Below are 57112 nucleotides of genomic sequence, written 5' to 3'. Positions count from 1 at the left end.
GGTCTGCTGCTGCTGCCATTGAAAGTAACATCGTCAAAAACGCCTATGGATATAACGACGGTAGCGGTAACTGGCACGATCAGTCACGTCGCACCGGTTACGGATTAACTTTCAGCAGGAATACTTTAAAGAGCGATCCGCAGGATGGCTCTGTCATTAACGTCAGCACGGCATTCATGGATGCACAGGCAGAAACTAACTTTAGCGCAGGTATTAATGCACTCTGGCAACGTGTTGAGGTGGGGTATATTTATGCACACAATAATATTGCGGAGTTTTCCTCTTCCGGTATCAGTACTGAATGTACCGACGATTGTGCGATTTCCTCGTCCGGGAGATATGATATTCATACGCTGCATACCTCATGGCAATTGCCTGCCATTATGGATATGCCTAACTTTGCTATTTACCTCGGTGCCTATGCGTCCTGGCTTAATGCGATGAGCGAAGATGACGGTGATCATCAACCACGTTACGGAGCCCGTGTTCGCGCAAAATATATTTTTTAATGCCGTAACCTGTATGGCTGAATGATGTCGACCGCCAGGATAGCCCTGGCGGTGTTCACTCCCTGCCGTGGTTATTCCCGCCAGCCGAGGCCCGGTGCCACATGCTTGAGGATCGCTTCGATAGTATGCGCGCAGTAGTCCACACCCAACTGGTTCGGCACGGTTAACAGCAGGGTATCGGCTTCGGCGATGGCTTCATCCTGCGCCAGTTGTTTAATCAACTGGTCCGGTTCTGCGGCGTAGCTGCGGCCAAAGATGGCGCGGGTTTTCTCATCAAGATAGCCCACTTTGTCCCCTTCTTTGCCGCTGTTGCCAAAGTACGCACGGTCCATATCATTCACCAGCGCAAAGATACTGCGGCTCACCGAAACACGCGGGGTGCGCGTATGTCCGGCGGCTTTCCACGCTTCACGGTAGGCGCGGATCTGTTGCGCCTGCTGGATATGGAAAGGCTCACCGGTTTCATCATCTTTCAGCGTTGAGCTTTGCAGGTTCATCCCCAGTTTCGCCGCCCAGACGGCGGTGGCATTGGAACCGGCCCCCCACCAGATACGGTCACGCAGCCCTTCCGAGAACGGCTCCACGCGCAGCATCCCTGGCGGGTTCGGGAACATCGGCTGCGGGTTTGGTTTGGCAAAGCCTTCGCCGCGCAGCACATCCAGCAGCACTTCGGTGTGATGACGCGCCATATCCGACTCGTTTTCCCCTTCCGCAGGCTGATAGCCAAAATAGCGCCAACCGTCGATCACCTGCTCAGGGGAACCCCGGCTGATGCCCAGCTGCAAACGCCCCCCAGAGATCAGGTCTGCGGAACCGGCATCTTCCGCCATATACATCGGGTTCTCGTAACGCATATCGATCACCCCGGTACCGATCTCAATACGCCGGGTTTTCGCGCCGACGGCGGCCAGCAGCGGGAACGGTGAGCTTAACTGGCGGGCAAAGTGGTGCACGCGGAAATAAGCACCGTCTGCGCCGAGTTCTTCAGCGGCGACCGCGAGATCAATCGACTGCAACAGCGCATCGGCCGCCGAGCGGGTGCCGGACTGCGGCGAAGGGGTCCAGTGGCCGAACGACAGAAATCCAATACTTTTCATGGGTTATACCCCTAACGTGAAAATGAATAATATAAATACAGGTTTACTAATCTGGTCACATCATGGCTTTTGGTATTGTCTTGAGCCATCACCGAACACACTCAGTGCGATACATTTCGAATAATCATAACTGTAGTAGTTGGTCAGTTCTTTATTCGCCACAAAAACGGCTTCACTCACCGTCGCCCCGCTCATCCATGATTCCATGAACAACGGTAGCCATTTCATAGTCATCATCGGGTCCAGCGGCCAAGGAGAAGAGACCACCGCCGTACAGCCATTATCGATCAACTCTTTAGCGAGGCCAATGGTAGTTGCGGCTTCAGGATGGTTATCAAAACGCCCAGAGCTGCACACAAACAGAATCACGACCCCACACTGCCGCAAACGCGATGAAAAAGTACTGAAACTTACCCGGAGTGTTCCCTCATCACTGATACTCCTGAAAACATGCTCTGAATCTGTCACACCACCGTGCGCACCGATAACCACCAGTTCAGAGTTTTCAAATTCAACTGGCAGAGCACTATCACCATTATGTTTTACTTCCCATTTAGCAAAGACTCCCCCTTCCTGAGAAAATTCATCCGCCATCGCTTTTAACGTCTGCCCCTCAGATCCGGCGGTTGAAATCCAACTGACTAGTTTTCCATTGGTTTTTACCGGCGAACGGCTGGTTTGTTCCAGCCAGATCAGTGAAGGGGCGCAGGAGATCGCAGCCAGGGTTCCTGCCAGCCCGTTCTGAAGCTGTATCAGATTAGGCACAAGCGACTGGAGCATTACGTCCAGGATAAGCACACTTTTTTCGTGGAAATCAAAATCAAAACGGATAAACTCAGTGCTATCAAAAAATAGGTTAGGCGTTTTTCCTGAATCATAAAAACCATATTCATAAGGAAATTCTTTCTTCCACTTGTGAAACTTTGCGAAATCAAAATGCCATAGTGAAGGGTCTATCACAGCCCCATCACTCCCGGGTAACCAGCACAATAAAGTTCCTTTCTTGTAATCATCGAGAACCAGCATATATACCGCGATGTTATTATTTAATGCATATGCTGATGCATATTCGGCAGGTTCTTCGATACGTTGATAACGGGGATAAGGATTACTGTAAAGATACTCGCTGTGCAGTGAATATGAGCTGTCGGTTAACAGTTCGGCGGAAAAAGCTTTGTCACGTAACGACATATCAGGATTGCGGCGCAGTAATACTGCCGCATAAAGGTGTAGAGAATGGTCATCATAAGCCTTGTCCTCGGCATAACGTGTTGAGGATGACATCAAGTTATAGAGAGAAAAAAGGTTACTTATATTACTATCACGATAAAAAACAGAAAATGCATTTAATAACTTATCAGGAACATCTGCCGATTCATTAATCTTTAGCATCTGTTCAATTGCAGAGTTAAATTCTGAATCCACTTCATAGTTATTAACTTTAAAAACTTCAATTATCTGCAATGACAATGTAAGTATTGATGCAATATTATCCGGGTTAGCAATTTCTTCTAAAGCGATTGCTTTTGCAAGGCTGGAAATATAACTGGCAATTTCAGCATCAAAAACCTTTTCATTGCACAACATATGAAAATAGAGGGTCACTTCCAAAAAATCATACACCTTTTTATTTTTTCCATATAACTCTTCATTAAAACCCTTCAAAATGTGACGTGAAAAACCAACCGATTCATGTGCAAAACGAAGAAGCCTTGTATCGCGAAAAATTCTGGTAACGATATTTGAATACGTGAAGAATTCATCGATGGTCATCTCGTTGTCAGACATGGCACAGTTCAGGTAAACCATTGCTGGATGATTATTACTCTGCCGTTGATAAATCTCTGCTGCGGCCAGCCATGCATGGCGCTGACGCTGGCTGTCATCACCTGCCAGTTGTAATGCCTGCTCAGCTAAATCACGAGCGGCCTGAGCATGTCCCTGACGCGATAGCACTGCCCCAACATCCTTAATAATATCAAGATCCTTGCTACAAGGCTCAGCAAGTAAAGCAGCACTATGAGCAATTGAAATTATAGCATTGATAATATTAATATCGCGGCTACTTTCCATACTACTAGCCATTTTAATGAGTATAGTATGTAATCCATCCAGAAATGCTAATTGTTCATCACGTTGCCCTGTCAAGATCTCCGCAGGAACAAGGTGTATTCCTGCCACAGCAATGCCAATCTTTTCAAAATATTCTAGGCTCTGTTCAATTTTTGTCATCACTCTGTCAGTAGAGAGTCTTTTAAATTTATAAGGTTCTGATGACTTAAGATCCGGCATCCTGAGACAAAATTGATTGTAAGTTATCAAAATAAGCATTGAACGGCCTGTAGAGTGCGAATTTTCCCAGTTTAACGCATCAATAAATCTTTCCCGTACGTAAGGATTAACAGAACCTCTGAATATTTTCTGGAAAATGATCATCACATAACTAACTAATGTTTTCTCCAGAATATCTACTCGTTCCTTCTCTTCGTCAGTCTTTGGTTTTTTTCTGTTAAAAAACCACTCATTCAGAATTTTTTCGCCATTGCCAATAAATATGTCATCACTCAGCACTGTTTCATACAACAGTGAAACAGCAATAGCCGTCAGATAATCCTGCCGTTTTATCGCCCACTTCGACGCAATATAATTGAGGAAATAAACAGTTTCTGGATCAGAGGTTTCTTGTGTTTTAAGAAACGTTACGATATCTTCGGAACCGCTATCAACCCAGGCAATAAGTTGCAATAAAATTTTATATTTTTTCTTGCTGAGCTCATCGTCCCGCATAGAAAAGAGCCTTCCAGCTTGCTTATAGTCTTCATTGTCAAATGCAGAGGTTATTTCTCTGTAATTTAGAATAAGAGACTGAGGATAATGCATTTTCAGTTTTTCTATCAACTCACTGGATACTTCTCTGCATCCCGATTCCTCAGCCAGCTGAATGCCCTGTTCGATCTCATCTTGAGTGGAAAGCTCACCTGCTACTTTCTTCAGAATTTTACTGGCTGCAGGATAGCTTTCCGCGCCAACACAAACCTTCACCATTTTCAGACCTGACTGCACTGAGAAGTCACTTTCGAGATCAAGATCTTTCAGCATTTCATGCAAATGGAAGGAGTACATCTTATTATTCTTATCATTAAAATCATTGAAAATCTGGATGAAAACAAAGTGTGAATCTTTAATTTCTTCACAATTTTCAATTACTTTTTTTGCATCATTAATATTATTTGTTTCTAGATATTTCTTAGCTATATTAACAGTATCAAGAATGTTCTGGTGGATTTCACCACCACGATAAAATTCAAAGATAGAAAGTCGGTCAATATCATCAGCAAAGACGTTAAACGCTTCAAATCCGGCAACCGGTGAGACTCTGCAATGACATGCGACATAACTATTAGACGTCAGACCATCATCAATCATCTTAACTGCATTGAGTAAGTTGATATTATTCTGTTTCTCTTGTGAAAAAACTTCACCACTAAACATTTTTTCAAAATACGGTTCACAACCCGATAATTTTTCCGCTTCAAATATAATACTGGCGGTTTTTTCAGGATGATTGTTAATGCAATTAATAAGTTTATGACTATCAGCCACGACTTTTTCTAAAACAATAAAATCAGCAACATCCTGAATCTTCAATTTTTCATTAACAGTTTCAACGTATGGATATAAATAATCAAAGCAGTCGTCATCAACACAGTACAAAAATACTTTATTAAACAATCTATCACGACTCTCACTGAATGCTATGTAATAGAGTTTATTAAGCATAGCAATATAATAATCATGAAAATGAAAGTCATGAATAAAATGCAAATCAATGCAGCGATAACCCGGTGGGTTTTTATTAAAGTATGAATCAATACTAAAATTAAAGATTTCACTTAACTCTTTGCTTTTATCCATGACCGTATTCCTTTATAAATTTCATGATAAAAAAACATTAAAAATATTTATCATAATATCATACGTAATGTCCAAATTTCTTCATACTTAATGAACTGGCAAGGATTGTAATGAAAAATGAAATCCCGTATAAAAGAGCCCTCCGAGGGGTGTCCTGTATGGGCTGAGATGGCGTAATAAGCCGAACCCTTTGAACCTGATCTGGGTCATGCCAGCGAAGGGACGGGTTGGCAGTCACTTCTGCCCTGTTCACACCTCCGCGTGCCCGGATCTCCACTTAAATGAGGGGATTCAGTGTCTAAAACTATTCAGCCTGTTGATTTCAGCCAGGGTCTGTACGGACGTTTACGCCAGCAGGCGGGTAACGACTGGCAGGACTATGTGGCGCACCCGTTTATTCACCAACTCTCACGCGGCACGCTGCCCGAGAACGCCTTTCGTCGTTATCTGACGCAGGACTATCTTTTTCTGATTCACTTTGCCCGTGCCTGGGCGCTGCTGGTCAGCAAACTGCGCACGCTGCCCGAAATGCGTGCGGCGACGGCTTCTCTGAACGCCATCGTCGCAGAGCTGCCGCTGCACGTTGGCTACTGCGAAAGCTGGGGACTGAGCGAAGCGCAGATGATGCGCGAACCGGAAGCGGCGGAAACCATGAACTACACCCGCTATGTACTGGATATCGGTCACTCGGGTGATGCGCTGGATCTGCTGGTGGCGCTGCTGCCCTGTGTGGCGGGCTACGCCGAGATTGGCCTGCGCCTGCTGAACGCCCCGGAGACGGTTTTACAAGGCAGCCCTTATGCCTCCTGGATCCGCAACTATGGTGATGCAGACTATCTGAACGGCGTTCGTGCCGCCCTCGGGTTACTGGAAACGGTCGGTGAGCAGCGCGGGGCCGAAAGCCGCTTCGCCGCTCTGTCTGAGATTTTCACCACCGCCACGCGCCTCGAGTCGGCATTCTGGCAGATGGGACTGAATGCGGTGCACCGGACATGAACCCACCCGGCATTGAGGTGCGCGATCTGACGCTGTGCTTCGGCCCGCGTCAGATTTTCGACCGTCTCAGTTTTACCCTCCCGCCAGGGCGGTTTGTTGCCCTGCTGGGGGCCAGCGGCAGCGGCAAGACCAGCCTGCTGAAGATCATCGCCGGGCTGGCGAAGCCCACCTCCGGCACCGTGTGCGGTAGCGATGGCCTGCCGTTGTCCGGACGCATTGCTTACATGGGACAGAAAGATCTGCTCTATCCCTGGCTGTCGATCAACGACAACATCACACTGGGTGCACGTCTGCGCGGCGAAAACGTGGATGCCGCCTGGGCTGCCCATCTGCTGGAACGCGTTGGACTGCACGGGCACGGCAACGATCTTCCTGCGGCGCTTTCCGGTGGCATGCGCCAGCGGGCGGCGATTGCCCGCACGCTGTATGAAAGACGCCCCGTTGTCCTGATGGATGAGCCGTTCTCCGCGCTGGATACGCTGACGCGTGCCAAAATCCAGACGCTGGCCGCTGAACTGCTGGCCGACCACACCGTATTGCTGATTACCCATGACCCGATGGAAGCCTGCCGTCTGAGTCACCACCTGCTGGTGTTGTCCGGATATCCTGCCGGGATCGACGACACTCACACCATTGGTGGCCAGCCGCCCCGTGCGCCGGATGACGCTGACGTGCTGAAAAGCCAGGCCGAACTGTTACAGCAGTTGCTGAGGGCCGCAGAATGAGCGGAAAAATGGCCGCCAGCGCACGTGGCATAATGATTTTTACCGGGCTGCTGCTGCTGTGGTGGCTGGCCACGCTGAGCGATATTCCCGCCTTTTTACTGCCGTCGCCCGCCGCTGTTGCCCGCGCGCTGTGGGATGGCCGCGCTTTCCTCACGTATCACAGCCTGATAACGGCCTCAGAAGTCCTGATTGGGCTGGTGCTGGGCGTACTGCTGGGGTCACTGCTGGCGATCGGCATGATCTTCTCTCCTCGCCTGCAACGCTGGCTGATGCCCGTGGTGCTGACCAGCCAGGCCATTCCGGTGTTTGCGCTCGCGCCACTGCTGGTGCTGTGGTTTGGCTTTGGCATCAGCGCCAAAGTGGCGATGGCGGTGCTGGTGATCTTCTTCCCGGTGACCTCTGCTTTCTTTGACGGGCTGAGGCGGGTTAATAAGGACTATCTGGACCTTGCCCGCACCCTGGGTGCCTCACGCTGGGCGCAGCTGCGCCATGTCCGGCTGATGGCGGCGCTGCCTGCTTTTGGCTCCGGCCTGCGCATGGCGGCTGCCGTGGCACCGATTGGCGCAATTATCGGCGAATGGGTGGGTTCGGCCGAAGGGCTGGGTTACGTAATGCTGAATGCCAATGCGCGCATGCAAACCGATCAGTGCTTTGCCGCGTTGTTTATCCTGGTGCTGATGACCGTCTTACTCTGGATGGCGGTCGATGCCCTGCTCCATCGCCTGATCAACTGGGCACCCGAATAATGTTGATTCCCCTTAAATCTGAAAGGAACACAGAATGATGATGAAAACCTGCGCTGCCCTGCTGTTAAGCGGTGCCTGCTCCACAGGCGTCATGGCCAACGAGAAACTGACGCTGGTGCTCGACTGGTATATCAACCCGGACCATGCACCGATTATGGTTGCCGATCAGATCGGGGCCTTTAAGGCAGAAGGGCTGGACGTGAAGATTGTGCCCCCGTCCGATCCCTCCCTGCCGCCGCGCCTGGTCGCAGCGAAACAGGCGGATCTCGCCATTACTTATCAGCCACAGCTGCACTTTTTCGCCGATGAAGGCCTGCCGCTGGTGCGCGTGGGCACGCTGATCAATACCCCGCTGAACACGGTGATGACGCTCGATAAAAGCATCACCTCACCGGCAAAATTGAAAGGGAAAACGGTGGGTTATTCCGTGAGCGGTATTGAACAGGCAACGCTGACCACCATGCTGAAGCAGGAGCGCGCCAGCCTGAAGGAGATTAAGCTGGTCAACGTTAACTTCCAGCTGACCAGCGCCCTGCTGGCCGGGCAGGTGGATGCGGTGATTGGGGGTTACCGCAATATTGAAGCGCAGGAGCTGAAGCTACAGGGCAAAGATCCGGTGGTATTTAACGTTGAGGATTACGGCGTTCCGGCCTATGACGAGCTGGTGATTGTGGCGAATCGCGATAGCGTCAATGAACCGAAGGTGAAGAAATTCCTCGCGGCGCTGAAGAAAGGCAACGACTATTTACAGGCCCACCCGGAAGAGAGCTGGCAGGTGTTAGCCAAAGCGCACCCGGAGCTGAATACCGAGCTGAACCATGTGGCATGGCAGAAAACCCTGCCGCTGTTTGCCAAAGACCCGGCAGCACTCGACGTGAAGCGTTATGACGCCTATGAGCAGTTTTTGTTGAAGAATAAGCTGATTAAGAAGATCACGCCCGTTGCGCAGTATGCGGTTGAATTGCGCTAATCGACTAAAACCCCTGACGCACACCCTCAGCAGGGTTCGACCGGTAAAAGGTCGAACCCTTCGCAGGCATTAATCTGTCATGATGGACCTTCAGTTCCGGGTCGCCAGTTCCAGCCAGTCTGCGCAAATCACCGCTCGCCAAAGATAATGATAACCATTACCATAAACCAGCGATTACCTACCCGGAGCCAACATGAACGCAACGTCCCCTGAACGCATCACCACTGACTGCTGTATCGTAGGCGGCGGCCCGGCCGGACTGATGCTGGGTTATCTGCTGGCGCGCGCAGGCGTGCAGGTGACCGTGATCGAAAAACACGGCGATTTTTTGCGCGACTTCCGGGGTGACACGATTCATCCCTCCACGCTGCAAATCATGCATCACCTGGGCCTGCTGGAGGAGTTACTCAGCCTGCCTCATCAGCGTGCCCCGCGTTTACAGGCAGAAGTAGGGGGTGAAGAGGTCACGCTGGCCGATTTTTCCCGCCTGCCGGTAAAATGCCGCTTTATTGCGTTTATGCCACAGTGGGACTTCCTCAATTTTCTGGCGGCGAAAGCGTCTGCCCTGCCCGCGTTTACCCTGCGCCAGTCCACCGCATTCAGCGAATTACTGTATGACAATGGCAGCGTATGCGGCGTGCGCGCCAGCAACAGCAGCGGCACCTGCGACATCCACGCACAGCTGGTGATCGGCTGTGACGGACGGCATTCGCAGGTCCGGCAGCAGGCCGGGCTGACCGGGCGCTCGTTTGGATCGCCGCGCGATGTGCTGTGGTTCCCGCTGGATAAACGCGATGAGGACCCGGAATGGAATATGGGCCACAAGGGACCCAAACAAAACTTTATCATGCTCGATCGCGGCAGTTTCTGGCAGTGCGGCTACTCCATTACCAAAGGTGAGTTCGGGCCAATGAAGGCCGCAGGAATCGAGGCGTTTAAACAGCTGGTTGCCGCCGTGGCGCCCTTTCCGGCCGCCAGGCTGGCAGAGATGACCGACTGGCAGCAGGTCAGGCTACTCGATATCCGCATCGACAGGCTGGATGCGTGGATGAAGCCCGGCGTACTGTGCATCGGGGATGCCGCCCATGCGATGTCGCCTATCGGCGGCGTTGGCGTCAACCTCGCGATCCAGGATGCGGTTGCCTGCGCCAACATTTTGACGCCCGCGTTACGCCAGGGGAAAGTCAGCCTGCGCCTGCTGCAAAAAGTGCAAAAACGCCGCCATTTCCCGACCTGCGCCACGCAATTTATCCAGATCAAAATGAGCGGAAAAAAACGCAAAGAGGGCGAATCCAGCCCGCTGCCGCGTATCATAAAGCGCTTTCCTTTTCTGCCTTACGTCTTCGGCTGGATCATCGGGCTGGGTTTTCGTCGTGAGAAGCCGCGCCGCTTTAAAACCCCATCCTGACAAATCCCGTCACGATTTTCGGGTGCGCCGTTTACATTCTGTTTAACTTATGTTTACTCTCCGGCCAATAATAATGATAACAATTATCGTTTATTAACTGGCCGGGAAATTTGTACCATGACAACGCTGAAAACTTTACCCGCTCTGCTGTTGGCGACGCTGCCTTCACTGGCATTCGCCACCACTTACCCGCTGACCGTCACCGATATGGACGGGCAAAAAGTGGTCATCAACCATGAACCGCAGCGGGTGATCCTCCAGGACGGACGTGAAATCCTCAGCCTCGCCTTACTTGACCGTGACAACCCTTTCCAGCGTGTCGTCTCCTGGAACAACCTGATGAAAAAGCAGGATACCGGTAGCTGGAACCTGCTAAAAAAACGCTGGCCGGACGCGGAAAAAATCCTCGATATGGGCTTTTCTGACCAGGGTGAGGTCAACCTTGAAACGGTGATCGCCAAAAAACCAGACCTGATGATTGCCCAGCTGCGCGCCAAACCGGCGCTCAAGCAGACCGGGGTACTGACTCAACTGAGTGCGCTGAATATCCCGGTACTGTTTGTTGATGATGAGCTGCATCCGGTACAGAATACCGCGGCCAGCATTACCCTGCTGGGCAAGGTATTGAATAAGGAAGACAATGCCCGCGCCTATACCGATTTTTATACCCAGAAACTCAACGCCATTCAGGCCGCAGTCAAAAACGTATCACCTAAACCGAGCGTATTTGTTGAGCCGATTGCCGGGATAGGCGGCGGCGGTGAATGCTGCTTCACCCACGGCCATAACGGCTGGGGCGCGCTGATAGAAGCTACCGGTGCGAAAAATATCGGTTCCGATCTGCTGCCCGGCACCAGCGGCACCATCGCGGTGGAAAAGGTCATCAACCTGAACCCGGATTACTACGTGATGAGTGGCTCGAAGCGCGGGGGTAAATCCAGCCCGGTGATCCCACTGGGCTACAACACCGAGGTCAGCGAGATTAAAGCCAGCTTCGACCATCTGCGTGAGCGCACCGGGGTGAAGGATATTCCGGCGGTGAAAGCAGGCAAAGTGGCGGCGGTGTATCACCACTTCTATAACCATCCTTACAACATTATCGGCATTGAGATGCTGGCGAAGGACTTCTACCCGCAGCAGTTCAGCCATGTTGATCCGACCGCGGACTATCACCATATTATCCGCACCTTTACTAAACTCCCGGATGAGCCGATCAATATCGAATATCACCCGCAGTAAACGGCCTGCTTATGACACGCCCCGCGCAGCAGACGTCCGTCTGTTTACCAAAGCGGCGGGGCAAGCAGGCTAGCCGGAGCCAGGGCGGCAGATCCCGCCGCCCGTTATCCGATGTCGCTGGCCTGCTGGATCAGCCAGTTTTGCAGGTTCACGCCTTCCAGTGACAGCTCACTGTTCTGGCGAATGCACAGGTAGTAGTCGCGGCCATCATCAATGCTGTGGTCGAACAGTTTGAGCAGTTCCCCCCTTTCCAGATAAGGCGCGATAATCGGTTCACGCATCAGCGCACAGCCTAATCCCACCTGCACCGCCGCCAGCGTCAGCAAACCGTCTTCAAATAGCGGCCCGCTACTACGTTCCGGGCGTTTCACTCCCTGCGACTGGAACCACTGCATCCAGGTGCTGCGCTCCTCATCATGCAGCAACGGCATTCTTGCCAGCTGCTCCGGGGTATCGATATATCCGTGGATCTTCACAAATCCCTGGCTGCACACCGGGATCATCCTTCCTGACATCAGCTTGTGGCTCTGATAACCCGGCCAGTGCCCCACGCCAAAACGGATGGAAATATCGGCCGCATCACTGGGGTAATTACGATGATTGGCATACAGCACATTAATATCCACGCCGTGATTTGCCGTGAGATAACTGCGCAGACGCGGGATAAACCAGCTCATGCCAAACAGCGGGATCAGGCTGATGGTCACCTGGCGGTTAGAGGTCTGCTCGCGCACCTGGCTGGTGGCTGCGCGCAGGACGGAAAACGCGGAACGGATAGCGCGGTAATACTCGCGGCCCTCGGCACGCAGCACCAGATTGCGCCCCTGACGTTCGGTCAGCGGCATCTGTAAGAAGGTTTCCAGCACTTTCAGCTGGTGACTAATGGCCGATGGTGAGATAGCCAGTTCCGTGGCGGCTGCCGTCACGCTGCCCAGCCGGGCGATAGCCTCAAAAGCACGCACCGCACGCAGAGGCGGATCCTGTTCCAGACCGGTAAATCGCTCTTCCGCAAACTCTGATTGTTCTGTTTTATTCATATGTTCGATAATTTCATATTTATTTTTCTCAGGGTAAATTTAAAACCCTTTTAATACAACAAATTATAAACACACACTTTTGTTATAAGTAATCAAAATCAAATATTTTACTCTTTTTCTCAATCGTTTACTTTGAATGTCCTGATTCAACGCCCGGCCGGAGTTCATCCCCGATGGATACCTTTATTCAGCAATCCCTCAACGGTTTGCTGCTTGGCAGCATTTATGCCCTGATCGCGCTCGGCTACACCATGGTGTACGGCATTTTGCGCATCATTAACTTTTCCCACGGCGATGTGCTGATGGTGGGTGCGCTCAGTTCCCTGACGGCACTGAATGTGCTGCAACAGACATATCCTGGTCTGCCGGGCTGGCTGGCTCTGCTGCTGGCTCTGTTGTTTGCCATGCTGGTGTGCAGCCTGCTGTCGATGGCGATTGAGCGTTTTGCCTATCGCCGCCTGCGCCACGCCCCGCGTCTGGCACCGCTGATCAGTGGCATTGGCGTCTCCGTGCTGTTACAGACTCTGGCGATGGTGCTGTGGTCACGTAATCCGCTGATGTTCCCGCAATTGTTGCCCATGACGCCCATCGCCATCACCACGGGCGACGCAGATCATGCCCCGGCGGTGATCACCGGAACCGCCATCGCCACGCTGCTGATTGCCATGCTGGTGATGGCGGGCCTGCTGCTGCTGGTTGAGCACTCACGCTTTGGACGGGCGATGCGTGCCACCGCAGAAGATGTGCAGGTTGCCAGCCTGATGGGCATCAACCCCAACCGCATTATTGTACTGACCTTCGCCATTGGCGGGGCACTGGCCGCCCTCGCCGGAGTGATGATGGCAAGCAACTACGGTAACGCCAGTTTCTCCATGGGCTTTTTGCCGGGCATTAAAGCCTTCACGGCGGCGGTGCTCGGCGGCATCGGCAACCTGCGCGGCGCCATGCTCGGCGGGCTGCTACTCGGACTGATTGAAGCGCTGGGCGGCGGCTATCTCGGCCAGCTGACCGGCGGAAACTTCGGCAGTAATTATCAGGATGTCTTCGCCTTTATCGTACTGATTGCGGTACTGGTGTTCCGTCCTTCCGGCCTGCTGGGCGAACGTGTGGCGCATCGCGCTTAGGAATACTGATGACCATGACAACAACGCTTATCGCCCCTTCCGCCCGTCGCGCACGCTTTGGTGTGCTGCTGTTTGTGCTTGGCCTGCTGCTTGCCCCGTGGCTGATCGGTGCCGCTGGCGGCAACTACTGGGTGCGGGTGGTGGATTTTGCCCTGCTGTATATCATGCTGGCGCTGGGGCTGAACATTGTGGTTGGCTTTACCGGCCTGCTGGATATGGGCTTTATCGCCTTTTATGCAGTGGGCGCGTATCTTGCCGCCCTGCTCTCTTCCCCTCATCTGACCCAACAGTTTCCTTTGCTGTTGCAGTGGTTCCCTGACGGGCTTCATCTTTCGGTGCTGATCATTATCCCGCTGGCCGCCCTGCTGGCGGCGGGTTGCGGCATTCTGCTGGGTGCGCCGACCCTGCGACTGCGCGGCGATTACCTGGCGATTGTCACGCTCGGCTTTGGGGAGATTATCCGCATCCTGATGCGCAATCTGGATCGCCCGGTCAATATCACCAACGGTGCCAAAGGCATTTCCGGCATCGATCCGGTCAGCCTGTTTGGGGTGAAGTTCTCCGGCATGCAGCATCTGTTCGGGCTGCGTTTCTCTTCGCTGTACCTCTATTACTACCTGTTTGCCGCGCTGATCCTGCTGATTCTGCTGATCTGCCTGCGCCTGCAACACTCACGCGTGGGCCGTGCCTGGACCGCGATCCGTGAAGATGAAGATGCCGCGCGGGCAATGGGCATCAATCTGCGCAATTACAAGCTGCTGGCCTTTGCCCTCGGAGCCGCCTTTGGCGGTATTGCCGGAGCGATGTTTGCCGCTTTCCAGGGCTTTGTCTCACCGGAATCGTTTTCGTTGCAGGAGTCGATTGCGGTACTGGCGATGGTGGTGCTCGGCGGCATGGGGCATATCCCTGGCGTGATCCTCGGTGCGCTGCTGCTCTCTGCCCTGCCGGAAGTGCTGCGCAGCAGCGTTGGCCCGCTCCAGCAAACGCTGTTCGGTCAGGTGTGGATTGACCCGGAAGTGATCCGCCAGCTGTTCTTCGGCCTGGCGCTGATTCTGGTGATGCTGTATCGCCCGGCCGGACTGTGGACCGCCCGCCGCCAGTCAGGAGAGAAAGCATGAAACCGTTACTGACGCTGAACAACATCAGTAAACGTTTTGGCGGGCTGACAGCAGTGAGCGACGTGTCGCTGACGGTCAACGAAGGTGAGATTTACGGGCTGATTGGCCCAAACGGCGCCGGTAAAACCACCTGTTTTAATCTCATCACCGGCCTGTATCGCGCCGACAGCGGGGAGTTTCTGCTGGGCGCTACCCAGTATCAGCCGCACGCCATCGAACAGGTCACGCGTGCGGGCATTGCGCGCACCTTTCAGAACCTGCGGCTGTTCGGGGCGATGAGCGTGCTGGAAAACGTGATGGTGGGCCGCCACGTTCGTACCCGCAACGGTATCTGGGCCGCCATCAGCGGTCACCGGCGCGGGCGTGCAGAAGAAGCGGCAACGCGCCAGCGGGCGCAGGAACTGCTGGAGTATGTAGGCATTGAACGCTTTGCCGGTTATCAGGCGAGTGAACTCTCGTATGGCCACCAGCGACGGCTGGAAATTGCCCGTGCGCTGGCAACTGAACCGCGCCTGCTGGCGCTGGACGAACCTGCCGCCGGAATGAATGCCGCTGAGAAAGTCGCCCTGCAACACCTGTTGCAACGCATTCGTGCCGACGGCGTCAGCCTGCTGCTGATTGAGCATGATGTAAGGCTGCTGATGGGATTGTGTGACCGCCTGACCGTGCTGGATTACGGCCGTGTGATCGCCTGCGGCACCCCGGATGAGGTCCGCCAGCACCCTGACGTTATCCGCGCTTACCTCGGAGGAGAAATTCATGTCTGAACCACTGCTCAGTGTAAAAGGGCTGACCGTCTCCTACGGCGGTGTCCAGGCCGTGAAAGGCATCGATTTCCACCTGAACGAAGGTGAACAGGTGACGCTGATCGGTGCCAATGGTGCAGGGAAAACCTCCACCCTGCGGGCCATTACCGGCTTACAGCCCTGGCAGGGTGAGATCCGCTTTGCCGGGCAGTCGATTGCCGCCATCCCGCCGTGGCAACTGATGAAACAGGGGCTGGTGATGGTGCCGGAAGGCCGGGGCGTGTTCAAACGTCTGACGGTGCTGGAAAACCTGCAAAGCGGGGCGTATCTGCGCCGTGACCGCGCACAGCTGGCAACGGATATGGAGGAGATCTTTAGCATTTTTCCCCGGCTGGCCGAACGCCGCCGCCAGATCGCGGGCCTGCTGTCCGGCGGTGAGCAACAGATGCTGGCAATGGGCCGTGCCCTGCTGAGCAAACCCCGGCTGCTGATCCTCGACGAGCCTTCTATGGGGCTGGCTCCGATTATGGTCGAGACCATTTTTAACACCATCGCCAGGTTAAGCCGTGACGGCATGACCCTGCTGCTGGTGGAGCAGAATGCCCGTCTGGCATTGCAGGTTACCCAGCGTGCCTGCGTGCTGGAAAGCGGAATCCTGTCATTGCAGGGCCCCTCCGCCTCACTGCTGGATGACGATGCACTGCGCAAAGCTTATCTGGGTGAATAACCGTTCATCCGTTTTTGTTAACCCCAACATCAGGGAACTTATTATGAAAAAAATTACTCAGGGCCTGCTTCTGGCCTCCGCTATCGCCGCCAGCTTCTCTGCGCAGGCCGCCGAGCCGGAAACCGTGTTGATCGGCCTGGCAGGTCCACTGACCGGACCATCAGCGCGTATCGGTAAAGATCTGGAGAATGGCGCACAGCTGGCGATCAACGATGCTAACCAGCAGCATCCGAAAATTGGCGGCAAAGCCGTGCAGTTCAAACTGGTGTCGGAAGACGATCAGTCCGATCCGCGCACCGCCGTGGCCGTGGCACAGCGCCTGGTGGATGCCGGGGTAGCTGGCGTGGTGGGCCACTGGAATACCGGCACCAGCATCCCCGCCGCCCGTATTTATCACGATGCCGGTATTGCGCAGGTGGCCCCGGTTGCCACCGGACATGCCTATACTCAGCAGGGTTTTGACACCAGCTTCCGCGTCATGGGCCACGACGATGACGGCGGCCGTGATGCCGGGGAATACGCCCTTAAGGTGCTGAAAGCCAAACGCATCGCGGTACTGGATGACCGTACCGCCTTCGGCCAGGGGCTGGCAGACGAGTTTGTAAAATCGCTGAAGGCGCAGGGCGTGGAGATTGTCGACCGTGAATACGTCGATGAGAAAACCGTCGATTTCAGTGCGGTACTGACCAGTATCCGCAGTAAAAATGCCGATCTGATCTTCTTCGGCGGCGTGGATTCTCAGGCGGCCCCGCTGGCACGCCGGATCAAACAGCTGGGGCTGAACGCCACGCTGATGGGCGCGGGCGGATTTGTCAGCCAGACCTTCCTCAAACTGGCGCAGAAAGAAGGTGAAGGCGTCGTGGCGCTGGAACCCGGCCTGCCGCTGGAAAAAATGCCGGGCGGCAAAGCCTTCGATCAGGCCTACCGCGACCGCTATCACGCCCCGATTGAGCTGCATGCGCCGTTTGCCTATGACGCCACCCGCGTACTGATCGCCGCTATCGAACAGGCTGACTCTACCGATGCAGCGGATTACCTGCCGAAACTGCGCGCCATCAGCTATCAGGGCGTGACCGGCACCCTGGCTTTTGATGCGCAGGGGAACCTGAAAAATCCGTCGTTCACCGTTTATAAAGTGACTGACGGCAAATGGGTGCCGCAGGATGTGCTGGGCGGTGCCGCGCAGTAATTTTTGTCACTGAAGAGGAGCGATGTCGATGTCCTGCGATAACACTAATCAGCTCGGGATTCTGGCACGTCGCCGGATAGAAGCTGAAATGATCAAGCCGATTTATGAAATCCTGGTGCGCGAGATCGGTAAAGCCCGCGCCCAGGCGGTGATTGGTGAAGCGGTGGAGAACGCCGCGATCAAAGCCGGTCAGGAGTTTGCCCGCCAGGAACCTGACGGTGCGGATATTCAGAGTTTTATCGCGCTGCAACATCTGTGGGAAAAAGATGATGCCCTGAAGGTGAAAGTGATCACCGCCAGTGACCAACGCTACGACTATGATGTTCAGCGCTGCCGCTACGCCGAGATGTACCATGAAATGGGGCTGGGAGAGATTGGTCACCTGCTCTCCTGTGCACGCGACAGCCAGTTTATTGTCGGCTATGCGCCGGACGTGGAACTGACGCGTACTGAAACCATTATGTCCGGTGCGCCGCGCTGCGATTTTCGCTATGCCCGCCGTACCCATGATGAGGAGTCGTGATGCAACAGATTAACGCATCGCGCCTGTGGGACAGCCTGAACCAGATGGCCACCCTGGGGGCAATCCCCGGTAACGGCGTCTGTCGTCTGGCGCTGAGTGAAGAAGATCGTCAGGCCCGCGACCTGCTGCAACGCTGGGCGACTGATGCAGGCTGTACCGTGCGCGTTGATGAAATGGGCAATATGTTTCTGCGCCGGGAAGGACGCCAGCCGCAACTCGCCCCGGTACTGACGGGTTCGCACGTCGATTCCCAGCCCAACGGCGGCCGCTATGACGGCATTTACGGCGTGCTGGCCGGGCTGGAAGTGCTGCGCTCACTCAATGACGCACAGGTAGAAACCGAGCGCGCCATTGAGGTAGTGAACTGGACCAACGAGGAAGGTGCCCGCTTTGCCCCCGCAATGCTGGCATCCGGGGTGTTCAGCGGTGTGTTTACCCGCGACGAGGCCTGGCAGCGCGAGGATGCCCGGGGCATCAGCGTTAAGCAGGCGCTGCGCGACATCGGCTATCTGGGCAACCACCCTGCCCGCGCCTTTCCGATCCACGCGGCTTACGAACTGCATATCGAACAGGGTCCGATCCTCGAAGCCGAAGGGAAAACCATTGGCGTGGTGCGCGGTGCACAAGGGCAGCGCTGGTATCAGGCCGAAGTGGTCGGTTTCAGCGCCCATGCGGGAACCACGCCGCTGCCGTTACGGCGCGATGCGTTGCTGGGCTTTGCCAGCCTGGTGCAAACGGTGAATCAGATTGGCCTGCACTTTGCGCCGGATGCACGCGCCACCGTGGGCCGCGCCGACATCGAACCCAATTCCCCCAACGTGGTGCCGGGGCGCGTACGATTCAGCATTGAGTTTCGTCACCCGGACGAGCAGGTGCTGGCAGAGATGGAAGCGGCGTTACTGCTGGCATTCGCGCAGAGCAACGACGGGCCGTTAACCGCCAGCGTAGAACGGATCTTTGATTACGCCCCGGTTGAATTTGATGCCCACTGCGTGGCAACGGTGCGCCAGGCGGCAACGACGCTGGGTTATGCGCAGCGCGAGATGATTTCCGGCGCGGGCCACGATGCCTGTTACCTTAGCCGCGTGGCACCTACCGCAATGATCTTTATCCCCTGCGTCGACGGCATCAGCCATAACCCGGCAGAAAATATCAGCGAAACCTGGGCCAGCGCCGGAGCCAATGTGTTGCTGAATGCAGTGATGAGCAGTGCGATGGAGGGATGATAGACGTGTGCTGTGGGGTTAATGAGGTCACGTTGATGCCCACAACAATCGGTTTCTTTTCAAATTTTTTTTGTGTTAAGACAGTCAGGTCACTCATTTTTTCTTACACTCATGTATTCAAAATTTAATCCGCAGATCACTGAGAAGATAAGGAAAAAGAATGCCAATGATATTCGGTGAGTTATCGGGTGCGCCATCATGGGTGCCTGCTGTATTACTCGTCACGCTCTCATTTGCAGTGGGTTTCCTGGCTCGATTTATACTTTTAAGATTCATCCGATACTGGCAGAGTCGTGACAGAAAGCTCTTCAAATAACTGGAAAAGCACCTTCGTGGATCACTGTTTCTTTTCATCCCCCTACTGTTAATCAATGTAGGGATTAATTATATTAATATTAATCCGAACTCACTCTCTTTTATCAGCACAATGATTAATATATTTATCATATTATCATTTTGCTCAATTCTAATTCGCTTGACGAATGTTGCGCAGGACATGCTGTTTATACGCTACGACATTAATCTTTCGAATAATCTTCGCGCCCGTAAAATTCGCACGCAGATAATGTATGTGAAAAAGGTGGCTATCGTATTACTGGTGCTGTTCTGTCTTTCTCTGGTGTTACTGAGTATCCCGGGCGTACGAAAATTCGGCACCACAATCCTTGCCGGTGCGGGCGTGGCGGGGATCATCATTGGTTTTGCCCTGCAAAAGTCGCTTGTTAACCTGTTTGCCGGTATTCAAATCGCCTTTACGCAACCGATAAAAATAGATGATGCCGTGGTGGTGGAAAATGAATGGGGCTGGATTGAGGAGATCAACCTGACCTATGTTGTTGTGCGTATCTGGGACCTGCGCCGACTGGTTCTGCCGATTACCTACTTTACAGAAAACGCCTTCCAGAACTGGACGCGTAATAACGCACAGATATTAGGTTCTGTTTTTCTTTATCTTGATTATTCCATGCCATTAGATCCTCTGCGCAAATATTTTGAAAAAGTCCTCAGTGAAACCAAACTCTGGGATCAACAGACTCAAGTGCTTCAGGTCACCGATACCACGGACAAAACCATGACGATCAGATTATTGATGACGGCACAGAATTCTCCCACTGCCTTTGATTTACGCTGTCACGTGCGGGAAAAGATGATTGAGTTTATTCAGCAAAATTATCCGCAAAGCCTTCCTCACGTGAGGGCAACATTGACCGATTCTGGTGTGCGATCTTCCGGCATTGCGTCTTAAATCGACGCTTCTAAAAAGGCAATAAATGCCCTCACCTTTGCCTTCAGCGCCGAGCGTTCATTCACGCAGGCATGGGTTTGTGGTCATGCTCGTGGCACTGTTCAGTCATGTCACCCTGCACAATCCGCATCGCCGGCAACGTGGCTAACGTTCCGGCGAGTACAGCTACGGTCTTTTCACTCAACGCACACCGTATGCCTGGATTATTCCACTTCCAGCCTGAAGCGACCGGTAATGGCGGTCAGTCGCTGAACCTGCTCTTCCAGCACGTTCGCAGCAGCAGCGGAGGCCTGCACCAGTGTGGCGTTCTGCTGGGTGACGCTGTCCATTTCCGTTACCGCGGTGCCAATCTGGCTGATCCCTTTACTTTGCTCCGAAGAAGCGGAGGCAATCTCACTCATCAGCGTGGTCACCCCCGTCACGTCCTGGATGATTTTTGAGGTGGTCATTGAGACCTCGGTGACCTTCTGTTCTCCCTGCTGCACGTTGAGATTAGATTCCGCAATCAGTTTCTCGATTTCTCGTGCGGAATGTGTGCTGCGCTGCGCCAGCGTTCTCACCTCATTGGCAACCACGGCAAAACCCCGCCCCTGCTCACCTGCACGCGCGGCTTCAACGGCCGCATTGAGCGCCAGGATATTGGTCTGGAAAGCAATGCTATTGATAACGGATGTGATTTCACTGATGGCCGACGCGCTTGATTTGATATCGCCCATGGTGCGGACGACATCCTCCATCGCGGCGCCACACTCGGCTGCCGTGCCGGATGCAGCCCGGGCGGCCTCGCTGGCAACGGAGGCATTGCTGGCATTCAGCATCACCGTGGAAGAGAGTTCCTCCATACTGGCGGCGGTTTCTTCCAGCGCCGCCGCCTGCTGCTCTGTGCGGCTCGACAGACTGTGGTTACCGTCGCTGATCTGCGTTGTGACGCGCGCCACTTCCTCCACGCCATCCACGATTTCACTGACCATCGTCTTCAAACCGAGCTGCATTTTATCCAGCCCTTGCAGCAGCCTGCCCATCTCGTCATTGCGGGCATGATGAAATTCAGAGGTCAGATCCCCGGCGCCGATGGCCGCCGTCACTTCACTGGCGCGTTTCAGCGGTCGTATCAACACGCTTCTCAAGACCTGGGCCACCACAGCCGAAGAGAGAATGAACAGCATCACTGAGACGCCAGCGGCAACATAAGCAATGTACGTATCGGCATCGGCCTGTGCGGTGATATCTAAAGAAGACTGCTTATGGATGGCGATCACTTTGTCCAACGGAACACGGTAGGCCTCATCAAGGGTGACGACCTGCGTTCCGGCAAGCGTCAGGAAAGCGGGTACATCCCCCTTATTCAGCGCGGTGAAAAGGGCATTCACACCACGTTCGGTATAGTCGGTATAGCGGGCAGCCAGTTCCTGCGCCAGCGTCGCTTCTCCGGGCATTTTTGGTGCGGCCTGATAGGCCTGCATAAACCGCAGCCCACCATCGTAATAGAATCGTGCCTGCTTAAGCGCCGCGTCGAGCGCCTGTTTATCGCCATTGTTGACGTGCGGCACGGCGGCAAGGAGCGTCGTCCGTGCCGCACGCATCCAGTTCGTGGTGTCCGCCACACCGAGGGTAGCCGATACTTCCGTGTTAAGGTTTTTCAGTGACTCTGCGCTGCGGCTCAGATAGACCACGCTCAGAAGTGACGACGCCAGAAAGACAAGGAACAGGAACAGTCCGGACAGGCTCAGTACAGTGGTAAGACGCGTGTTTTTTAGCATAATTGTCGTGCTCGTTAGGGAGGTTTCTCATTTATCGACGCGCCCCTCACAGGCATTAATGAACCTGCATCACTTTTTACAACATAGCAACAGCCAATCAACATAAACATTAAAAATAATAAACAAATATAATCAGGAAAAATAAACAAGCCACTGATTAAATTAAATAAAAACAAATTAAAATACTCAACTCAGCACCCTGCCTGCGAAAAAACATCAATATTTCACCACTATAAATGATGGAAAACCATCAAAACAGAGCGATGATTTTCGTGACGAACCCGTTCATTTTTACGCCGATCTGGCTCTGGTGCAGGATGAACGGATTGACACTGGCAGGTATCGGAGGAATGAAATCCTTACCGCAGCTGAGCCTGCAAACAGCGGGTGCACAGCAGCCACATCGTGTTACATCGCCGCTTCTAAAAAGGCAATAAAGGCCCTTACCCTGGAATTCAACGCCGAACGTTCGTTGACGCAGGCATAAATGTTCATCGGTGAAGATGCCACATCGCTTGCGTCACGGTGGTCTGAGCTGAACAACGCCGTGAGTCGACCGCTGTCTATCAACGGCTGGGCAATAAAGCTTGCCAGACGGGCAATTCCTCCGCCGCTTTCTGCTATTTTTGCAATGATATCAATATCATCGCTGACAAATTCGGGATTAAGTTTCGCGTTAACAGGTTGCCCATCGACGATAAATTGCCAGGGGAGAAAACGTCCATCGGTGGGATAACGAAAAACCAGGCAGGCGTGCTGGCTAAGCTCTTCGGGAGTCCGGGGAGTGCCCGCACGCGCCAGATAAGCGGGGGCGGCGCAGAATATAAAGGGTAATGAGGCGATTTTTCTGGCAATCAGCTGATCGTTGAGCTGCGCCTCAATACGAATACTGACGTCGACGCCTTCCAGACGATGATCGACGTTACGATCGGTACTGATCAGTTCGATATCAATATCAGGGTAAGACGCTTTGAACGCAGGCATCAGTGGAGCGATGACGTACCGACCAAATGCAGCCGTCGTCGCGATACAAAGTGGGCCCTGAGGTTTGGTTTCAATGGCCGCAGCCTGCGAGGCGAGGTCAATATCATGAGGAATGTGACGTACTTTCTCGAAATAACGTTGACCACTTTCGGTTAAGGTCATGCTGCGGGTGGTGCGTGATAGCAGACGCACGCCCAGATGAGCCTCAAGCCGGGAAAGGCTCTGGCTCACCGCCGCCGGGCTCATTCCTTTGGCACGCGCCGCCGCGGCGATACTGCCGTTCTCCACCACGCGGATAAAATTACTCATCAGCCCCAACAGATCCATAGTGTTCCCAATGCCTCATTCGTCACTTTTACTTAATAATGATTAAAGCATAACGGCTCTACCGCCGTCCTGGTTAGCTTGTTAGGTTAGTGGCCGTTTCACCCCCCTTGATAAAACAGGATAACGTAATGACGAATGCTGTCGCCAGGAATACCCCACGCGTGCGCCTTCCAAAGCACACTTCACCCTACATCTTTGCGCTTTATATGGCGACCATCATGGCATTTATGATGAGCCTGGTCATCACGCTCGCGGAATTTGGCATGGGGCCACATTACATGGAAAGTGTGATGAATGCGTACAAGGTTGCCATGCCTGCGGCCTTTGTCTGCATACTCGTTGTGCGTCCGATTGTTATCCGGCTGGTCGGATTAACGGTTCACAGTCACTGAGCCCTTCCCTATGCCCATCTCCTCCTGCCAGATTAAGGCCCGGACACGAAGCATCTCCGGGTGACTCAGCGCCACCGTCCTCATACAGGGGACGGGTTAGCGACACATCAGATTTTCAATGTATCAATGACCACTCTCAGCGCAGGTGAGACATTGCGATGAGGATAATAAAGGAATGAACCTTCCATACGCTGGCTGTAAGGCCGTAAGGTTCTGATAAGCGTCCCTTCCTCCAAATCCTCAGCCACCAGCTCCTCAGGGACATACGCCAGTCCCAGCCCCAGCCTGGCAGCCTTTGCTTCCATATAGCTGTCAGAAAAGGCCCATTGTCCCTGTGGCCGGTGCGTGATCTTTTTATCGTCCTGATTAAGCTCCCACTGGTACAGGCTGCCGTCGGCAAACTGGTAGGCAATGCAGGGATGCATCACTAAATCAGCCGGGGTTTGTGGAAAACCATAGCGACGAAAATGCTCGGGCGTGCCCACCACAACCATCTCCATATTCGGGGTAATGCGTACCGCCACCATGCCACTGCCCACCTCCGGCCCGAGACGGACACCGGCATCGAATCTCTCAGCAATAATATCGACAAACCGGCTTTCACTGATCAGCTCAAGTTCGATATCCGGATAACGTTGACTAAATACCGCCAGTTTGGGTAGAAGAACCTTATCAATGGCATGCTGGCTGGCATTGATGCGTACGGTACCCGAGGGGGTATTCCGGTAATATGCCAGTGTTGCAAGGCCCGTATCTAAAGCATCAAACCCGGATTCTACGGTCTGATAGAGCCGTTCCCCTGCCTGCGTCAATGATAATTTGCGCGTGGTTCGAACCAGAAGCTGTATCCCTAACCGCTCTTCAAGTTCGCGCACAGCGCGGCTGATCCCTGATTGTGCCAGCCCAAGCCGACGCGCTGCGGCGGTAAAACTCCCCTCTCGCACGACCAGCATAAACAAGTAGAGATCATTATAGTTTTCCCGTTTCGCCATCAGTGTGTCCTCAGCGTATCTGGCCAAAGGTGCCGCCACAATCGCCTCTGAATTCATAACAAAATGATATTAATCTTAGCACTTTCGCCCGGCTAATCAGCACTATTTATGCCCATTATAATCAGCACATTGATACCACACACCGCAGCGTTGTCCGTATGAAACCTGTATCTGTCTCATGTTTTCAGGGGAGTTTTTAATGCGCGTTTTCACCCGTAAACTGACCGCCGCCATGCCAGCCCTACTGCTATGCGCATCAATATCAGGAACAACAACGATGAGTTATGCAGACACAGCCCACCCGAATGCCCCCGTTTCAATGGAAGAAAAATGGGATAAAACTTTCGCTCTCAGCAGTGAAGTTGATCATCGCAAAGTGTCATTCCAGAACCGGTATGGGCTGACGTTAGTCGCGGATCTTTACCTGCCCAAAAATCGAGGGGAACGCAAACTGGCTGCGATTGCCGTGAGTGGTCCCTTTGGCGCGGTGAAGGAACAATCCAGCGGACTGTATGCACAAACACTGGCTGAACAGGGATTTGTGACACTGGCATTCGACCCCTCGTACACCGGCGAAAGCGGTGGCTATCCGCGCAATGTCGCTTCTCCGGATATCAACACCGAGGACTTTAGTGCCGCGGTTGATTTCCTTGGATTACAGAAAGAGGTGGATCGCAACCGCATCGGTTTACTCGGCATCTGTGGCTGGGGGGGAATGGCGTTGAACGCGGCAGCCATGGATACACGCGTTAAAGCGGTTGCCACCAGCGTGATGTACGATATGAGCCGGGCGATGGGACATGGCGTTGGCGATGGCAAAGACCGTTATTCAACTGCCGATCGCCGTGCCGTTTTGCAGTATCTGAATGAGCAGCGCTGGAAGGATGCGGAAAACGGCACTGTCGCACACGCCGGTCATGATATTTATGTGGATAAGAACGGTAGCGTAAGTACTTCAGCGCGTATTCTGCCGGAAGCGTTACCCGCAAATCCAAACCCGATACTCAAAGAATTTTTCGATTATTACCGGATGCCGCGCGGTTTCCATGAGCGTTCCGTTAACTCCACTGGCGCATGGACGGCCACAACGCCCTTATCCTTTATGAATATGCCGCTGCTGAGCTATGCAAAGGAAATCACGATCCCAACGTTGATCGTGACGGGTGAAAATGCACACTCGCGCTATTTTGCAGAGGATGCCTATAAAGCAGTTGGCAGTAACAAGAAAGAACTGGTGATTGTCCCCGGGGCCAACCATGTGGATTTATACGACAATGTCGCCGGTAAGATACCGTTTGTCCGTTTTGAACAGTTCTTCAAAACCAGTTTGAAATAAAAACCCTCCTCCGCACCCCGTCAAAGGCCACCCGCATCGGGAGGGTGGCCTTGATGGTTGATCGTTATTCTGTGAATAGCGTCCGTCCCGGTTTGCCTTAACAGAGCCGGGGCGATCTTTAGAGATGCTGATAATGTCCACACTGAGCCTTAAAACACCACAACATGAAGAACCTGCACACTGGAACGGCGTTTTTGCCATGACCTTGTGCGTATTTGTACTGATTGCATCAGAATTTATGCCGGTCAGTTTACTGACGCCTTTAGCCACAGACCTGGGCGTAACGGAGGGGCTGGCGGGGCTGGGAATTGCTATTTCCGGTGCGTTCGCGGTCCTGACCAGCCTGACACTGTCTGGCCTTGCCGGAAACGCTAATCGTAAGCATCTGATGCTGGGGATGACGGTTCTGATGGCAATATCGGGAGCCATTATCGGCCTGGCCTCCAGCTACCTGGTTTATATGGCAGGACGAGCCCTGATTGGTATCGCGATTGGTGGGTTCTGGTCAATGTCTGCGGCAACGGCTATTCGCCTTGTGCCACAGCATCAGGTCGCCCGTGCGCTGGCCATTTTTAATGGTGGTAACGCGCTGGCGACTGTCGTGGCGGCGCCGCTTGGCAGCTATCTTGGCGCAAGTATTGGGTGGCGCGGCGCTTTCCTGTGCCTGGTCCCAATCGCGATTGTGACCTTCGTCTGGCAGTGGTTTAGCCTGCCCAACATGGACAACAACAAAAGTGACGCATCGCGCGGTTCGGTGTTTCGTCTTTTCAGGCACCCTATCGTGACAACGGGCTTACTGGCCTGCGGATTATTCTTTATGGGGCAGTTTGCGTTATTTACCTATGTGCGCCCCTTTCTGGAAACAGTAACCCGGGTCAATACGTCTAGTTTGTCACTGATTCTGCTCGCCACCGGTTTCATGGGGGTGGTTGGCACGTTGGTCATCACCCCATTCCTGAACAAGCGGTTTTATCCGACGTTGATTACCATCCCTTGCCTTATGGCTTCCATTGCCGTGGGATTAATACTGACCGGGCACAGCATCTGGGCCGCTACGCTGCTGTTAGGCTGCTGGGGAATGCTTGCCACTGCAGCACCAACGGGGTGGTGGATATGGATTGCACGGACGCTGCCAGGGAATGAAGAGGCGGGAGGCGGGCTCATGGTTGCCGTCGTTCAGTTCTCTATAGCCCTGGGTTCAATGACTGGGGGGATGGTGTTTGACCACCTCGGCTGGCAGAGCGCTTTTGCACTGAGTGGCCTGTTACTGATTAGCGCAGCCGGGCTGACATTGCTGACTTCACGTCAAAAACTCAACGCACTTTAGATCGTCCAGCGTCTTAAATCGCCTCATCTAAAAACGCAATAAATGCTCTTACCTTTGAATTCAGCGCCGATTGCCAGGGGAGAAAACGTCCATCGGTGGGATAACGAAAAACCAGGCAATACAACCGAATTTTTCATGGGTGGGTAGAAAAACTTGGTCTCGAAGATGCGCTTTACAGCACACATTCCATGAGAAGAACAAAACCTTACCTGATCTACAAGAAAACCAAGAATCTCCGGGTGATTCAACTTCTGTTGGGCCATAAGAAACTGGAAAGCACAGTCCGTTATCTGGGCATTAAAGTCGATGATACGCTAGAGATCTCTGAATCGATTGAAGTCTAAGGTTGTCAGGGCTGCAACAACAGCCCTGTGCCAGAAGCGGACGTTGCTAATCCCCTGACACACGCTTAAACAATTTGCAGTGCAGCTTATTTCTGTTCCTCATGCAAAAAGAGCATTAACTGAAAGATGTCACTTAACTCTCTCATGTATATCTACATCCACACATAGTCATCAGGAAAAGGATGAATGAAGATGCTGAGAGGTAAAAGAGCTGTTATTACCGGTGGAGGCGGGGGATTTGGCCAGGCGCTGTGCGTGTGGCTGGCACGAGAGGGCGTCGAGGTGGATTTTTGCGCACGGCGGGCTGAAGATATTCAAAAAACCTGCAGCATCATCGCTGCTGAAAGCGGCATTGCAAAAGGGTATATCTGTGATTTAACCCGGCCTGAATCCCTTTCTCAGTTTTCTTCACAGTTGTTAACTTCAGACAAGCCTGTAGACATTTTAATCCTGAATGCTGCTCAGTGGTTGTCAGGGAGATTGGACGATCAGCCTGACACAGAAATTATCAATACCGTCAGTTCAGGCCTGACAGGTTCGATTCTACTGACTCAGGCTCTGCTGCCTGGGTTAAGACGTTCAGAAAATGCTGATATTGTCTCAATTATATCTTCATGTGGGATCCCGAATTTTACGGATTCTATTGCCCACCCAGCCTTTTTCGCCAGTAAACACGGGCTTAGCGGGTTTACAACTAAACTGGCACAGCAGTTATCTGAAGAAAATATCCGTGTTACCGGGTTGTACCCTCCGGATTTCGAATTGACAGGGTTAGATACGTCTGTCGATAGTCAACCCAGAATGGGAGAACGTTTAATGAATGGACGATCGATCTGGGAAACGATTCGTTTTGTGCTGACACAACCGCGTAGTTGCCATATAAGTAGCATCTACTTTCAAGGTCCAACTCGCGAAGATCTTAACGCCAGGAGCTGAACTGGGTGACGTTGAGCAGAATACTCAACGTCGCTCCTCGCTCACAGCGGACCACTCGCACCATCATGTCTACATCGTGCCAGGAGAGGATATTGATTAATCCCTGAGCCAGGGCTACTCAGTCCGGTAAGCAACCCTTTAGGGCTGAGTAGCCCTGGCGATCGGTGTGGGGCAGAATCTGCGTTCAACAGAAGTGACAGGAATGTCTAAACGAGAACGGGTTCATGTCTCTGGAGGATGCACGGTGCAAAATCGGGGCCTGGCGCATACACTATAACCAGAGTCGTCCTCATTCTGCACCGGGCTGGATGACGCCCTGTGAATTTGCCGAAAAATATGCCGGTTGCCAGAATATGCAGCCAGAATGAAGTGATCTGTTCCCTTTGTTCAGTGCTGGCTTTCGCAGTTCAGGCCCTGCAGCACGGTGTCTCAGCATTGCCTTACTGTCTGCTCAGTCTGTATGCATGAGGTCGCCGGGGTAATTAACCTCCGGCAGACCACGTTAACGGCAGACGGATAACTATTTAGCGCCACTAATCCCGGGAGAACCATCATGTCCTCCCTCATTCCCGCCACTGCCACCCTGACCGCCGACGCCGCCAGGACCCGCATCGCCTCCGTTTCCTCCATTACCTGATCCGTCACCATTACCGCCGTTCCCTCCGTTTCCTCCGTTCTCACCTCCATTACCGCCATCGCCGCCATCTCCGTTGCTGCCAGAGCCAGCATTCCCTCCGTCTCCGCCGTTTCCTTCACCGCCACCGTCACCACCGTCGCCACCATCACCGTCTGCCCATGCCGCCGTGCTGAATATTCCGGCCGCCAGAGAGGACGTTACAGTGAATACGGCAATGAAAGGTCTCAGTAATGCTGAGGTCAGAATAATGAGGTAAACAACTTTCATGAGAAGGTTTTTCATATCATCCTCTGCGTTATAAATTATATGCCGCCACCATCACCACCATCACCACCATCACCACCGGATGAATTATTCCCGCTTCCTCCGTTGCCACCATCCCCTCCATCGGCTCCGTTTGTGCCTCCATTTCCACCATTTCCGCCATTTGAGTTGGAGCCTGTCCCAGCATTGCCGCCGTTACCGCCATCCCCTCCGTTTTCACCCGGACCACCGTCCCCGCCGTTTCCACCATCAGAAATCAGTGATAAGGAATCAGGAAAAGGGGTCGGGTATGCCGGAGAGGCATAACCGTAGTGAGTTAAAACCGCCAGTATCAGCGTGGAGCACCTTAGTACGGTACGGCATCGTTTACAGATGTTCTGACTGGTCATTGTTACCTCCATCACCGCCAGCACCTCCGGGCGCATTGTCTGTTGACCCACCATCACCACCGTTTCCACCATTAGCGCTACCGTGTGTATTTTTATGATGTTTGTGGTGTTTGTGATGGGTTTCATTCGCGGCGCCTGCGCCATTTCCCCCATTTCCGCCGTTACCACCTGAAGCAGAGCCGTTACCGCCGTTACCTCCGTTCAGACAGCCTGTACCAGGCACGCCGTCTTTACCATTTTCTCCGTCAGGCGAAGTGCCGTTCCCATCCTGTCCGTTCTGGCTCTCACAGGCAGACAGCTGGATAGTGTCCTGCGGGAGTGTCTGACTGAATACCGGCAGGGAAAGGAGCAGCCCTGCAGACAGCGGAAGAAAAATCAGAGTGTTGTGTAGCTTTGACATAAAAGTTTCATCCTTTAATTAATGGCCGCCTTCATTAGGCGACCATTTTTAGTTAGATTCTGCAGCCTGATTACGCTCCGCCGCCGTCACCACCATCGCCACCGCCGTCGCCACCATCACCGCCGCCGTCACCGTCTCCGTCTCCGGAACCATTGCCGTTAGCTGAGCCATTGCCAGTACCGTTATCATTACCACTGCCGTTCCCGTTACCGCTGGCGCTGTTATTTCCTCCGTCTCCTCCAGGACCACCAGGAGAATTGGCACCAGAACCCCCGTTCCCGCCGTCACCGCCATTAGCATCGCCGACAAGCAAGAAGGTATGTGGGGAGTGATCCGTAAACGGTTCGTTATGTAAGGGTGCGGCGACAGAAAGTCGCGTCGCAGAGAGGACAAAAACACCTAAAGCAAGAATTAATTTTTTATGTCTCATAATCCATCCTTAAAGGTAATAAATACATGAGATAATCGTTGGCCCACCCCGTAGCTAATGAGCTACTTCATTAAAGTTAAATTAACTGGAAAATAAAAACCATGGAGTGTAATGAAACGTTTTTCGTTGTTTTAGAATGTTTTTTTAATTTAAAAAGAAAGTTTATAAGCTTTCAATGCCAGGCTAAATTATTGATATTAAACGACATTTAATGCTAATGATTACTCTGTTAACAATTTACTCTTTTCATGAAATGATACATATTACATTTTTATTAAGCGCTATTCTTAACAGCAGTAGTAAGTGATAACCCTAAATTCAAAAAAAGCAGAAGCAAATATCATTATTATATAACCAGTCTGAATCTGAGGTATTAGGCGACAATTAATTTGGCCTGTTTGTAATCTTAGCGTCATGTTTCTTCTTCCCATGGAGAGGTTGTGACGCTCAACATCAGACAGGTCGATTTTTCCATAACTCAACGAAATAAATGTCTTACTCAGGAAGTGTCGGCGGCAACTACCGGTATCTGTGTCCGTTCCGGACGCCGAATCGAAAAAGGCCTGTGGCGACAGGCCGGGGGCAGGTCAGACGGCTATCTGTACTTTATTGTGAACCAGCCGTATCGCCAGCCGGCGTTTCATATGAATAAAGATATGCACCAGAAACCCTATGCACTTATGCGTGTAAAAATAGATGAAAAGCCGTTCAGTACCAGATAAAATTTTGCTGACATATTCAGCAAACCAGCAACCCCCATTGCTTTAGCCTGCGTCTGGCGTTTCAAATTAAACGTGAGTTCATCATATTAATGGAGTATTTATGAAAAAACTGATTCTTGCTTCGCTGCTTCTCTGGCCTGTATCTCAGGTCTCGGCAGCAGACTGTGACAATGCAGAAACCCAGCTTGAAATGAACCAGTGCGCGAATGCAGATTACAAGAAAGCTGACAAGGAATTGAATTCTACCTATCAGCAGGTTCTGAAATCCACCTCTGGAGAACAAACAGCACTTTTTCGGAAGGCCCAGAAAAAATGGATCGAATATCGTGATGCTGACTGTCAGTTTCAGACTTTTGCATCGCGTGAAGGTTCCGTTAATTCAATGAATATCGGGCTCTGCCTCAAGGCAAAAACTGAACAACGTACCAAAGAACTGAAAGACATGCTTAGCTGCCCTGAAGGTGATGTGAGCTGTCCATTATGAAGAATTCGCATTGATCCTTTAAATGATATTCGAAATCGACCCGGGCAGAGTTAGTGCGATTATTATTTTTCTGTATTGCAAATTATGTCCGCTCTTCGCTCTGGCGGACATATTAACCCTTAGAGGGCCTGCTTCGTGCCAGATGCAAACATTGGAATATTGTATAACAAGAAAACCGCGCGCGAGCCACAGATGCTTTCGGTTCTGGAGTTATAAAAATTTAACACATTATGGTATTTAAGGCGATTATTATGTCTCTGTTAACCACGCTTGTATGACGAACGCGACTCAGAAACACTGCAAGGAAGGAACAATTACCTCTTTGAAAATATCGCTTTGATTATTAAATTGCATGTATTAATAACTAACAGATTTATGGATAATTATGACCAACTCATTATTTAACAGACCCGGTGTTATTGCACTTATGCACTTTGATGATGGCAGAACTATCGAGTTCAGCATGGGTGTTGAAGATATGCTGACCGGTGTACCAATCAATAAAAATAGCATATTCGATCTTGCTTCAGTATCAAAGCAGTTTACAGCATTCAGTATTCTTCTCCTGGAAAAAAATGGATTACTGAATTTAAATAACAACCTCTTCGACTTTATTCCAGAAGTTAAAGCCCTTCCAGATAATATAACACTTGAAAACTTAATCTATCACACCTCTGGACTCCCGTGTCTTTTTGATATTGCTGAAGATAAAGGTGTTGACTATTACTCACCATTTAAAACCAAAGATATAATCAAAGGAATTAGCGAAAGGAAATATTTAAAATTTACTCCCGGAACCAGGTACGAGTACAGTAATACTGGATATATTTTACTTGCTCAAGTGGTTGAAAAAGTCTCAGGGCTAAGCTACCCGGACTTTGTTAAAAAGGAAATATTTTCACCTCTGGATATGAATGATTCCTTTGTTTCCGATGGGGTTTCTATGGAGAAGGAATCTGTCAGCGGATATCAAGAAAAAGATAACAATATATTTTTCCCTGTTCACAGCCCATGGGGCGTTACCGGAGCAGGCCTTGTACACTCATCTGCTAATGATTTAATGAAATGGGGACTGAATTTTTCTTCGGGTTTGGTCGGAGGAAAGGAGTTGATAAGAAAAATGCTTATCCCTCTTCCCCTGACTACTGACACCAACATTATGATTGAAGACCATAATTCATACTGCTTTGGCATTGAACTCGATGAGGATAAATCAGGGAAAATTTATTGTCACCAGGGTTCTACGTTTGGAAGAGAAACATATTTTTTGCGCTCACAGGAAGCAGCCTATACCCTGGCAGTATTATCAAACATCGAAGATTATGATGTCTGTTCAATAGCTGTAAGATTGTTTAATAACATGACTTCAATAACTGCATGAAAAATATTTTTTCTTATCTGGCTCAATGATAAGGGCATAAGTTGCACATCCGCTCCTCGCTGTGAGTTCAACCGATGGATGCAACACACTGATTGAACCGCTCTGCGTGCCATGAGCAGACGTTAAATGTTAGTTGGCGGATCGTACTCCCACTGTGATTCGTTACTGTAAATCGTACCATCATCATCCATTACTTGGGCATTGAGATGCTTCGCAATCCCCAACATCTTTCTGTACAGGTATGTGTCTGGCCATTTGGTATAAATATTACCTGCACTCCAGTCAAGCCATGGCTCTTCGTACAATGAGGGACCTGACCACAAGGCGTGATAATCACCATTAATAATATATCTGCTTAATTCGTTATCGCTATTAATGTAGTTAAGCCATTCATCAGCAGTTATCTGCGCATCATCATTATCTGCCCAAAATTCAGCTCTCGTTATGTGAAATTCAACCCCCATAGCATCTCCTAAACGCTGAAATAGTCCTCACAAATTAGCATAGTGCCCTATTAAAAACGAGGTTAGTAACACTACAGTACCTATAGACTTGAAAGATATTACGTCATCTCCTCGATCATAGCTGCATGTCAGATGCTTCGCATTCTGCAGATGAGAGCACAGTCTCTCAGAGATACGCCGATTCATCAGTCGGCCCAAGTGACGCGGAGAATTACAGGAATGGTTCGATCCAGGCAAAATGTTGGGCCGATTGGTTACGATATGGCTGTCTCTAATTCGATATTTCTGTAAACTGGCCAATGGGCGGAAAAAAATAGCCTGTTCTGTCCTGCTCCCCAGTGCGCTTAACAATATCGGCTATCTGCTGACGATTAAGTACGGGAACTGGCATTTAGACTGGGGAGTAGAGACTGATATCATAGATCCTGTCGCAAGGACTGGGATCTCTATCAATATTATTTGTTACTGATGTATAGTGCATTACATTCGGGTGGAACTTCATTACCCCATCCCATTGCATCTAAAATAATCTTTGCCAATTCCCTCATTTGATTCCATTCATCACTATAACAAAGAGCATGATCATTCCAATGCTGAATATTTTCTGACCCACTAATTGATAACAAGTAATCATCCAATTCCTTTATAGATGATTTCTGCTTATCACTTAACATATCGCTATTAGTCTCTTCGAGAGCAATCTCCCATTCCACTGCAAGCTCATCAGCCACATTTACAAAATCAGGAAATAAGCTTTTCTGAACAATGCTAGATTGTGCAAAAGCTCGTGTTATCCATTCAATTCTTTCCATATACCTACTCGCCAGGTTTGTTAATGATAGTAGCCTTCCCCATTGAGTAGGCTTTGCCCTGCTCCCGATTAATTATCATACGCCAATTTTAGCCCAAGATTACGGCAGTTATGACAAACTTCTGCTCCTCGCTCACAGCTGACCTTCCTCTACTTGCGTCAGCTCGCTCAGTGCCAGGAGCAGACCTTAGCGCGTGGAATAAGTATGGATATTATACAAAATCCGGGTAACCGACAGGTTGCCCGGGAAAAGAAGCTAAAGCGGCACAATGTTTTCCACGACATGCTGGAAAACGTAGGGATCGGAAAGTAGTTCAAATTCTTCGTCATCTGGGTAAGTCACCGCGACGTGATAACTTTCTCCGGCAAATGCCTTAACCGATTGCAGATCTTGCCAGTAAGTAGCCAGAAAAAAATGCTCCCAGCCACCCTGGGTCTCTCGACGCACACAAGCGCCTCTGTTCCCAGATATGCTTTTTGAATGCTCTACACCTGTTTTCTCAAGGTGTTTCGCAAAAGCTTCAGCATGTTTTAGTGGAACACAACCGTGCCAGGTCCTTACAATCATTAGTGTTTCCCCTTTTAGTGGTAAGAATGTAACCATACCATCGGAAGTCACTTTATGGCGTATTTTCCAAATAACATCTCTTGTAACTCAAACACTAATTATCAGGATCAGCCAGCTTCCCTTTACTCCTCCGCCCTCACCTCCTGAATTTTCCCCCTGGCCCTTCCGCCCCATGATAAGGTTGAAATCACGCAAACTGTCACAGGATAAACAGGCAAAAAATGGGCGAAAACGCGATACATGAGTGGCACAGCAACGCTTACCTGATCAGCACCGACAGCGAAAAGTTAGACGCGGTGGCAATACACCAGTATCTGACCCGATCAACATGGGCTGCCGGAATCGATAAAGATACCGTGGCGAACGCGATCCGTCACAGCCTTAACTTTGGCCTTTATCATCATGGGGTGCAGGTGGGGTTTGCCCGCCTTATTACGGATTACGCCACCTTTGCCTACCTGTGCGACGTCTACGTGCTGGAAGAACATCAGGGCCAGGGGCTGGCAAAATGGCTGATGCAATCCATCCACAGTCACCCGGTTTTTGTCCGGCTCCGCAGGATCACGCTATTCACCACCACCGCGCCCTGGCTGTATGAAAAGTTCGGTTATGAGCCTGTCAATAAACCGAATTATGCATGGGCGATAACCCGGCCTGATATCTATCGTGTCAAAGCGCAGTAACCACTCGTCCACAGAAAAATGAACGGGTATCAAAAGCGCGGCTTCTGATCGAGAGAGAAATGCTGCCCGTGAAAAAACTGGCCGCAGAATGCGGCTTTTCCGGGCCGGACGTGATGCGGCGTGTTTTCAGCCGGCTGACTGGCGTCACGCCTGCGGTTTACCGGAAAATAATAAGACGGGAATAACAGACGTTGCGCACGCGACGGGCACAACAACCGTCTGCTACAGGACCTCAACCCGCTCGAATTCTTCTGCAACCAGTTCCATATCCTCCTGATAGGTTCCTTCTCTTGAGAAAAACGCTTTATGCCCCTCTCTCCAGTATTTCAGGCTGAGATCCCCCTCGCCCTCCTTCCTTGCAAGATCGTCAGCGACATCGCAGAAGCGAACGATACGCAGCGAAATAGTCCTGATGACGCATACCGGTTCGTCTCTGCCGTTAAGGATGATGCTGTAACCGCCAATGGTGGGTGATCCCTCCTCGTTTTTAAACGACGAAAGCGATCCACACGATGCCGTTTTTTTCCCTTTAATTACCAGTTCAGCCAGTTCATCTGCCATTTCTGGCGAGTCCCCAAATGCCCATGCGATCGCGCCCGGGTACTTAACGGTTAATTGTTCAATCATGCTCATCACTCATTCCTTTTAAAACAAGTAAATAATATTGGTGATCCACAGTCATTAGCGCTATTAATATCGCTCTGTTTATTAAGGACATCAAGCACTAAGGAGCCGGAGATGATCACGTTTCGATCAATGTCTGAAGATGAGTATCTGGCTTATCTTGACTATTTTATTCCTGATTATGCCGCAGAGATTGGCTCGAACTACGGATTAACTCAACAAGATGCTCTGGCAAGAGCGAAGCAGGAAATCTCTGAGTCGCTTCCTGACGGCGTGAACACGCAGGGGCAAGCGTTACTGTGCCTGATGGTGCAATCAGGTAAGAGTAACAAACATGTCGGCTATCTCTGGTACAAGCCAGATACGATGATGCGCACCGTTTTCATCTACGATTTTCATATCTTTAACACCTGCCAGGGGCAGGGTCTGGGCAAAGAGGCTCTTCGCGCGTTTGAACACTATGTGCATGAGAAGGGTTGTGAACAGATTAGACTGCGCGTTGCAGGGGATAATGCCCGCGCACGGCATCTCTACGAGAGCAGCGGTTTTGGCGTGACGGGAGTCAATATGAGCAAGACGATCAAGCGTTGCTCGTAGCGACCCGACCGCCCATCAGCACGGTTCGACCGGAAAAAATGGTCGAACCCTACGTGATTTATGCCGGCATTAACCTCACAGCGTCACTCTCCTCCCCAAAACGAATGCGCCGATGGCTGATATGGTCAATCAGCGCTTCATCGTGGCTGACCACCAGCAGCGCACAGTTCTGCTCTGCGGCGACCTCGACTAACAGCTCAATGGTCTGTTGCTGGGTCAGCAGATCCAGCCGCGAGGTGGGTTCATCGGCAAACAGAAACACCGGGTCCAGCAACAGCACGCGCAGCAGGGCAAAACGCTGCAGCTCACCGCCGGAAATCTCACCGGGATAACGGTCCAGCAGCAGCGGGCGCAGCTTCAGTCGTTCCATCAATGGCGCAATGCGTGCGCCGTCCAGGCGATGACGTTTCACCACATCACTTAATGCCTGACGCAGCGTGACACGCGGGGCAAAGGCCGACGGCGGGTCCTGGAAAATCTTCTGGTATTTCACCGCGGCTAACTGGCGGTCGCGCACCACATCCCCGCTGTCAGCGGCAAGCAGCCCGAGCAGGATATCGCCGAAGCTGCTCTTGCCACAGCCGCTGGGGCCGGTAATGCCAATCACCTCCCCGGCATGGACGCGCAGCGACTGGTCGCTGAACAACTGACGGCCTCCGCGCGTGATACTCAGGTTATGGGCTTCCAGCACCACGTCACGCGCGTGTGCAGCAGGTAAACGTGCGGCCCAGCGAGCCGGATCGGCAGCCAGCAACGCCTGGGTATAAGGATGCTGCGGCTGCGTCAGTACCTGCTCTGCACTGCCGCGCTCGATGATTTCACCGCGCAGCATCACCGCCACTTCACCGCCGATCTGGCGGGCCAGTTCGATATCATGGGTGATGGTCAGCAACCCACCGCCTGCGCGCACTTCCTGCAACAGCAGGGCGATCACTTCATCACGCCGCGCCACATCCAGTCCTTTGGTCGGTTCATCGGCGACAATAATGTTCGCCCCACCGGCCCGCGCCGCGGCAAAGGCCACGCGCTGGGCCATCCCGCCGGACAGTGCCTGCGGCAGGCGGTCAGCTGCGGCGGCCACGCCCAGCGCATCCAGATCGCGCAGGGCGGCCTCGCGGGCCGGTTGCGCTTTCATGCCACGCAGAAAGCGGTAGCTCTCGGCCACCTGCTCGCCTGCACGCATGGTCGGGTCCAGCGCCAGCCACGGCTCCTGCGGCAGAATGCCCAGCCGATGCCCCCAGAAGGCACGCGCAGGACGAGAAGCCAGCGGCAGCGCCTGACCATCAACGTGCAGCGTGCCGCTGGCCTTCAGTCCGGCGGGCAGCGTGCCGATCACCGCCTGCGCCAGCAGGCTTTTACCCGATCCGGTTTCCCCTAACAGCGTAAACGGCTGCCCGGCACGCAGCGTAAACGACAGCGGCTGCACCAGTAAATCGCCGCCGCTAACGGCCGCCTGTTCAATATCCATCAGGATCATGCTTTCTCCCTGCCTGCCAGCAACAGCAGGCTTAACACCAGTAAAAACACCACCACCACGGGCTGCAACAGCGCATACGGCGCTTCTTCATAATAGGGCAGCAGCTCGGTCATCATCAGCCCCAGCTCCGGGGTCGGTGGACGAACGCCAACGCTCACAAAACCTAATGCAGCAATCGCCATAATCGCGCTGGCCGCCCCAAAGGCCGCTACGGTCAGCACCACGGGTGCCATCTCCGGCCACAAATGACGGCGGAAAATCAGCCACGGACTCAGGCCCAGCAGACGCGATGCCTGCACGGCGGGTGAGCTCAGCAGCGGGCGTGCAATGGAGCGACTGATGCGGAAGTACTCCACCCACAGCAGCAGAGAAATCCCGACATACAGCATCACGGCCGAGTCAGGCACCAACGCGGTGAGCAGCAGCACCAGCAGCAGGCCGGGCAGCGCCAGAAACGCATCGGCCAGCAGTGAGACGCCACGATCCACCACACCCCCACGCCAGGCTGCCAGCACGCCCAGCAGAATGCCGGGGATCATCGCACTCAGCACGCTGACAAAGGCCAGCCCCAGCGACAGGCGGATCGCCGCCGTCAGACGGGCAAACAGGGAACGCCCCAGATGGTCATAACCGAAGGGGGCACTGAGGTCAGGCCATTGCAGTGCCAGCATCAGCTTCTGCCGCACCGGGTCCTGCGGCCACAGCAGCGGCAGCACAAAAGCAAACACCACCAGCAACAGTAACAGTGCTGCCCCGGTCCGTTGCGCCAGCGAACTGCGGCGCACTATCATCATCATCATGCATTTTTCCTTCGCGGATCGAGCCAGTAACACAGCCCGTCACTGAGTGCGTTGAGCAGCACAAACATCAGCCCCATAACCAGAGCCGTGCCCTGAATCATCGGGACATCGCGGGCAAAAATCGCATGCACCAGTGCATGACCAATCCCCGGCCAGGCGAACAGCGTCTCCACCACGATCACGCCTTCAATCAGGTAGATAAACTGAACGCTGAGGTACGTCACCAGCGGCACGCTGACGTTGCGCAGACCGTGCCGCCAGAACAGCGTGCCCTCTTTCAGCCCTTTGGTGCGGCCAAATTGATACCAGGCCGAGTCAGTCACCTGACGCATGGCGTTGCGCGCCACCCGGCTGGACACCGCTGCCAGCCCGAGGGCCAGCGTCAGGGCGGGCAGCAGCACATGCTGCACATCGCCATAGCCGGCTGCAGGTAGCAGCCCCAGGTTGAGCGCAAAGATCACCACCAGAATCAGCCCCAGCACAAAGTGCGGCAGCGCACGCAGCGTGGTGGAGATTGCCAGCAGCACCCGATCCAGCTTCCCACCGGGGGACAGCCCGGCCAGAATGCCCAGCGGCGGGCCGAGCAGCAGTGACAGTAGCAGCGCCACGGCCGCCAGCAGCAGGGTCTGCCCCAGCTGATGACCTATTTCTTCCATCACCGGCGCACCGGACACCAGCGAGTTGCCGGGATTGAAGTGCAGCAGTTGCACAAACCAGTCAGCCAGCGCCTGCCAGGCCGGGCGATCCAGCCCCAGTTCTTGCTGAACCGCGCTGGCCGCCGCCGCATCAACGCGGTCATAACCGTAACGCCCCGCCGCAATACGGTAGGCAATATCCCCCGGCAACGAGCGCATCAGCACAAAGGTCAGGCCGCCGACCAGCAGCGCCACCAGTCCGGCCTGCAACAAGCGGTAGCCCAGCATGCGTATCATTCAGCCCACCTCATTTTTTCCAGTCCGAAGGTGCGCTCAAACGGGTCCAGCGTGGCACCACTCAAACGTTTAGACACGGCCGCGGTCTGCTGATACCAGGCCACCGGAATGGTGGGCAGATCGGTTTGCAGAATGCGCGTTAACTGCTGACGTTCTGCCTGGCTTTTCGTCGCGTCGCGGCCCTGCACCAGGTCGGCCAGGGTCTGATTGAACGTGGCGTTGCTCCAGTTCATTGCGCCCCACTCTCCGCCCTGTGGTGGATAATCCTGCAACAGCGTACCCAGTGGATCTGGCGTCAGCGCAAAGTTACGTGCCACCAGCGCCAGCGCCAGCGTGCCGTCATGATGCTTCGCGGCAATTTCCCCGGAGTTGGTCGAGTTGATCGCCACCTGCACGCCCACTTCACGCAGCTGTTGCTGGATGGCCGCCGCAATCAGTGGCAGCTCCGGGCGGTCAGGATAGGTGGTCAGCGTCAGGGAGAACGGCTTGCCGTCACGTTGCAGCACGCCGTCTGCTCCCGGTTTCCAGCCAAGCTCCGCCAGCAGCGCCTGGGCCTGCTGCGGCTGATTCGCCAGAGGCGTCAGGCTGGCGTTATGCCACTGCGCCACGGAAGGGGGAAACAGCTGATCGGCTGCCGCCGGATAACGCAGGATGGCACGTGCAATGCCCTGACGATCGAGCGCCATGCTCAGTGCCTGACGCACACGCACATCATTCAGCAGCGGATGCCCGGCATTCACCTTCAGCAGTACGCTGCGTGGGATCGAGACTGACAGCAACTGCACGTTGCGGTTGTTTTTCAGACGGCTGCGGCTGGCAGGATCGAGATTCAGCACCATATCGGCATTGCCACTTTCAGCCAGCAGGGCACGGGTTTCCGCGCGACCCACGGCCATGTAGCTGGCCTGCTCAATGGCAGGGGCTTTGCCCCAGTAGTCGTGGAAACGGGTCACGGTCAGCTTCTGCGGTGCCTGCAAGGAGGTCATCCGGTACGGGCCGCTACCGATAATCTGCACCACTTTGTGCGCGGCATCATAGGACGCAGGTGCAAGGATCTGAGCACGGTTTTCCGCCAGCATACTGAGCAACGGCGTAAACGGCTGGCTGAGCGCAATCACTACCTGCCCGGCTTCGGCACGGATGGCGGTAACCGGGGCTTTATCCAGCAGGCCGGGTTTACTGCGTGAGACTTCCAGCGCATTCACCACACTCTCAGCGGTCAGCGCACTGCCATCATGGAATTTCACGCCAGGGCGCAGGGTAAAGCGCCACTGCAGACCATCGTCGGACACCGTCCAGCTGGTCGCCAGGCCAGGCAGCGGCTGCCCGGCGCTATCCGCGTTGACGAGGGTTTCGACAATCGACATTTTCAGGAAAATATCGCCAGACAGCGTCGGGTCAGTGCCTTTGATTTCGAAGGGGGCGACCAGGGCGGCGACCCGCTCAGGGGCAGCGCTGGCCGGGGCGGCAACGGCCGCCAGCATCAGGGCCAGCAGCGGCGAGCGTAAAAATTTGTGCATCCGTTATCAATCCTTTATCCAGAGAAAGGGAACAACGCAGGCTGACGCCCGCGCTGCGGATGATAACTGTTACTTTATAACATTACAATTGGCAATCTGTAGTTACAATTCCCCGTATTTAACGGGGGATTCTGTGTACCTGGAGATAACGCCTGCCACGGGACGACCGAAAAAAGGTCATCCACTGAGGGATCCCCAGCCATTTTTGTCGCTGGCAGTCTGGCTTCAGGGCTGAGGCCCGTTTGAGCACGCCGGAACGGCAACGGCCGCATCCCTGCGGGCCTCGGCACGCGACGTCCTGTCGCGTGACGTCCGGCTTACCTCAAACGGGCCCCATCCCCGCAAGATAGCGCTCGCTGTAAATTTTAAAACCCCGACTGCATGGCGATCTTTCGTAGGGGGCGATCATCTTTTCCGATCGCCCCGTAACTCCGGATTGGCGTCCTGCTCAACATTACGGGCAAGACGGTATCTACGCGCCCTGAGTTGTTTTCGGGTTGGGTGTTGACCTGGGTTTTGACGTTCAGGCGGCATTCAGCAGCGCTGAGGAAGCACCGTGAACCAGGACGAACCGCCAGGACGGCGGTGAGAGGGAGAGCCGGCACAGGGATGTGCCGTCACGACCGGTGCGTCGGTGAACGACGCTTGCGAAGGCATCCACGCAGTGGACTCAGCGCCAGCCGCAAGCCCGGGTCCCCAGGGTGGGGACGACTGCCCACCCTGGGTCGCTCAGCCCACGCAGCGGGAAAGCGAAACGCCCTTGACGTTGACATTGACCTGGACCTTGACCTGCACCATCGGCAGGCCATTACCACGGGGCGACCGGAGAAAAGGGTACCCCCTACGGTTTGAGGTGACCCGGATTCAACGTCTCAGAGGCATATCTTCCCTCAGCATCACTCTCCAGCGGCCTGACCTGCGCCGTCATCACCCCCTGCCCTTCGCCATATTTATGCTGTAAGGCCCGCTGCATTTCATGCAGGATTTCGCCATCCAGCTTGTAGTGACGCAGGTAGATCCACAGCGTGAGAACAAAGAACACCAGCGGCAGACCAATCATAATCCCCTGCATCCCCATGATGGTGCTGGCTGACTGCTGCGCGCCTGGCACATACCCCACCACACCCAGCATCACACCAATCAGCAGCCCGGCAAACGCGGCACCGGCTTTCACCACCATGGTCTGCACCGAGAAAGCGATACTTTCAATGCGAACGCCCAGCGCGTAGTCGCCGTAGTCCACGGTATCCGCGACCATAATCACCAGCATCACCCAGAAGAACGCCCCGCCAATGTTGACCAGAATCCCGGACAGTGAAATCAGCGTGGCGCTCTGTGGCGCATACATACCCACCACCAGCAGCAGCAGACAGCTCATCACCGGCAGCACCGAGGCGCTAATCCAGATCGCCCGCCGTGAGAAGCGCGCCACCAGTTTCGGGAAGCAGAGGATGGCGATCAGGTTGGCGATCCCGGCATACATCATGTACCACGGGAACAGCTCTGCCCGGCCCACCACATAGGTAAAGTAGTAGATGGCAAACGCGGTGATCACGTTATGTGCCAGATTCCAGGCCAGCGCCATCAGCAGCAGCGCAAACAAGGGGCGGTTGCGGAAAATCATGCTGAGTACGGCTTTAATGGTGGTCTGCTCCGGTGCATTCGGCACGGCAGAGGAAGAGTATTTCTCTTCGATATTACGCAGCGTGATGATCGCCGAGAGGATAAAGAACACCACCAGGATCAGCGAGAACAGCATAAACCCCTGTCCTTTGTTGCCGTCACCCAGGTAATTCACCAGCGGCAGACCGATCACCCCGGTGGTGTAACCCGCCAGACTGGCGAAGAAACGCGGCCACGGGATCAGCGCTTCACGTTCCCGTTTGTCGAGGGTAATGCAGGGCACCAGCGACCAGAACGGCACGTCCATCAGGGTATAGGTAAAACCCCACAGCAGATAGGTCGCCCAGATCCACGCAATCAGCGCACCGCCCTCGAAGTTATGCGCACAGAAAACGGAGACCAGCACCACCGAATTGCTCAGCGTACCAATCAATATCCAGGGTTTAAACTTGCCCCAGCGGGTGCGGGTGCGCTCAACAATCCAGCCCATCACCGGGTCAAAGAAGGCATCGAGAATGCGCGCCACCAGGAACAGTGAGGCCACCATGCTGACCGACACCCCTACCACATCGGTGTAGTAGTACATCAGATACATATAGATAATGCCGATGGCAAAATCCTTACCGAATGCCCCCAGCCCGTAGCTGATTTTTGTTTTTACCGAAACTGTCATCGTGATTAATCCCTGCCAGTGTCATCGTAAATGGCGACCGTAAACGGCCGCCACGAGCCAAAGCGCTGTACCCGTTTCAGGGATTAACGGTAAGTGGGTAACCAGTCACCGTGGGCGGCGATCAGTTCGTCGCACAGTTTCACCGTGTCATCAATCGACAGTTCAGCAGAGGTGTGCGGGTCAAGCAGCGCAGCATGGTAGATATGCTCTTTTTTATGGCTGATGGCAGCCTCAATGGTCAGCAGCTGGGTATTAATATTGGTGCGGTTAAGCGCCGCCAGCTGTGGCGGCAGGTCGCCCACATAGCATGGCGTCACACCCTGACCATCCACCAGACACGGCACCTCTACGCAGGCCTGGGACGGCAGGTTGGTGATCAGCCCATGATTCAGAACGTTGCCGCCAATCTTATACGGCACATCGGTTTCCATCGCTTCAATCATCCACGACGCGTACTCGTGGCTGCGCGTATGGCTGAGGTTCTCGTTTTGCGTCAGCTTATCGCGCTGCTGATGCCAGCGGTCGATCTGCTCAATACAGCGACGCGGATATTCATCCAGCGGAATATTAAAACGCTCAATCAGCTCTGGATAGTGGCGCTTGATCCAGTACGGCATATATTCCGCATTGTGCTCGGAGGACTCAGTGACATAGTAGCCAAAGACGCGCATGATTTCGTGACGCACCATATCGTCATGCTTATCCGTCAGGGCCAGCGCACGGCGTTTGATCTCCGGGTAAATGTCTTCGCCATCACGGGTAATATTCAGTAGCCACGCCATGTGGTTGATACCGGCAATCTGCCATTTCACCCCGTCCATCGACATATCAACGGACTTCAGCAGCGTCTCAGCGCAAACCTGCACGCTGTGGCACAGACCAACGGTTTTAATCCCCGTGTGTTGCAGCATGGCACCGGTCAGCGACGCCATCGGGTTGGTGTAGTTCAGCAGCCAGGCATCCGGGCACACCGCCTCCATATCACGGGCGAAATCCAGCATCACCGGAATGGTGCGCAACGCACGGAAGATGCCGCCAATACCGAGAGTATCGGCAATGGTCTGGCGCAGGCCGTACTTTTTCGCGATCTCAAAATCAGTGATGGTGCAGGGATCGTAGCCGCCCACCTGGATGGCGTTAATCACATAGCTGGCCCCCTGCAACGCAGGGCGGCGCTGCTCCACGCCGGCGTATTTCTCAATGCGAGCTTTGCCCTGGCACAGATTGGCATTGAGATTATTCAGCATCAGCCAGGAGTCATTAAGACGTTCAGCGTCAATGTCATACAGGGCGATATCCACCTGCTGCAACGCGGGCGTTGCCAGAATATCCCCCAGTACATTCTTCGCAAATACCGTACTGCCTGCTCCGAGAAACGTAATTTTCATTGTTGTGCCCTTTTGAATCCATGAGGTGAAGTTGCACTCACTTTAGGCAGCAGGCGCACAGCTGCCTATGTCATTTTTTGACATTTATATGGTTAAAAACGACCGCCAAATCGAACTGTGATCTGGCTCGCTAATTACCGCTCCCGGCAGGAAAAATAACGGTGCAATGTCACAATCCGGGGTTGCCTCACACCGTCTCCTGACGATTTACTGCTGTAATAAACTGAAAAAGAACAGGAAAATGCCATGCAGAAAGATATTCACCCCGATGATATTGCCCAGTTTGGTCTGAACATTTATCAGTACGGGCATGAAGTCTGCGCCAGCCAGCACAGCTATGGCCCGGCGGTACGCCAGCACTATCTTTTACATTATGTGATACGCGGCGGCGGGACGCTGTTTAGCGGCGATCGGCGCTGGCCCGTGCGTCAGGGGGAGGCATTCCTTATCCATCCGCATGAGATCACCACCTACACCGCCGATAAACAGCAGCCGTGGGAATATATGTGGGTGGAACTGGATGGGTTGATTGCGTTAAGAAGCCTGGAAAAATGCGGGTTACGCCGCGACATGCCAGTGTACCGGCCAAAAGAAGCGCTTTCTCCCTGCCCGGCCTACCCGTTTTTGCAACAACTGGTGGCGCAGGACCCGGTACATTCGCTGCGTATCGCCGGGTTAACCTGCCTGTTTCTTGATGCGTTAATCGCCAACGTGCACCACGAAAGTGGTGACGAACCCCGTTGCGGAAATAAACACCTGGACAGTGCCATTCAGTTTATTGAACGCCACTATCACCGTAACCTCGCGATTGGCGAGGTGGCAGACTACTGCAATATTGACCGCAGCTATCTCAGCCGCCTGTTTCAACAGCAGTTTGGCTATGGTCCGAAACAGTATTTGTTGTTGCTGCGGATGGAGGTGGCGACTTCGCTGCTCTCTGACCCTGGCCTGCCAATAAAAGTAATAGCTTATTCATTGGGTTACACCAGTCAGATGCAGTTTGCTAAGGTATTTCAGCAACACTTTCACTGCTCCCCTACGCAGTGGCGGCGCGAGAAAGCACGCCCGGCCTGATGGCTGGCTGAGATTCTGCCATACTCTGTGGCACTGCCCGGCTACGGGCCGGATTCTCATCACCGTGAGGCGCACGATGAATACTGAACTCAGCCCATCCCCTGCCTACGGCCAACTGCACAGCGCCCTGCTGGAACAACGTTCCCGGGTGCAGTCAGCAGAGGTAATTCATACCATTAATCGCGCGTTACTGGCCGGAGAACGTGTCAGCGCAGCGTTTTACGACCTCAGCCAGCTTAAGCTCTTGCAACAACGAAAAATTCTGCCGCTGATCACCCCGGAAACAGAGGATGAAGTGGCCGCTTTTATTGCTGCACTTAACCCGGTGGTGCCCACGACGCTGGTGAATGAAGCCCAGTTTTGTGAGCTGCAGCAGCGTGTCAGCCATCTGAGTGAACACTTTCGCTGGCAACATGCCAGCCTGCTGCTGGTGCAGAATGCGCTGTTTGTCCGCACCTGGCACCACTGGCAGCAAACGCTGGAGACGCTGTTCAGCGCGGGCGATAATGCCGCGGTGTTTACCCGGCTTGAGCAGGTATTGAAGGATTCCAGCGGTAAGATCCCGGTGCTGGGCGAAGCGCGTGAACTTTATCGGGCGCTGGAGGGATTGCTGGTGAGTTGCCGTCAGAAGGCGGAAGAAAGCAGTGGCGAGCAGGATGCGCTGGCCGGGTATATTGCCGCCGCCGACATCGCCACCCGGGGGATTATCACCTTCGGCGCCACCGCTGAAGCGGTATTACGCGGCCGCCCGCTTCCCACGGAGGCACAGCTGAAAACCCGCATTAAAGAGCATCACACCAGCGTCACCGAGCGCATGCATCCGTGGTTTTCAACAGTGTAGTCAGCCCGCTATTATTCGATAAAAGTGGCAAGCGGAATGCTGAACCGTTTCGCCAGCGCTCTCATATGTTCCAGCGTTAAGGCCCGCTGGCCACTCATGATCATACTCACCAGCGAGCGGCTGCCAATCTCCTGTTGGAAGCTGCTCTGGTTCAGGCCATGCTGATCCATTAAAACCCGCAGTACTGCCAGCTCGCGCGGTGTTGCATCAATACGCGCATTAAAATCCGCGAATGCCGGTGCAACATTTTCCCAGGCGGAAATTTTCTTCGCCAGAATATCGATCAGTGGATTTTCATCATCGTGATCGATCAGGTACTCCACCAGCACCAGTGCATCTTCATAGTCATGCGTGGTTGCTTGACGGCCAAGGAAAGGAATCGCATGAATCAGTGCAGCACTGGCACTGAGTGCGGTATGAAATTTTTTTTCTGCAACCCTCATTCCGGGTGCCTCCGATAGTAGTCCGTTAACCTGTCGTATTCATCGTGCGTAACAATATGCTTAATAAATACATTTTGTGTCTCAAACTTGATGTAGGTAATGATGCGCAGGTGGTTCCCTGCGGCATTGATGACCCACCATTTACGCCGATACTTGAATCTGTCCAGTGAGGCAAACTGGGCTTTCAACTGCTCAGGTGTAATGTAATCCCTTGAGTTCAGCACCTTCCAGATATCATCAAGCGAGAGTGCTGCGTTCGGATAGCAGCGGGCAGCCTCGATAAACGGTCGTTTTGAGATAACACGCATAGATCCCTCTTCGTTATCATGGTTGCAAAGTATACCAACATCCCTTTATGGTCACAATATGTGAACAAGTATTTTATCGCAGACCGGTTTATATGGCTATTTGCTGACGGCAATTTTGCGAGGCACTATTTGTAAATCAGCGCCTCAGGCGCTACTCTGGCGCCGGTTTCCACTGAAAATGATGGATATAGATTCACTATGCCAGCCCCCGCCAAACGTAAAAACGATCCGGAAGGGTTAAAGAAACGCATCCTTGCCAGCGCCCTCACCACCTTTGCTGAATTCGGCTTGCAGGGTGCACGTATGGAGCAGATTGCCGAGGATGCACAGACCACCAAGCGAATGGTGGTGTATCACTTCACTAATAAAGAGCAGCTGTATATCGAGGTTCTGCACCTGGTGTATCGCGAGATCCGCCAGCATGAGACCGGCCTGAATCTGGCCGAGATGTCTCCAGCCATGGCCATTGCCCGCCTGGCGGAAGCCAGCTTCGATTATCACATTTCGCATCCCGATTTTATGCGGCTGATCTGCAGTGAGAACCTGATGCGTGGCCGCTATATTCGCCAGTCAGAGACGATCAAAACGCTGAACCAAAGCGCGCTGGATGTACTGGATGCGGTACTGATACGCGGAAAACAGAGCGGAGAGTTTGATCCGCATGTCACCACCGTGGACGTTCACCGCCTGATCAGCAGCATCAGCTTCCACAACGTCGGCAACCATTACACCTTCCATACGTTGTTTGGCGGCAATGAAACCGAACAGCAGAGCCTGGCGCGTAACCGTCGGCTCGTGGTCGATGCCACCCTGCGCTATCTGCGCCCTGAGCGCTAACTGATACAACCGATTTAAATCGGTTCGACTCAATTCTTCCGCTATGTCGTCATAGCGGTTTTTTTTCGTCTACGCTTAGTGCCTGGCTGAACTGCCTGCCCTCGCCCTCCATTCACCCGTTATTGTCCTGAACAGGAGCTGTCAATGACACGCGAAACGATCGGCTATCCCCGCCGTCAGCCACATCTTTCCCCCCACGAACCTCTGGTGTGGAACTGGGCACAAAATGCCACGCTGGCGAACACCACCCAGCAGGCGCAGCCCGCCAGTGAAGGCGAACTGCAAACCCTGCTGCGCCATCATCGTGGCCGTGTGCGCGTGATGGGCAGCCGCATGTCTCCCGGCCGGATGCTGGCACTCCATCAGCACGACGATGTGTTGATTGATACCTCAGCGCTGCGCGGTTTTATCGACAGTGATGAGCACAGCGCCACGTTTGCCGGGGGCACGCCGCTGCATGAGGTGTATGAACATCTGAAAGCAATGGGACGTATTCTTCCCGCCTCTCCGGGCGTCATTGATGCTCAGACCCTGGCCGGGGCACTGGCAACCAGCACGCATGGCCAGGGGTTGCAGCAAAGTAGCATCGGCGACGAAGCGCTGAGCATTCGTATGGTGCTGGCCGATGGCCACATTGAAACCTTTGACCGTCAGCATCCCTGGTTTGCGGCGGTGCAAACGGGTCTGGGATGTCTGGGTGTGGTCACCGCCGTGACACTGCGCACACAGCCTGCGAAGGTGTATACCTGCTTTAAGAATGCCGTCAGCGCCGATACGCTGGAAAGCGATCTGCTGACGTGGAACCGCGACTATGCACTGAGTAAGGCCTGGTGGTTCCCCAATGAAAACCAGGTGCATGTTTGGGCGGCGCGTGAAGCCAGTGAGGAGGAACAGGCGCTGTATCAGGCCAATCATGGCGATATGGTGAAACAAGAGCAGACCAGCGATGCCATGAATCAGACCATCGATCAGACGCTGGAACACATGCGCAGTGATACCCAACTCACTGATGAAAATGGTAAACCTTTTCGTACCGTCACGCGCTTTAAAGACTTCTCCGACGTTACCGGTGATATCTATCAGGTGTTCTGTCGGGGGATTGCCACCCCACAGATTAATGTCGAAATTGCTATCCCGCTGGCACGTGCCGGCGCGGTGATTGCCCGCATTAAACGCTGGCATGCCGAGGTGCAGCCGCATATGCATTATCCGGTCATCCTGCGCTGTACCGGGGCATCGGAGAGCTGGCTCAGCCCGTCTTATCAGCAGGAGAGCTGCTTCTTTGGCTTTGTCATCTATTACGCTGAAGATGGCTCACTCTCCCCGGAAGGGATGGAATTTTTGCAGGCGGTAGAAAAGCTGCTGGCCGAAGAAGGCGGCCGCCCGCACTGGGGGAAATACTTTGATGCGTCACTGTATGACTGGGCAAAAATCTACCCGCAGTGGCAGGCCTTTACGCAGGTGCGTGAAGCACTCGATCCCCGGAACAGCTTCAGCAATACGTTCAGCCAGCGACTCTTCGATCAAGGAGCAAAAGCATGAAGGCATGGGTGACACTACTGACACAACCCGAATATCTGATCGGCGTGCGTGCTTTGCAGACATCCCTTCAGGCCACTGACACTCAGTACCCGCTGGTGGTGATGGTGACCGGGAATATTGATGCCGGGGCACGGCAACAGCTCGAACAGGCCGGCTGCCTGCTACGTGACGTGGCACCGCTGCGCCCCAACCCGCAGTTGAAGGAGAGCTACGCCAATGCGCGTTTTTCGGAAGTGTGGACCAAGCTGGCCGCATGGACACTGACGGAGTTCGAACAGGTCGCTTTTCTTGATGCCGATATGCTGGTTATCCAGAATATGGATGAGCTGTTTCACCTGCCGCTGGCAGCAGGGTCGCTCGCCGCCTGCCATGCCTGTCGTTGCAATCCCAACAAGATAGCCAGTTATCCGGCTGACTGGGTGCCGGAGAACTGTTTCTATAGCTGGTGTGATGGGGTTGATCACGTAGAGCAACCGGACAAGGTGGATAATTACCTGAACGGGGGTTTTCTGCTGCTGACGCCCGACCGTGGGGTGTTTGATGCCATGCTGGCACAGTTGGCCGCACTGGATGATCTGTCGACGTATCTGTTTGCCGAGCAGGACTTCCTGAATCAGTTCTGGCGCGACCACTGGCAGCCATTGCCGTATATCTATAATGCGCTGAAAACCCTGCCCCACCAGCACCCGCGGATCTGGGCGATGCCACGGGTGAAAAACATCCATTACATCATTGATAAGCCCTGGGAGAAGCAGCCCGATCCTGATGACCGCTATTACACGCTGAATAAGCTGTGGTGGAACGCTGTATCGTCGGGTTGAGACATGTTGAACCGGGCGGGGGCTGGCCCCCCCCCACCGCATAATCACACGACGTACCGCCCCGTGCCCAGATTAGTTGTATCGTAGGGGTCAGACATGTCTGACCCGGGCGCGGCATGCCCCGCCCCTGCAAAATCAGGCGCCCCTGCTGCTATTTTTCTGGCGCAAACAGCGGCACGGGTTGCCCGCTGATATAGCGTTTGCGTAGTTTCGCCGAGAGGTGGTCCATGATCATTACGATCACGACCATGATCAGAGTAATAAACATCACCACGTCCCAGTTCCACAGGCGCATATTTTCGGCGTACACCAGGCCGATACCGCCAGCGCCGACAAAGCCCAGCACGGCCGCCGAACGGGTATTCGACTCAATCTGATACAAGCTCAGCGCCAGAAACGCAGGGAATGACTGGGTGAAAATGCCGTAACGGTGTTTTTGCAGGCTGTTGGCCCCCACCGCATTTAACCCGCGTCCTGGTGAACGTTCCACGGCTTCATGCCCTTCGGCATAGAGTTTCCCCAGCAGCCCGACGTCCTGCATGATAATCGCCAGCACCCCGGCCAGCGGCCCCATGCCGACAGCACGCACGAAAATCAGCCCCCAGATTGCCATATCAATTCCGCGCAGGATATCCAACAGGCGACGAACCACCAGCGCCACCGGACGCAGCACAGGCGTGGCCATCACGTTGCGTGCCGCAAGGAATGACAGCGGTAAGGCCAGCAGTGTGGCGGTGATCGTACCGGCGAAGACAATCGCCAGCGTGATAAAGATCTGGCTGAAATAGTAGGCAAACGGCCAGTTCGCCACGTCATGCCAGACAAACATGCGCATAAAATAGTGCGCCAACTGGCCTAAGCCAATAGTGAGCTGCTGCCAGCTGATGCCAAACTGGGTGAAGAAAAACACGTAGTAAAGCAGGATGGCTGCCGCAATCAGCCCGATGCGCCTCAGGTAGCTGCGCTGAATGGCAAACAGCGCCTGATGCTGCTGCTTCATGCCTTCCAGCTTGTCACTGCCGATCAATCCCATCATGAGCGGTTTCCTTCCACAACGCGCTGACGCACCCGCCCGGAGACCATGTCCAGCAGCGAGACCACCACAATAATCAGAATCAGCGTCATACTGACCTGGTCATAACGGTCCAGTTTGATGTTAGTCATCAGCTCCTGGCCGATGCCCCCCGCCCCCACCAGTCCGAGGATCGTGGACTGACGGAAATTCACCTCAAAACGCATAAAACCATATGAGAGAAACACCGGTTTGACCTGCGGCCAGAGCGCGAAACGCATACGCTGCAACGACGATGCCCCGCAGGACGCCAGGCCACGCACTGGTTTATCTGACGCACTTTCAATCGCTTCATAGAACAGTTTGGTCAGGCTGCCAATGGTGTGCAGCGCCAGCGCCAGAAACCCCGGGATCACGCCAATACCAAACGCCATGACAAACATCACTGCCCACGCCAGTTCCGGCATGGTACGCAGGAAAGCCACACAGGTACGAATGGCGAAACTCACGCTGCGCGGTGTCTGGGTGTTGCTGGCAGCGAAAAAGGCCAGCACGCCCGCCACCATCACCGATGCCAGGGTCGCGGCCAGCGCCAGTTGCAGTGTTTCCCAAATCAGCGGCAGTTGAATGTGCAGACGATAGCCCCAGTAAGCCAGTGAGCCTTCCGTATGACTGTCGGCAAACAAGCGTGAAGCACTCAGCGTGGGCACGGTTTCTGCGAGGTAATCGAAAAAGTGCGGCAGCGACACCCAGATGGTGTGCAGATTAAATTCCGCCATCTGGCCGGAGGCGAGGTACAGCACCAGCAGCGTCAGGGACCACAGCAGCGTGTCGCGCTTCTGCTTACCGCGGATCTGCTGGTAATAGCGTTCAAAATCGGGATGTGTCATGCGGATACCTGAGTGAAGGGCCGACGGCAGCCGACCCTTATCAGCGGAGAAGAAAACGGGTGATTAACGGGCTTTGGTCAGCGCACGTTTCATATCGATGATCGCCTGATAATCAGCCACGGTAGCCGGGCCGATATGCTGGGCGCCACCCACAGCTTTGACGAAGCAGCTGTGATGTTCGGTATCCAGCTTTTTGATAGCCGTGACCAGCTTCGCTTTGAAATCAGCAGGCAGCTTGTTGCTCACCAGCACCGGACCGTTCGGGATCAGCGGTGACTGCCAGATAATACGAATTTTCTTCATCAGGTCCGGGTTACCGGCACGGATCATTCGGGTGAAAGCACCGCTGGTGTAACCGGTGTTGTAATCGCCGATCATCGAGGCCCAGGTCACTGCGCCTTCGAACTGACCGTTCAGCACGCCCAGTACATCCTGCTCGTGGCCGCCGGAGAAGGTCACGCTGGAGAAGTGGCCTTTGTATTTGTCATCCACCGAACCGCCAAACTCTTTCTTGAAGCTTTCGTTCGGGATCAGGAAGCCGGACGTGGAATCCGGGTCGGCCATACCAAATGATTTGCCTTTCAGGTCGGCCAGTGTTTTGTACGGACTGTCCGCTTTCACCACGACAACAGAGTGATAGCCGCGTGATTTATCGGCGTCATCCACCACAATGCCAACCACATCGACAGCTTTCGGGTCATTGATGTAGACCGAGGCATACGATGACGGTGACATGCTCAGCACCATATCCACTTTGCCACCGATCAGGCCCTGGATCACACCAGAATAGTCAGACGAATTACGCAGTTTGGTATCAACGTTCAGCTCTTTATCGAAGAAATCTTTCACGCACTGGTTATCACCAATCTGCTGCGTGGCATTCTGGCCGCCGAGGATACCTAAATTCAGTTCTTTCGGTGCGTCAGCGGCAGAGACGTTAGCTGCCATCACACTTCCGATTACTGCTGCGAGAATCATTTTTTTCATTGCTGAGTTCCGTGTCCCATAAAAGTGTTATTACCCGTCATGCCTGCGTGTGAACGTCAGGCGTGGTGGGCATCGTTAAGTTCAGAGTTTTCGTCGCCATACAACACATGCAAAAGATCATCGGTCAGTTCTGACGGATGGCCGTCAAACACAATGCGGCCCTTAGCAACGCCAATGGCACGCGTACAATATTCTTTCACCAGCTCCACCGAGTGCAGGTTCACCATCACGCTGATGCCGTTTTCACTCACCTGACGCAGCACATCCATAATGCGCCGGGTATTTTTTGGGTCGAGCGAGGCAACCGGCTCATCGGCCAGCAAAATCTTCGGGTTCTGCATCAGCGCACGGCAGATCGCCACACGCTGCATCTGTCCACCGGAGAGATTTTCTGCCCGCTGCAAGGCCTGAGGCAGCATGTTCAGCCACTCCAGCAGGCCGATAGCGCGGGCACGATCGGCATCGGGGAAGATTTTAAAGAAGGATTTCAGCGTCGAGGTCTGGCTCAGACGGCCCAGCAGGACATTGGTCAGCACATCCAGCCGCGGTACCAGGCAGAAATCCTGGAAGATCATGCCGCATTCGCTGCGCCACTGGCGCATCTGCCGGGTATTCAGCTCAACAATGTTCTGTTGTTTGCCATGATCATTGAAGTGAAGGATGGCGCCTTCGCTGGCCGGGAGGGTGCCATTCAGCACATGCAGCAGCGTTGATTTTCCTGCGCCGCTGCGGCCAATGACCGCCACCAGTTCACCAGCGTGCAGGTCAAAGTTAATGTCCTGCAAGACACGCGTCTGTGTGCCGTATGATTTTCCGAGTCCATTCACTGACAGCACTTTTGCACGATGCTCCGCGTGGGGGATCGCCTGCTGCTGGGGGGCAATTTTTAACAATGCCTGTGCCATGTGTTGTCCATTATCAGGTTGCGCGTTATCCGCTGTGCGCCCTATTAACCACCTGTGCGATGAACGTTTAATGACAGAGGGGTGATGGAAGCATGACAGACCGAAAAGGGCACTGAGCAAATTAACAAAGATTGAATGTTTATCCCCTCCCGCCGATAACCCTGTGGACAGCTAACTCTAATAATATCGTGACCAGCATTCGTCGTATTGCCGATCAGACCAACCTGCTGGCCCTCAATGCGGCGGTGGAAGCCGCCCGCGCAGGCACACAGGTCCGCAGCTTCGCGGTGGTCGCCAACGAAGTGCGCACGCTGGCGCAAAACATCAACCGCGCCACCACCGAAATCGAGCAGATGGTGCAGCAAAATCACCAGCTGGCGAGCAAAGCGCAGAAAGGCATTACCTCAAACCTGCAACGTGCCGACCGTGGCGTTGAACTGGCGCAGGAAGCCGGCGGCGTTATCGCCGATATCCGCGACAGCTCAGATAATGTGTTACGCGCCATCGGCCACGTCACCGCCACGTTAAAGAGCGATTAGGCGTCGCCCCATCGACCTGCACAACGGCATTATCACTCCGGCAAAAAGGCCGACCCCAAAAGGTCGGCCACTGCGAATAATCAGATCTGTTTATTGATAAGCCGCATCAAAAAATGCCTTTTCCAGCGTCACGGCGCGCAGGAAGAAATCCTCACACTGCGCCTGCTGTGCCGGGCCAACACGGTCGAGCTCCTGACGTAAAAAGGCGACAAATTCGCGGAAGTCGGGGTTATCGTGCAATGTAATCCACTCGGCGTGAACAAAACTGGCTGGCAATGGCACCGGGGCCTGTGACGCCCAGTCGAGATACAGCCACTCGGCGACGTTCAGTACGGTGAGGATGACCGCATAGGAGCGCGTCGCGGCAGCCTCCAGCATGATCGCCTTAAATCCCGCGGTAGGAGAAGTGTCCGGTTCGGCGTCGCGCTGCGCGGCGCTAACGTCCAGTGCCTCAAATGCGCGCAGAAAATAGGTGTTCTCTTCACCGGAGACAACCCCGGCGCAGCGACCAAAGCGCAAACGGGCTGCCGGGGTGTCGGCACTGGCAATGGCCGATCCGACTAAGGTGAGGAAGCTGTCGAGAAAACGGTGATCCTGGGTGAGGTAAGTGCTCATCACCTGGCGATCCACGCTGCCATCATAGAGTTCACGAACAAAGCGATGCGTGACGGCCTGTGTCCAGATGGGCTGGCTCAGGGTACGGAGTGTGTCAGTAAAACGAGTGGTCATCAGGTAGTCCTTATAAGCAGACTACCGGCAAAAGAGAGGTAAGAGGCCCCATCCCTTCGCCGGCATTATCCGGATCAGGTGTTAAGGGTCATCGCGCTGAATCTTTTACGATTTCTCAGCCAGTTGCCTGGCTCCCCCTGGAGTAGTAATTAAGTCAGTAATTTTCCGGAACGTCAATGTTGCTGACGCGGGACATTGGGCGAGGCATGCCTCGCCCCTACAGAATGCGCAGGTCAGTGGGTGTTGCATTACGGGCCGCGGGCGAGGCATGCCTCGCCCCTGGAGAATGCGCAGGTCAGTGGGTGTTGCATTACGGGACGCGGGCGAGGCATGCCTCGCCCCTGGAGAATGCGCAGGTCAGTGGGTGTTGCATTACGG

At 53.6% G+C, this 57112-nt stretch carries 54 protein-coding genes, 6 pseudogenes and 2 riboswitches (1 of these 62 cut by a window edge); of the genes and pseudogenes, 33 read left to right on the top strand and 27 right to left on the bottom strand.

The window, feature by feature from the left end; translation table 11 throughout:
- Nucleotides 1-509: pseudogene (locus WH279_RS13345) on the top strand (carbohydrate porin) (it extends 847 nt beyond the left edge of the window).
- Nucleotides 510-580: 71 nt separating this feature from the next.
- Here WH279_RS13345 and WH279_RS13340 read toward each other — a convergent pair.
- Together WH279_RS13340 and WH279_RS13335 are read right to left on the bottom strand one after the other, a co-directional pair.
- Nucleotides 581-1606 carry an LLM class flavin-dependent oxidoreductase gene (locus tag WH279_RS13340; RefSeq protein WP_133843036.1) on the bottom strand — a complete coding sequence of 342 codons (1026 nt, stop codon included), beginning with the start codon at nt 1604-1606 and terminating at the stop codon, nt 581-583.
- 60 nt (nt 1607-1666) lie between these two features.
- Complete coding sequence (locus WH279_RS13335; protein ID WP_339457167.1) at nt 1667-5521, bottom strand: CHAT domain-containing protein; 3855 nt, start codon at nt 5519-5521, stop codon at nt 1667-1669.
- Nucleotides 5522-5656: 135 nt separating this feature from the next.
- Nucleotides 5657-5761, top strand: a riboswitch (TPP riboswitch).
- Nucleotides 5762-5827: 66 nt separating this feature from the next.
- Here WH279_RS13335 and WH279_RS13330 point away from each other — a divergent pair.
- The 6 genes from WH279_RS13330 to WH279_RS13305 all read left to right on the top strand — a co-directional run bounded on the left by WH279_RS13330 (nt 5828) and on the right by WH279_RS13305 (nt 11605).
- A complete protein-coding gene (locus WH279_RS13330) occupies nt 5828-6517 on the top strand; it encodes a TenA family protein (protein WP_339458685.1) in 690 nt (229 codons plus the stop codon).
- Nucleotides 6514-7242 (top strand): ABC transporter ATP-binding protein, encoded by a 729-nt coding sequence (locus WH279_RS13325; protein ID WP_339457165.1) that lies wholly within the window; start codon nt 6514-6516, stop codon nt 7240-7242. The genes WH279_RS13330 and WH279_RS13325 overlap by 4 nt, the downstream gene beginning before the upstream one ends.
- Nucleotides 7239-7988, top strand: a complete 750-nt coding sequence (locus WH279_RS13320) for an ABC transporter permease (protein ID WP_339457163.1) — start codon at nt 7239-7241, stop codon at nt 7986-7988. Before WH279_RS13325 ends, WH279_RS13320 begins: the two co-directional genes overlap by 4 nt.
- 34 nt (nt 7989-8022) lie before the next feature.
- Nucleotides 8023-8958 (top strand): ABC transporter substrate-binding protein, encoded by a 936-nt coding sequence (locus WH279_RS13315; protein WP_339457161.1) that lies wholly within the window; start codon nt 8023-8025, stop codon nt 8956-8958.
- Nucleotides 8959-9151: 193 nt separating this feature from the next.
- A complete protein-coding gene (locus WH279_RS13310) occupies nt 9152-10366 on the top strand; it encodes an FAD-dependent oxidoreductase (RefSeq protein WP_339457159.1) in 1215 nt (404 codons plus the stop codon).
- A 117-nt stretch (nt 10367-10483) separates the two neighbouring features.
- Nucleotides 10484-11605 carry an ABC transporter substrate-binding protein gene (locus tag WH279_RS13305; protein ID WP_445235219.1) on the top strand — a complete coding sequence of 374 codons (1122 nt, stop codon included), beginning with the start codon at nt 10484-10486 and terminating at the stop codon, nt 11603-11605.
- A gap of 104 nt (nt 11606-11709) precedes the next feature.
- On the opposite strand, the gene WH279_RS13300 is transcribed toward WH279_RS13305, so the two are convergent.
- Nucleotides 11710-12642, bottom strand: a complete 933-nt coding sequence (locus WH279_RS13300; RefSeq protein WP_339457157.1) for a LysR substrate-binding domain-containing protein — start codon at nt 12640-12642, stop codon at nt 11710-11712.
- 173 nt (nt 12643-12815) lie between these two features.
- Between WH279_RS13300 and WH279_RS13295 the strand changes: the two genes are divergently transcribed.
- The 8 genes and pseudogenes from WH279_RS13295 to WH279_RS13260 all read left to right on the top strand — a co-directional run bounded on the left by WH279_RS13295 (nt 12816) and on the right by WH279_RS13260 (nt 20541).
- Nucleotides 12816-13766 carry a branched-chain amino acid ABC transporter permease gene (locus WH279_RS13295; RefSeq protein ID WP_339457155.1) on the top strand — a complete coding sequence of 317 codons (951 nt, stop codon included), beginning with the start codon at nt 12816-12818 and terminating at the stop codon, nt 13764-13766.
- A gap of 14 nt (nt 13767-13780) precedes the next feature.
- Complete coding sequence (locus tag WH279_RS13290) at nt 13781-14884, top strand: branched-chain amino acid ABC transporter permease (RefSeq protein WP_339458680.1); 1104 nt, start codon at nt 13781-13783, stop codon at nt 14882-14884.
- Entirely contained in the window at nt 14881-15651 is a 771-nt protein-coding gene (locus WH279_RS13285) for an ABC transporter ATP-binding protein (RefSeq protein ID WP_339457153.1), read from the top strand. The genes WH279_RS13290 and WH279_RS13285 overlap by 4 nt, the downstream gene beginning before the upstream one ends.
- Nucleotides 15644-16357 carry an ABC transporter ATP-binding protein gene (locus WH279_RS13280; RefSeq protein WP_339457151.1) on the top strand — a complete coding sequence of 238 codons (714 nt, stop codon included), beginning with the start codon at nt 15644-15646 and terminating at the stop codon, nt 16355-16357. Before WH279_RS13285 ends, WH279_RS13280 begins: the two co-directional genes overlap by 8 nt.
- A gap of 43 nt (nt 16358-16400) precedes the next feature.
- The gene (locus tag WH279_RS13275; protein WP_339457149.1) at nt 16401-17546 is read left to right on the top strand and encodes a branched-chain amino acid ABC transporter substrate-binding protein; all 1146 of its coding nucleotides are present in this window, start codon (nt 16401-16403) and stop codon (nt 17544-17546) included.
- A gap of 28 nt (nt 17547-17574) precedes the next feature.
- Nucleotides 17575-18069 (top strand): L-2-amino-thiazoline-4-carboxylic acid hydrolase, encoded by a 495-nt coding sequence (locus WH279_RS13270; RefSeq protein ID WP_339457147.1) that lies wholly within the window; start codon nt 17575-17577, stop codon nt 18067-18069.
- A complete protein-coding gene (locus WH279_RS13265) occupies nt 18069-19295 on the top strand; it encodes a Zn-dependent hydrolase (protein WP_421507692.1) in 1227 nt (408 codons plus the stop codon). Before WH279_RS13270 ends, WH279_RS13265 begins: the two co-directional genes overlap by 1 nt.
- A 160-nt stretch (nt 19296-19455) precedes the next feature.
- Nucleotides 19456-20541: pseudogene (locus WH279_RS13260) on the top strand (mechanosensitive ion channel family protein).
- A gap of 203 nt (nt 20542-20744) precedes the next feature.
- Here WH279_RS13260 and WH279_RS13255 read toward each other — a convergent pair.
- A complete protein-coding gene (locus WH279_RS13255) occupies nt 20745-22301 on the bottom strand; it encodes a methyl-accepting chemotaxis protein (RefSeq protein ID WP_200640298.1) in 1557 nt (518 codons plus the stop codon).
- 408 nt (nt 22302-22709) lie between these two features.
- Nucleotides 22710-23612, bottom strand: coding sequence for a LysR family transcriptional regulator (locus WH279_RS13250; RefSeq protein ID WP_339457142.1), 903 nt, complete (start codon nt 23610-23612; stop codon nt 22710-22712).
- A 128-nt stretch (nt 23613-23740) separates the two neighbouring features.
- On the opposite strand from WH279_RS13250, the gene WH279_RS13245 reads away from it, so the two are divergent.
- Nucleotides 23741-24004 (top strand): DUF2798 domain-containing protein, encoded by a 264-nt coding sequence (locus WH279_RS13245; protein ID WP_339457140.1) that lies wholly within the window; start codon nt 23741-23743, stop codon nt 24002-24004.
- A 107-nt stretch (nt 24005-24111) separates the two neighbouring features.
- On the opposite strand, the gene WH279_RS13240 is transcribed toward WH279_RS13245, so the two are convergent.
- The gene (locus WH279_RS13240) at nt 24112-24996 is read right to left on the bottom strand and encodes a LysR family transcriptional regulator (protein ID WP_339457138.1); all 885 of its coding nucleotides are present in this window, start codon (nt 24994-24996) and stop codon (nt 24112-24114) included.
- A gap of 199 nt (nt 24997-25195) precedes the next feature.
- On the opposite strand from WH279_RS13240, the gene WH279_RS13235 reads away from it, so the two are divergent.
- The 5 genes and pseudogenes from WH279_RS13235 to WH279_RS13215 all read left to right on the top strand — a co-directional run.
- Nucleotides 25196-26332: an alpha/beta hydrolase gene (locus WH279_RS13235; protein ID WP_339457136.1), complete on the top strand. Its 1137-nt coding sequence runs from the start codon at nt 25196-25198 to the stop codon at nt 26330-26332.
- Nucleotides 26333-26465: 133 nt separating this feature from the next.
- On the top strand, nt 26466-27659 hold the full coding sequence (locus WH279_RS13230) for an MFS transporter (protein ID WP_339457134.1): 1194 nt from the start codon (nt 26466-26468) through the stop codon (nt 27657-27659).
- A 110-nt stretch (nt 27660-27769) separates the two neighbouring features.
- A pseudogene (locus tag WH279_RS13225) lies at nt 27770-28003 on the top strand (tyrosine-type recombinase/integrase); the annotation flags it as partial.
- A 192-nt stretch (nt 28004-28195) separates the two neighbouring features.
- Nucleotides 28196-28939, top strand: coding sequence for an SDR family oxidoreductase (locus WH279_RS13220; protein WP_339458678.1), 744 nt, complete (start codon nt 28196-28198; stop codon nt 28937-28939).
- Between the two features lie 200 nt (nt 28940-29139).
- Nucleotides 29140-29307: pseudogene (locus WH279_RS13215) on the top strand (integrase core domain-containing protein); the annotation flags it as partial.
- A gap of 152 nt (nt 29308-29459) precedes the next feature.
- Here the strand turns inward: WH279_RS13215 and WH279_RS13210 are convergent.
- The 4 genes from WH279_RS13210 to WH279_RS13195 form a co-directional block, all read right to left on the bottom strand.
- Nucleotides 29460-29858: a hypothetical protein gene (locus WH279_RS13210; RefSeq protein ID WP_197931298.1), complete on the bottom strand. Its 399-nt coding sequence runs from the start codon at nt 29856-29858 to the stop codon at nt 29460-29462.
- A gap of 13 nt (nt 29859-29871) precedes the next feature.
- A complete protein-coding gene (locus tag WH279_RS13205; protein ID WP_339457130.1) occupies nt 29872-30090 on the bottom strand; it encodes a hypothetical protein in 219 nt (72 codons plus the stop codon).
- A gap of 116 nt (nt 30091-30206) precedes the next feature.
- Complete coding sequence (locus WH279_RS13200; RefSeq protein WP_167864424.1) at nt 30207-30629, bottom strand: hypothetical protein; 423 nt, start codon at nt 30627-30629, stop codon at nt 30207-30209.
- 48 nt (nt 30630-30677) lie between these two features.
- Nucleotides 30678-30893 (bottom strand): hypothetical protein, encoded by a 216-nt coding sequence (locus tag WH279_RS13195; RefSeq protein ID WP_339457127.1) that lies wholly within the window; start codon nt 30891-30893, stop codon nt 30678-30680.
- A gap of 606 nt (nt 30894-31499) precedes the next feature.
- On the opposite strand from WH279_RS13195, the gene WH279_RS13190 reads away from it, so the two are divergent.
- The 3 genes from WH279_RS13190 (at nt 31500) to WH279_RS13180 (ending at nt 33646) form a co-directional block, all read left to right on the top strand.
- On the top strand, nt 31500-31781 hold the full coding sequence (locus WH279_RS13190; RefSeq protein WP_339458824.1) for a hypothetical protein: 282 nt from the start codon (nt 31500-31502) through the stop codon (nt 31779-31781).
- Nucleotides 31782-31881: 100 nt separating this feature from the next.
- Entirely contained in the window at nt 31882-32265 is a 384-nt protein-coding gene (locus WH279_RS13185) for a lysozyme inhibitor LprI family protein (RefSeq protein WP_339457126.1), read from the top strand.
- Nucleotides 32266-32650: 385 nt separating this feature from the next.
- The gene (locus WH279_RS13180; RefSeq protein ID WP_167864421.1) at nt 32651-33646 is read left to right on the top strand and encodes a serine hydrolase domain-containing protein; all 996 of its coding nucleotides are present in this window, start codon (nt 32651-32653) and stop codon (nt 33644-33646) included.
- A gap of 122 nt (nt 33647-33768) precedes the next feature.
- Here WH279_RS13180 and WH279_RS13175 read toward each other — a convergent pair whose 3' ends face one another.
- From WH279_RS13175 to WH279_RS13165, 3 genes are all read right to left on the bottom strand, one after another.
- Nucleotides 33769-34110 (bottom strand): hypothetical protein, encoded by a 342-nt coding sequence (locus WH279_RS13175; RefSeq protein WP_339457123.1) that lies wholly within the window; start codon nt 34108-34110, stop codon nt 33769-33771.
- 455 nt (nt 34111-34565) lie between these two features.
- Entirely contained in the window at nt 34566-34922 is a 357-nt protein-coding gene (locus WH279_RS13170) for a hypothetical protein (protein ID WP_339457121.1), read from the bottom strand.
- 255 nt (nt 34923-35177) lie between these two features.
- On the bottom strand, nt 35178-35489 hold the full coding sequence (locus tag WH279_RS13165; RefSeq protein WP_259149515.1) for a hypothetical protein: 312 nt from the start codon (nt 35487-35489) through the stop codon (nt 35178-35180).
- A 221-nt stretch (nt 35490-35710) separates the two neighbouring features.
- Between WH279_RS13165 and WH279_RS13160 the strand changes: the two genes are divergently transcribed.
- Together WH279_RS13160 and WH279_RS13155 are read left to right on the top strand one after the other, a co-directional pair.
- Nucleotides 35711-36172: a GNAT family N-acetyltransferase gene (locus WH279_RS13160; RefSeq protein ID WP_167864746.1), complete on the top strand. Its 462-nt coding sequence runs from the start codon at nt 35711-35713 to the stop codon at nt 36170-36172.
- Between the two features lie 32 nt (nt 36173-36204).
- Nucleotides 36205-36357: pseudogene (locus WH279_RS13155) on the top strand (helix-turn-helix domain-containing protein); the annotation flags it as partial.
- A gap of 37 nt (nt 36358-36394) precedes the next feature.
- Here WH279_RS13155 and WH279_RS13150 read toward each other — a convergent pair.
- Entirely contained in the window at nt 36395-36805 is a 411-nt protein-coding gene (locus WH279_RS13150) for an ASCH domain-containing protein (protein ID WP_339457117.1), read from the bottom strand.
- A 105-nt stretch (nt 36806-36910) separates the two neighbouring features.
- Between WH279_RS13150 and WH279_RS13145 the strand changes: the two genes are divergently transcribed.
- Nucleotides 36911-37393, top strand: coding sequence for a GNAT family N-acetyltransferase (locus tag WH279_RS13145; RefSeq protein WP_339457115.1), 483 nt, complete (start codon nt 36911-36913; stop codon nt 37391-37393).
- A gap of 58 nt (nt 37394-37451) precedes the next feature.
- Here WH279_RS13145 and WH279_RS13140 read toward each other — a convergent pair whose 3' ends face one another.
- The 6 genes from WH279_RS13140 to WH279_RS13115 form a co-directional block, all read right to left on the bottom strand.
- Complete coding sequence (locus tag WH279_RS13140) at nt 37452-38870, bottom strand: ABC transporter ATP-binding protein (protein ID WP_339457114.1); 1419 nt, start codon at nt 38868-38870, stop codon at nt 37452-37454.
- Nucleotides 38867-39667 carry an ABC transporter permease gene (locus WH279_RS13135; protein ID WP_339458676.1) on the bottom strand — a complete coding sequence of 267 codons (801 nt, stop codon included), beginning with the start codon at nt 39665-39667 and terminating at the stop codon, nt 38867-38869. The genes WH279_RS13140 and WH279_RS13135 overlap by 4 nt, the downstream gene beginning before the upstream one ends.
- Nucleotides 39667-40602, bottom strand: a complete 936-nt coding sequence (locus tag WH279_RS13130; protein WP_339457113.1) for an ABC transporter permease — start codon at nt 40600-40602, stop codon at nt 39667-39669. Before WH279_RS13130 ends, WH279_RS13135 begins: the two co-directional genes overlap by 1 nt.
- Nucleotides 40599-42122, bottom strand: a complete 1524-nt coding sequence (locus WH279_RS13125; RefSeq protein ID WP_339457111.1) for an ABC transporter substrate-binding protein — start codon at nt 42120-42122, stop codon at nt 40599-40601. Before WH279_RS13125 ends, WH279_RS13130 begins: the two co-directional genes overlap by 4 nt.
- 841 nt (nt 42123-42963) lie before the next feature.
- Nucleotides 42964-44418 carry a melibiose:sodium transporter MelB gene (melB, locus tag WH279_RS13120; protein WP_133842986.1) on the bottom strand — a complete coding sequence of 485 codons (1455 nt, stop codon included), beginning with the start codon at nt 44416-44418 and terminating at the stop codon, nt 42964-42966.
- Nucleotides 44419-44501: 83 nt separating this feature from the next.
- Nucleotides 44502-45806 (bottom strand): alpha-glucosidase/alpha-galactosidase, encoded by a 1305-nt coding sequence (locus WH279_RS13115; RefSeq protein ID WP_339457109.1) that lies wholly within the window; start codon nt 45804-45806, stop codon nt 44502-44504.
- A 246-nt stretch (nt 45807-46052) separates the two neighbouring features.
- Here WH279_RS13115 and WH279_RS13110 point away from each other — a divergent pair, with 246 nt between their 5' ends.
- Together WH279_RS13110 and WH279_RS13105 are read left to right on the top strand one after the other, a co-directional pair.
- Nucleotides 46053-46880: an AraC family transcriptional regulator gene (locus WH279_RS13110; protein ID WP_339457107.1), complete on the top strand. Its 828-nt coding sequence runs from the start codon at nt 46053-46055 to the stop codon at nt 46878-46880.
- A 76-nt stretch (nt 46881-46956) separates the two neighbouring features.
- Nucleotides 46957-47721, top strand: a complete 765-nt coding sequence (locus WH279_RS13105) for a hypothetical protein (protein WP_200640327.1) — start codon at nt 46957-46959, stop codon at nt 47719-47721.
- 11 nt (nt 47722-47732) lie between these two features.
- Here WH279_RS13105 and WH279_RS13100 read toward each other — a convergent pair whose 3' ends face one another.
- Complete coding sequence (locus tag WH279_RS13100; RefSeq protein WP_159337048.1) at nt 47733-48164, bottom strand: helix-turn-helix domain-containing protein; 432 nt, start codon at nt 48162-48164, stop codon at nt 47733-47735.
- Nucleotides 48161-48472, bottom strand: coding sequence for a type II toxin-antitoxin system HigB family toxin (locus WH279_RS13095; RefSeq protein ID WP_339457105.1), 312 nt, complete (start codon nt 48470-48472; stop codon nt 48161-48163). The genes WH279_RS13100 and WH279_RS13095 overlap by 4 nt, the downstream gene beginning before the upstream one ends.
- A 198-nt stretch (nt 48473-48670) precedes the next feature.
- Between WH279_RS13095 and WH279_RS13090 the strand changes: the two genes are divergently transcribed.
- From WH279_RS13090 to WH279_RS13080, 3 genes are all read left to right on the top strand, one after another.
- The gene (locus WH279_RS13090; protein WP_339457103.1) at nt 48671-49309 is read left to right on the top strand and encodes a TetR/AcrR family transcriptional regulator; all 639 of its coding nucleotides are present in this window, start codon (nt 48671-48673) and stop codon (nt 49307-49309) included.
- Between the two features lie 144 nt (nt 49310-49453).
- Nucleotides 49454-50851, top strand: coding sequence for a D-arabinono-1,4-lactone oxidase (locus WH279_RS13085; RefSeq protein ID WP_339457101.1), 1398 nt, complete (start codon nt 49454-49456; stop codon nt 50849-50851).
- Complete coding sequence (locus tag WH279_RS13080; protein ID WP_339457099.1) at nt 50848-51672, top strand: glycosyltransferase family 8 protein; 825 nt, start codon at nt 50848-50850, stop codon at nt 51670-51672. The genes WH279_RS13085 and WH279_RS13080 overlap by 4 nt, the downstream gene beginning before the upstream one ends.
- Before the next feature lie 151 nt (nt 51673-51823).
- On the opposite strand, the gene phnE (WH279_RS13075) is transcribed toward WH279_RS13080, so the two are convergent.
- The 4 genes from phnE (WH279_RS13075) to phnC form a co-directional block, all read right to left on the bottom strand.
- Nucleotides 51824-52708, bottom strand: coding sequence for a phosphonate ABC transporter, permease protein PhnE (gene phnE, locus WH279_RS13075; RefSeq protein WP_171149424.1), 885 nt, complete (start codon nt 52706-52708; stop codon nt 51824-51826).
- Nucleotides 52705-53574 carry a phosphonate ABC transporter, permease protein PhnE gene (gene phnE, locus WH279_RS13070; protein ID WP_339457098.1) on the bottom strand — a complete coding sequence of 290 codons (870 nt, stop codon included), beginning with the start codon at nt 53572-53574 and terminating at the stop codon, nt 52705-52707. Before phnE (WH279_RS13070) ends, phnE (WH279_RS13075) begins: the two co-directional genes overlap by 4 nt.
- A gap of 63 nt (nt 53575-53637) precedes the next feature.
- A complete protein-coding gene (phnD, locus tag WH279_RS13065; RefSeq protein WP_133842968.1) occupies nt 53638-54561 on the bottom strand; it encodes a phosphonate ABC transporter substrate-binding protein in 924 nt (307 codons plus the stop codon).
- Nucleotides 54562-54617: 56 nt separating this feature from the next.
- Nucleotides 54618-55466, bottom strand: coding sequence for a phosphonate ABC transporter ATP-binding protein (phnC, locus tag WH279_RS13060; protein WP_339457096.1), 849 nt, complete (start codon nt 55464-55466; stop codon nt 54618-54620).
- 185 nt (nt 55467-55651) lie between these two features.
- Between phnC and WH279_RS13055 the strand changes: the two are divergent.
- A pseudogene (locus WH279_RS13055) lies at nt 55652-56005 on the top strand (methyl-accepting chemotaxis protein); the annotation flags it as partial.
- Nucleotides 56006-56095: 90 nt separating this feature from the next.
- On the opposite strand, the gene WH279_RS13050 reads toward WH279_RS13055, so the two are convergent.
- Nucleotides 56096-56734 carry a TenA family protein gene (locus WH279_RS13050; protein ID WP_339457094.1) on the bottom strand — a complete coding sequence of 213 codons (639 nt, stop codon included), beginning with the start codon at nt 56732-56734 and terminating at the stop codon, nt 56096-56098.
- Between the two features lie 34 nt (nt 56735-56768).
- Nucleotides 56769-56882: riboswitch (TPP riboswitch) on the bottom strand.
- Nucleotides 56883-57112: the final 230 nt, after the last annotated feature.

It is taken from the genome of Erwinia sp. MYb375, assembly GCF_037479175.1.
GTDB classification, from domain to species: Bacteria; Pseudomonadota; Gammaproteobacteria; order Enterobacterales; family Enterobacteriaceae; genus Erwinia; species Erwinia rhapontici.
This window is presented reverse-complemented; position numbering and strand designations above follow the sequence as displayed.

Coding starts and splice junctions, on each gene's coding strand:
- WH279_RS13135 (WP_339458676.1), bottom strand. CDS start 39,667: ATGATGATGATAGTGCGCCGCAGTTCGCTGGCGCAACGGACCGGGGCA.
- WH279_RS13255 (WP_200640298.1), bottom strand. CDS start 22,301: ATGCTAAAAAACACGCGTCTTACCACTGTACTGAGCCTGTCCGGACTG.
- WH279_RS13250 (WP_339457142.1), bottom strand. CDS start 23,612: ATGGATCTGTTGGGGCTGATGAGTAATTTTATCCGCGTGGTGGAGAAC.
- WH279_RS13145 (WP_339457115.1), top strand. CDS start 36,911: ATGATCACGTTTCGATCAATGTCTGAAGATGAGTATCTGGCTTATCTT.
- WH279_RS13210 (WP_197931298.1), bottom strand. CDS start 29,858: ATGAAAAACCTTCTCATGAAAGTTGTTTACCTCATTATTCTGACCTCA.
- WH279_RS13125 (WP_339457111.1), bottom strand. CDS start 42,122: ATGCACAAATTTTTACGCTCGCCGCTGCTGGCCCTGATGCTGGCGGCC.
- WH279_RS13270 (WP_339457147.1), top strand. CDS start 17,575: ATGTCCTGCGATAACACTAATCAGCTCGGGATTCTGGCACGTCGCCGG.
- WH279_RS13115 (WP_339457109.1), bottom strand. CDS start 45,806: ATGAAAATTACGTTTCTCGGAGCAGGCAGTACGGTATTTGCGAAGAAT.
- WH279_RS13185 (WP_339457126.1), top strand. CDS start 31,882: ATGAAAAAACTGATTCTTGCTTCGCTGCTTCTCTGGCCTGTATCTCAG.
- phnD (WP_133842968.1), bottom strand. CDS start 54,561: ATGAAAAAAATGATTCTCGCAGCAGTAATCGGAAGTGTGATGGCAGCT.
- WH279_RS13140 (WP_339457114.1), bottom strand. CDS start 38,870: ATGATCCTGATGGATATTGAACAGGCGGCCGTTAGCGGCGGCGATTTA.
- WH279_RS13165 (WP_259149515.1), bottom strand. CDS start 35,489: ATGATTGTAAGGACCTGGCACGGTTGTGTTCCACTAAAACATGCTGAA.
- WH279_RS13130 (WP_339457113.1), bottom strand. CDS start 40,602: ATGATACGCATGCTGGGCTACCGCTTGTTGCAGGCCGGACTGGTGGCG.
- WH279_RS13095 (WP_339457105.1), bottom strand. CDS start 48,472: ATGCGTGTTATCTCAAAACGACCGTTTATCGAGGCTGCCCGCTGCTAT.
- WH279_RS13310 (WP_339457159.1), top strand. CDS start 9,152: ATGAACGCAACGTCCCCTGAACGCATCACCACTGACTGCTGTATCGTA.
- WH279_RS13325 (WP_339457165.1), top strand. CDS start 6,514: ATGAACCCACCCGGCATTGAGGTGCGCGATCTGACGCTGTGCTTCGGC.
- WH279_RS13320 (WP_339457163.1), top strand. CDS start 7,239: ATGAGCGGAAAAATGGCCGCCAGCGCACGTGGCATAATGATTTTTACC.
- WH279_RS13285 (WP_339457153.1), top strand. CDS start 14,881: ATGAAACCGTTACTGACGCTGAACAACATCAGTAAACGTTTTGGCGGG.
- WH279_RS13335 (WP_339457167.1), bottom strand. CDS start 5,521: ATGGATAAAAGCAAAGAGTTAAGTGAAATCTTTAATTTTAGTATTGAT.
- WH279_RS13280 (WP_339457151.1), top strand. CDS start 15,644: ATGTCTGAACCACTGCTCAGTGTAAAAGGGCTGACCGTCTCCTACGGC.
- melB (WP_133842986.1), bottom strand. CDS start 44,418: ATGACAGTTTCGGTAAAAACAAAAATCAGCTACGGGCTGGGGGCATTC.
- phnC (WP_339457096.1), bottom strand. CDS start 55,466: ATGGCACAGGCATTGTTAAAAATTGCCCCCCAGCAGCAGGCGATCCCC.
- WH279_RS13220 (WP_339458678.1), top strand. CDS start 28,196: ATGCTGAGAGGTAAAAGAGCTGTTATTACCGGTGGAGGCGGGGGATTT.
- WH279_RS13340 (WP_133843036.1), bottom strand. CDS start 1,606: ATGAAAAGTATTGGATTTCTGTCGTTCGGCCACTGGACCCCTTCGCCG.
- WH279_RS13245 (WP_339457140.1), top strand. CDS start 23,741: ATGACGAATGCTGTCGCCAGGAATACCCCACGCGTGCGCCTTCCAAAG.
- WH279_RS13205 (WP_339457130.1), bottom strand. CDS start 30,090: ATGGTGGAAACGGCGGGGACGGTGGTCCGGGTGAAAACGGAGGGGATG.
- WH279_RS13230 (WP_339457134.1), top strand. CDS start 26,466: ATGTCCACACTGAGCCTTAAAACACCACAACATGAAGAACCTGCACAC.
- WH279_RS13290 (WP_339458680.1), top strand. CDS start 13,781: ATGACAACAACGCTTATCGCCCCTTCCGCCCGTCGCGCACGCTTTGGT.
- WH279_RS13315 (WP_339457161.1), top strand. CDS start 8,023: ATGATGATGAAAACCTGCGCTGCCCTGCTGTTAAGCGGTGCCTGCTCC.
- phnE (WP_171149424.1), bottom strand. CDS start 52,708: ATGATGGGATTGATCGGCAGTGACAAGCTGGAAGGCATGAAGCAGCAG.
- WH279_RS13160 (WP_167864746.1), top strand. CDS start 35,711: ATGGGCGAAAACGCGATACATGAGTGGCACAGCAACGCTTACCTGATC.
- WH279_RS13305 (WP_445235219.1), top strand. CDS start 10,484: ATGACAACGCTGAAAACTTTACCCGCTCTGCTGTTGGCGACGCTGCCT.
- WH279_RS13180 (WP_167864421.1), top strand. CDS start 32,651: ATGACCAACTCATTATTTAACAGACCCGGTGTTATTGCACTTATGCAC.
- WH279_RS13275 (WP_339457149.1), top strand. CDS start 16,401: ATGAAAAAAATTACTCAGGGCCTGCTTCTGGCCTCCGCTATCGCCGCC.
- WH279_RS13150 (WP_339457117.1), bottom strand. CDS start 36,805: ATGAGCATGATTGAACAATTAACCGTTAAGTACCCGGGCGCGATCGCA.
- WH279_RS13110 (WP_339457107.1), top strand. CDS start 46,053: ATGCAGAAAGATATTCACCCCGATGATATTGCCCAGTTTGGTCTGAAC.
- WH279_RS13080 (WP_339457099.1), top strand. CDS start 50,848: ATGAAGGCATGGGTGACACTACTGACACAACCCGAATATCTGATCGGC.
- WH279_RS13265 (WP_421507692.1), top strand. CDS start 18,069: ATGCAACAGATTAACGCATCGCGCCTGTGGGACAGCCTGAACCAGATG.
- WH279_RS13200 (WP_167864424.1), bottom strand. CDS start 30,629: ATGTCAAAGCTACACAACACTCTGATTTTTCTTCCGCTGTCTGCAGGG.
- phnE (WP_339457098.1), bottom strand. CDS start 53,574: ATGACACATCCCGATTTTGAACGCTATTACCAGCAGATCCGCGGTAAG.
- WH279_RS13100 (WP_159337048.1), bottom strand. CDS start 48,164: ATGAGGGTTGCAGAAAAAAAATTTCATACCGCACTCAGTGCCAGTGCT.
- WH279_RS13105 (WP_200640327.1), top strand. CDS start 46,957: ATGAATACTGAACTCAGCCCATCCCCTGCCTACGGCCAACTGCACAGC.
- WH279_RS13295 (WP_339457155.1), top strand. CDS start 12,816: ATGGATACCTTTATTCAGCAATCCCTCAACGGTTTGCTGCTTGGCAGC.
- WH279_RS13050 (WP_339457094.1), bottom strand. CDS start 56,734: ATGACCACTCGTTTTACTGACACACTCCGTACCCTGAGCCAGCCCATC.
- WH279_RS13240 (WP_339457138.1), bottom strand. CDS start 24,996: ATGGCGAAACGGGAAAACTATAATGATCTCTACTTGTTTATGCTGGTC.
- WH279_RS13090 (WP_339457103.1), top strand. CDS start 48,671: ATGCCAGCCCCCGCCAAACGTAAAAACGATCCGGAAGGGTTAAAGAAA.
- WH279_RS13300 (WP_339457157.1), bottom strand. CDS start 12,642: ATGAATAAAACAGAACAATCAGAGTTTGCGGAAGAGCGATTTACCGGT.
- WH279_RS13085 (WP_339457101.1), top strand. CDS start 49,454: ATGACACGCGAAACGATCGGCTATCCCCGCCGTCAGCCACATCTTTCC.
- WH279_RS13170 (WP_339457121.1), bottom strand. CDS start 34,922: ATGGAAAGAATTGAATGGATAACACGAGCTTTTGCACAATCTAGCATT.
- WH279_RS13235 (WP_339457136.1), top strand. CDS start 25,196: ATGCGCGTTTTCACCCGTAAACTGACCGCCGCCATGCCAGCCCTACTG.
- WH279_RS13175 (WP_339457123.1), bottom strand. CDS start 34,110: ATGGGGGTTGAATTTCACATAACGAGAGCTGAATTTTGGGCAGATAAT.